The following is a 57,671-nucleotide window of genomic DNA, read 5'->3' as shown; positions in this document are numbered from 1 at the left end:
CTCCGCCGCGGCCGGATAGTCACCGCGCAGCACGGTATCCAGCACGAGGGTCGCGTCGACGATGTGCATCTGGGTGAACGCGCCGACCCGGCGCGCCTCCTGACGGGCGTGGCGCAGCGCGGCGGTGCCGCCGTCGGCCAGCCACCGGTTGCCGCCGAGCCAGACCAGGGCGTGGATCCGCCAGATGGGCAGCCGGTGCTCCTCGGCCAGCAGCCGCACGGTTTCGTAGCACGCCGTCGACTCGGCCAGGTCCCGCCCGCGGGCCACCGCGCCGATCACCAGCCACGCCTGGCACGCGACCGCGGGCAGCGGCGCCCGTTCCGCCGCGGCGACCGCCCGGCGGGCCAGCGACTCCGCCTCCTGCTTGCGATCCGAGCTGGGGGCGTTGAGCGCGAGGTGTGCGGCGACCGCGTCGAGTGGTGCGGCGTGCTCGTCGGCGGCGTCGGCACCGAGCAGCTCGCGCGCCGCGTACACGTGCGCGTCGGCGTCCTCCCGGCGCCCGGCCACGTGCGCCACCCAGGCCAGCCGGACGTGCAGACCGGCCCGGCGCGGCGGGTCGAGCCCGGCGCCGCCCAGCTCGTCCAGCGTGGTGATCAGCTCGAAGGCGCGCTCCAGCCGGCCGGCCTCGGCCAGCGAGTACAGCAGCGACTCGAACACGTCGGCGCGCAACCGCGGGTCGGTATCGCCGGACAGCAGGCTTTCCGCGCGCTCCAGCAACGCGATCGACGAACCGGCCGCACCGGCGGCCAAGGCCCGCCGGCCCGCCTCGGCGAACACCCGGGCGGCGCCGGCCCGGTCGCCCGCCTGCATCCGCAGCGAGGCGACGAGCTGGCACCACTCGCCGGACAGCTCGGGGTGCAGGTCCTGCACGGCGTCGGCGGCCTTGCGCGCCAGCTCGGCCCGGTCGGCCGGGGTCAGCAGCGTCAGCAACGCGTCGGCGGTCAGCGGATGCTGGAAGGCGTACCAGTCCGGGGCGGGCTCGTCCGCGGTCACCAGCTGCGCCGCCATCCCGGCGTGCAAATGGCTGAGCAGGCTGCGATCGTCCATTCCGGTGACCTTCTGCACCACCGAAAGGGGGAAGCGGTGGCCGAGCACGGCGGCCGCCGACAGCAGCATCCGGCCCTGCGGGCTGAGCCGGTCGGTCCGGCGGCTGATGCTGCGCACCAGCGTGCCCGGAACGTCGGTGCGGATCTGGCCGATCACCTGCCAGCCGGCCGGCCCCTGGGCCAGCAGCCCGTTGCTGACCAGCCCGTGCAGCAGCTCCTCGACCAGGAAGGGGTTTCCGGCGCTGTCGGCGGCCAGCCGGTCGACGACCTCGGCCGGCACCCCGCCCGGCGCGGTCTCCAGGCAGGCGGCCACCAGCCCGCGCACCTCGGCCCGCTCCAGCCGCTCCAGCTCGAGCAGCATGCCCGAATACCGCTGTGCGGCGAGCTGGGCCAGGTCGTACACCGGACTCGCCTCGTTGCGGGCGGTCGCGAGCAGCAGGGCGGGCTGACCGTCCAGGTTGTCCGCCAGGTACTCCACGACGGCCAGGGTCTCGGGGTCCGCGTCGTGCAGGTCCTCCAGCACCACCAGGCAGCCGCGGTCGCGGCCGAGGACCGCGATCAGCCGCAGCACGGCCTCGGCGAGGATGACGATCGAGGTGTTCTCGCTGCCGCCCTCGCCGGTGCTCCACTCCGGGATCAACCGGCCGAGCGCGGGCCGGTAGGGGCCCAGGTCCTGCTCGGCAGGCGGCTCCTCGATGCGGAACAGCGACAGCAGCGCCTCGCTCAGTGGCCGGAACGGCACCGTCGGACCGATGGTGCTGGCGCGTCCCCGCAGCACCAGCATCCCGGTCGTGAACGCCCGCCCGGCCACCTCGACGGCCATCCGCGTCTTGCCGATCCCCGGCTCGCCGACCACGAAAGCGGCACCGCCACACCCGTTGCGGGCGCCCGCCAGCGCCGTTTCCAGCCGGTCGAGCTCGCCGTCGCGGCCGACCATGGCAGGGGCACGGGTTTGCATGGGCAGTGGTTCTTTCGCGAGTCCTCAGCGGTTTCCTGGGCAGCGAGACGGCGGCCGGCCTCAGGGGCCGGACGTGGTGCCGACGTGCTGGAAGATCGGCGTCGCGGCGGCCAGCGCGCCCATCGCCATGCCACCGAGCGCCGCGAACCTGGCGCCCGCCAACCGCTTCGGCGTCACCCTGATCTCGCCTGCCGGGTGGTCGGACCCGGGCTCGGCGGTCTTCCAGGCGTCGGCCTGCTTGCTGCTTTCATCCATCTGTTTCGTCCCTTGGGATTCGGGTGTATGAGACCAAACGACGCCTATATCGGCGCCCGGGGCGGATCGTTAGGGAGTATCCGGCAGGAACTCGGCGCAAGACACTAAGGCACTAATGACAAACTGTCACGACCCCGGTTCGAGCAGGAGTACCGAGGGGACACTTTCGGGGAAGCCAAGCCGCAACAGGCCGTACCCGATCCCGGACAGGCCGGTGAGCATGCCCGGCGAGCGCACCGCGTTCGGTGTGGCGCACCGGGGACCGAGCCGGTCGATCACGGCCAGTACCCGGCCGGCTCCGTGCCGCCACGCCATGGCCGCTTGTTCGTTGCCCGCGGCCGCGAGCACGGTGAGCGCCTCCATGGCGCCGAGCTCGCCGTGGCAGAGGCTGTTGTCGCGCAACGGGTCGCGGGTGGCGAGCGTGGGCACGCACCGCTCCACGTCGTCGAACCGGTCCAGGTCGGCGCTTCGGGCCAGGACGGCCCCGGAAAGACCGGCGCACCAGCCGTAGTCGGGTGTCCGGTGGTCGCGCCACGGCGTCGTGTCCTTCTCGATGGCGGCCACCCCGGCTTCGGCATAACGCTGTCCTCCAACGGTCTTGGCGTAACGCAGCAGGGCGTGCCCCGCTCCGGCCGGCCCCATGGCGAACCCGGCGGACATGTCTGTCCATTGAGGACACTCGAGCAGTCGCGCGGCGAACCGCCCGGCCAGCGATCGCGCGCTGGGCAGGCCGGTCTCCGCGTGCACGGCCAGCATCGCCAGCAGCCCCCCGGCGTCGCCGAACACCACGTCGGCCCGGTCGTCCGGGTGGCGGCCGGCCAGGTCGACCGCGCGCGCGAGACAGTCGCGTGCCTCGTCATCGTTGAGCAGCGTGGCGATCCGCGCCAGCGCGTAACAGATGCCGCCGAACCCCAGCAGCCCCGGGCCGACCGCGGCCGCCGCGTCGGCGTTCGCGTCGAGAGTGTCCAGCAGCAGCGGCATCCGGTGCAGTGCCCGGCGGGCGAGATCGGTGTAGCGCGCGGCTCCGGTCAGGGCGCCGACTTGGGCGAGAAACAGGGCCACTCCGGTGTAGCCATCCGCGAGCCCGGCGCTCATCGGCAGCACCGCCCAGTAACGCCAGTCGATCGGTTCGAGGCCCAGCCAGTTCACCCCGTCGCGGTCCGGCAGCGCCCTGGCCACGATCTCGTCGGCGATCCCGCACGCGGTGGCGAGCAGCCGCTGCGCGTCCGGCACGACGGGCACGACCGGGCTGGGCACCGGCACCCGGCCCTGGTGCTCGACCTCGGTGAGCCTGGTCGCCAGCGCCGCGGTGATCAGCCACTCCTGCTCGTGCTGGTCGACCTCGCCCATCGCGGTGATCTTGGCGGTGACGGCGGCCAGCCCGGACTCGTCGAGCAGCCCGGCCAGCCGGTCGCCGGTGGCCGTCCACACGTCCCGGGAACCCGGGCGTCCCACGAACATCGGCACGTCGCCCGCCCACAGGTCGGCCACCTCGTGGCGGATCAGCCGCCGCCTGCGCGCCGGGTCCATCGGGTCGGCCCACAACGCGTCCAGCACCCGGTCGCGGTCGAGGCCGTCACGCAGCACCGTGGGATGGGTCGACTCGTCGAGCAGCGTCGCGTACACCCGGGTGGGCCGCAGCACGATCCGGATCTCGTCGGCCGAACACGCCGAGAGCAACCCGTCCGGGCCGATGAGGTCGTCGCGATGGGCCACTATGGCGTCGTAACCAGCGCGGAACCCGGTCAGCAGGGCCGCCTCGTAGTCCGCGGGGTCGGCGTCGCGGCCGTGCAGCGTCGGCCGGTTGACCGCGCCGTGGAACTCGACCGACCGGCGCACCAGCCGCATCTCGTCGGTCCCGGTGTCCGACCAGCCCACCGCCTCGAACGGGAACGTCGTGCCCTTGTCGCCACCGAGCCCGGAAATGTCCAGCGCGCCCTGCTCCCCGAACAACAGCTGGGGCAGCAGGGCGGTGCGCAGCACCGACCGGCCCAACGCCGCGACCGCCGGGTCTGGACCCGCGGTGAGCACCGGTGGCACGGTCGGGTGGAACAACGTCTCCACGTCCACCAGGACCGGCTGGTCGGCGGCGGCGATCAGGTTCTCGAAGTGGATGTCGGTGCCGTCCACCGCGTACAGCAGGGCCAGCAACGCCCCTTGGCGCCGGTAGAACCGGTCCACCTCGCTCACCTCGGTGCAGGGACCGTGCCGGATGAACTCCAGCCAGCCGTACCCCGGCCGGACCAGGCAACGGGCCGTGCGCAGCCCCAGGCCGGGCACCTTGGTGTTCAACCAGGCCACCAGGTCGGTGAAATGTGCCTGCAGCGCAACGGGTCGCGGTTTGTACACGACCGTGTCGCCACTGTCGAACCGCAGCATGGACACCGATCGGCCGCGGCCGTGCCGGTCGCCCGCACCGGCTTCGACGGCCACGAGCGTGCCCGGGTCGCCGTCGGTCAGGGCTGCGGCGATGGCCGGGCGGTCGGCCGCGAACCGTTCGAGCAGCTCGGTCGCCGCGGCCACCGCGTACTGGCAGTCCTGGCCCAGCAACCGGCCCAGTACCGGGTACTCCGCGAGCAGCCGCGCCAGCCCGGCCGTGGTGGTCACCTGTCCGGTGAAGTCCGCGAACCGCTCGGCGGCGGTGTGGCCGGTCAGGCTCCCGGTCACGCGGGCGACGTTCAGCTCCAGCACCAACGTCCGCGCGGCCAGCCGGGCCAGGCGGGCGCCCAGTTGCTCGGCGAACGCCACGAGCACCGCGTCCAGATCGATCCGGGCACCTTCGGCCAGCCCGGACACGGCCCGCGTCAGCTTGGCCCGGGCCACTGTTACGAAAGGCTGGACCGGCCCGGTGAACGCCGCCGTGTCCACCGGCACGTCCTCGGCGCCGGCCACCGCCTCCTCGACCAGGTCCGTCCACATCGGACGTCCACTGCGGACACCCAGGGACTCGTGCGGCTCGGCCAGCAGCGCGCTCGCGCCCGCCTCGTCGATGCCCACCGCGGCCAGCCGTTCACCGAACAGCGCCGCGGCCTCGTCGCCCGGCGCCCCACGCCACCGTTCGAGCCGTTCCGGCGCACTCCCGGCGGTCGTGGCCGGCAGCCGCTCCTGCAGCGCCAGGCCACCCGCCCACCAGTAGGGCGTCAGGTAATCGGCAGAGGGAGTGCTCACAGCATCGCACTGTGCCACGCCAGTTGGACACCCATGTAGGGGCAAAGCCCCCAGATTCGTAGTGCGCCCAACGTTTCCCATGAGACCGCAGGTCAGACCACAAGGTCCAGCCGGGAGGACTCGGGGCCGTGCCGCTGCAGGTCGAGCCAGGCGGACCGCAGACGGCTGACCAGTTCGTCAAGTGTCGTACTGGGAAAGGTGAACGGAAGCCGGATGAAGGAGTCGTGACCGCCGGTCGGGTCGGCGGCGGCGCCGGGCACGATCTCCACGCCGTGGCGCAGGGCGAGCTGGGCGAAAACCCGCGCGTCTGCGCCCGGAAGTTCCACCCACAGCGCCGAACCACCGGCCGGGCGGCGCCAGCGCCAGTCGGGAAGGTGAGTGGTCAGCAGGTCGCACAGGTGGTCCAGCCGGCCGAGCATGGCCTCGGTGCGCGACTTGGCGATCGTGCCGAGCTGGGGGAGCAGGCGCGCGGCCAGCGCCTGGTCGAGGACCGGGCTCGCCAGGTCGGCGCGCACCTTGTACCGGGCCAAGCGTTCGGTGACCTCGGTGGACGCACGCAGCCAGCCGATCCGCAGGCCGCCCCACAACGCCTTGGCCAGCGAACCGACGGTGAGAATCTCGGCGCCGGCGGGGGAGTAGGCGGCGACCGGGCCGGGCGAGCCGGACGGCGATCCGGCGGAGAACCCCGCGTAGGCGTTGTCCTCCAGCACCGGGACGCCGAACTTCGCGGCCAGCTCACCGATCCGGGCGCGACGGGTCGCGGTCATCAACGCCCCGGTGGGATTGTGGTACGTCGGCATGACGTACAGCAGTGAAGGCGAGTGTTCGGCGAAGGCGCGGGCTACGCCGTCGGGGTGAATGCCGTCCTCATCAAGGGGAACCGCGACCGTGGTCGCACCGGCGGCACGGAACACGTCGAGACATCCCGGCCAGCTCGGCTGTTCGACCACGACGACCGATCCTTGGCGCAGGTACATCTGGGTCACCAGGCCAAGAGCCTGCTGGGCACCGGTGGTGACGAGTATCTGGTCCGCCGCAGTGGGTAATCCCATGTCCTCGTAATGGATCGCGACCGCTTCACGCAGCGGCGGGAACCCGCGCGGGTGGTAGCCGACGTCGGCGAGCAGGCCGGGCAGGTCGTGGCGGACCAGGTCACGCAGCGCGTCGCCGAGCTCGGGAGCGGCCGTCTCCACGGCGAACGCCAAGGAGATCAACTCGCCCGGGCCGTCGACGAGCCGCTGGAAGATCGACGTGGCGCGGCCGCCGGGCACCCGGCCGTCGGCGCCGGAGCGCTGCCGTACGGCGTTGGTCACCCGGGTTCCGCTGCCGCGCAGGCTGTCCAGCACATCCCGGCCGCGCAGGTCGTCGTACGCGGCCACAACAGTGGCACGGCTGACCCGCAGCAGCTTGGCCAGCTCACGCTCCGAAGGCATCCGCTCACCGGGGCGCAGATCGCCCGCGGCGGCGGCCTTGTCCAGCGCCGCGGCCAGCTTGCGGTACAGCGGGCCAGAGCCGGAGGTCCAGTCACCGAGCAGGTCCACCAGCTCGGCCGGATCCACAAAACGATCCATTTTCCGCTCCATTGGCACGGGTCGGCGGCCGGGAACCAGGCCAAGCTAGTGCACCTCCCCAGGGACGAGGCAACACGGTACGGGATTGGCCCGGTCCACTGGGTTGAGAACGGGGAGATGAGCATGAGTGAGCTGGCGCGGCTGTTCCAGGCCCAGGTTGCCCGCGGTCCACACGCGACGGCACTGGTATGCGACGGCGTACCGACCAGCTACGCGGACCTCAACGCGAGGGCGAACCGGCTGGCCCGGTTGCTCGCCGAGCACGGCGCGGGGCCGGAATGCCTTGTCGGACTGGCCCTGCCGCGTGGCGCGGACCTGATCACGACGCTGCTCGCGGTGGTCAAGGCGGGTGCGGCCTATCTGCCGCTGGATCCCGCGTACCCCACCGACCGGCTCGCCGTGATGCTCGCCGACGCCCGGCCGGTGGTGCTGCTGACCGTCGCCGAGTACGCGGACCGGTTTGAAAACGCTGATGTACCACTGCTTTTGCTCGACGACGAGGAAACCGCCGCACGGCTGGAAACGCTGGCCGAGGACGACCTGCCGGCACAGCCCGGCGGCTCGGATCGGCTCTGCTATGTCATGTTCACCTCCGGTTCCACCGGTGTGCCCAAGGGTGTGGCGGTCACCGAGGACGACGTGATTCTCCTGACCCGCGACCGGATGTTCGCTTCCGGTGCGCACCAACGGGTCCTGGTGCACTCGCCGACGTCGTTCGACGCGTCCACCTATGAGATCTGGGTCCCGCTGCTGGCCGGTGGGCAGCTCGTCGTGGCCCCGCCCGGCAAGCTCGACCTGACCACGCTGGCCGAGACGATCAGTTCCGCCGACATCACCGCGGTCTGGCTCACCGCCGGGTTGTTCGCCCTTGTGGCACAGGAGAACCCAGGATGCCTTCGGGACGTGCGGGAGGTCTGGTCCGGCGGCGATGTCGTTCCGCCCGCCGCGGTTCGCCGGGTGATGGCGGAATGCCCAGGCATCACTGTGGTCAACGGCTACGGCCCGACCGAGACGACGACCTTCGCCACCTGCCATCCCATGCCAGGAATCGACGATGTGCCCGACGTGGTGCCGATCGGCCGGCCGCTGGACGACATGCGGATCCACCTGCTCGACGAGACGCTCGCCGAGGTTCCCGACGGCGACACCGGCGAGCTCTACATCTCCGGGGCCGGCCTGGCCCGCGGCTACCTCAACCGGCCCGGCCTGACCGCCGAACGGTTCGTCGCGGACCCCTTCGGCCAGGCGGGTGCCCGGATGTACCGCACGGGTGACCTGGCCAGAAGGCTGCCCGATGGGGCGATCGAGTTCCTCGGCCGGGCCGACCACCAGGTGAAGGTGCGGGGCTTCCGGATCGAGCTGGGCGAGATCGAGGCCGTGTTCAGCCGGGACCCAGCGGTCAGCCAGGTCGCGGTGGTGGTGCGGGAGGACGCGCCCGGTGACAAACGCCTTGTGGCGTACGTGGTTGCGGGCGGCGCTCTGGACGTTGCCGGGCTGCGGGCGCAGGTCGCCGAGGCATTGCCCGACTTCATGGTGCCGTCCGCGGTGGTCACGCTGGACGAGCTTCCGTTGACCGACAACGGAAAGCTTGACCGGCGGGCGCTGCCTGCGCCGGTTGTGCACAGCACCACGGCCGCGCCGCGGACACCGCGCGAGGAGGCGCTCTGCGGGCTGTTCGCCCAGGTGCTCGGCATCTCCCGGATCGGCATCGACGACGACTTCTTCGAGCTGGGCGGGGACAGTATCGTCGCGATCCGGCTGGCCAGCCGGGCCGGCAACGCCGGGCTGGTACTCACGCCGCGGCTGGTTTTCGAGCACCGGACCGTGCGCCGGCTCGCTACTGTCGCGGAAGCCGCAACAGCGGTGTCCACAGCGGACACTTTGGACACCGCACCCACGGGGGAACTTGCGGCGCTGCGACCGGACGTGCTCGAAGTGCTGCCGCTCGCCCCGCTGGCCGAAGGGCTGCTGTTCCACGCCCTGTACGATCCCGAAGGCGCGGACGTCTACATCTCCCAGGCGCGAGTCGGGCTGTCCGGCCCGGTGGACGAAAGCGCGTTGCGTGCCGCCGCGGAGCGGTTGCTCGACCGGCACCCGAACCTGCGCGCCGGGTTCTGGGTCGGTGCGGACAGCCGCCCGGTGCAGTTCATCCCGGCGACGGCCGAACTTCCGTGGCGTGCCGTTACCGCCACTGAGGACGAGCTGCCCTCGCTGAGTGCTGCCGAGCGGGTCCGGTTCGACATGGAACGCCCGCCGCTGCTGCGTTTCCTGCTGGTCCGGCACGCGCCAGAACGGCACACCCTGGTCTTCACCAACCACCACATCCTGCTGGACGGCTGGTCGACCCCGTTGCTGCTGAACGAGTTGCTGGCCGACCACGCCGGTGACGAGCCCGCACCGGGCACCCCGTACCGCGAGTTCCTGTCCTGGATGGACGGACAGCGGGAACCGGCCGAGTCCGCCTGGCGGGAGCTGCTCGCCGGGACCACCGAGCCGACCATGGTCGCGCCACTGGGGTCCACTGAGGACACGGCAGGCTGGGACCACGTTACTGTCCGGCTGAGCGACGAGCTGTTCGCCGGGCTGGCCGAGCGGGCGCGGGAGCACAAGCTGACGATGAACCCGGTCGTCCAGGCCGCGTGGGCGCTGCTGCTCGGCGGACTGACCGGACGCGACGACGTGCTCTTCGGTACCACCGTTTCCGGCCGGCCGCCGCACCTGCCCGGCGTCGAGACGATGATCGGGCTGCTGATCAACACCGTCCCGGTCCGGGCCCGGTTGAATCCGGAGTGGACACTCGCCGAGCTGCTGGGTGACCTCGGTGGCCAGCTGGCCAGGATGACCGACCATCAGCAGGTCAGCCTCACCGGCCTGCAGCGCGCGATCGGCGTCGGCGAGCTGTTCGACACTCTAACAGTGTTCGAGAACTACCCGGAGGACGAGGCCGCGTCTGGCCCGGTGCGGATCACCGGCATCGACACGCACTTCCCGCTGCACTACCCGCTTGGCCTGATCGCGTTGCCCGGCAACGGGTTGCGGCTCCGGCTGTCCTACCGCCGTGATGTGTTCGACGCCGATCGGGCGCGTGACGTGATGGACGGTCTGCTGCGCGTGCTCGGCACGATCGCCCGGCAGCCGGAGCAATTGCTCGGCGCCGTGCCGATCCTTGGTGAGAGCGAGGAGCGTCGGGTCGTCGATTGGGCGCGTGGCGGGCAAACCGTGTTGGACCGCACCGGAAAACCGGTCGGTGTGGGCGTCGTAGGCGAGTTGTCCATCGACGGTCGGCCTACCGGTGAACTGGCCAGATGGCGCGAGGACGGCACCGTGCAGCGACTCGGTTCGGCCGACGCGCAGGTGTGGATCCGGGGCCGCCGGGTCGAACTGGAGCTGATCGAGGCCACGCTGGCCGAGCACCCAGCCGTCGACGAGGCTGCGGTGGTAGGCCGGGACAACCGCCTGCTCGCTTACGTGACAGGCGAAGCCGACGTGACGGCCCTGCGCGAGCACCTCGCAGCCCGGTTGCCTGGTCGTCCGGTGCCAGCGTTCATGGTCCTCGACGAACTTGACCGCAATGCGCTGCCGGAGCCCGTCTTCGAGTCCACGGTGGAACAAGGCGCTCCGCGCAACGAGACCGAGGAACGGCTCGCCGGGTTGTTCGCCGAGGTGTTGCGGCTGGACCGGGTCGGTGTCGACGAGGTGTTCTTCGAGCTCGGCGGCGACTCGTTGCTGGCGATGGCGCTGATCGCCAAGGTCCGCGCCACTTTCCAGACCGAGCTGGACATCCGCACGTTGTTCGACGCGCCGACGGTCGCGAAGCTCGCCGAGCGGATGGCCCGTGCGGGAGCAGCCCGTGAGTTGCTGGCACCCCGGCCCCGGCCGGACCGAATCCCGTTGTCCTACACCCAGCGGCGGCTGTGGTTCCTGAACCGGCTCGAGGATTCCGGTGCCACCTACAACATGCCGTTGGTGCTGCGGCTGTCCGGTGAGCTGGACGTGACCGCGCTGCGGGCCGCCATCGACGACGTCGTGCACCGCCACGAGGCACTGCGCACTGTCTTCGTGGAGCGGGATGGCGAGCCGGAACAACGGGTTCTCGCCGATCTGCCGCCGATGCTGGTGCACCACAACGTCAACGCCGACGAACTGGCCGACGAGATCGCCACCGAGATCCGGCGTGACTTCGACCTCGCCGAGCAGCCGCCGATGCGCGCGACACTGCTGTCCACAAGTGACCGCGAGCACGTCCTTCTCCTGGTGCTGCACCACATCGCCGGGGACGGCTGGTCCCTCGCGCCGCTTGGCCGTGACCTGTCCACCGCTTTCGCCGCCCGGTCGCGTGGCGAAAGCCCCGCCTGGGCGCCACTTCCGGTGCAGTACGCCGAATACACGCTGTGGCAGCGGGAAGTGCTCGGCGCCGAGGACGACCCCGGTAGCGCGCTCGCGGCGCAGGCGGAGTTCTGGCGCACGGCACTGGCTGGTCTGCCCGAGGAACTGGACCTGCCCGCCGACCGGTCCCGCCCGGCGGTCGCCAGCCACACCGGCGGGTCCGTGCCCGTGCGGATCGACCCGGCACTGCACGAACGGCTGCGGGACCTGGCCAATACCAACCAGGTCAGCCTGTTCATGGTGCTGCAGGCCGGGTTCGCCGCCCTGCTGACCCGGCTGGGCGCCGGCCGCGACATCCCGATCGGCACCCCCGTCGCCGGTCGCACCGACGCAGCCCTGGATGATCTGATCGGCTGCTTCCTCAACACCCTGGTGCTGCGCACGGACACCTCGGGCGATCCGTCGTTCACCGAGCTGCTGCGCCGGGTGCGCCAGACCAACCTGGATGCCTACGCGCACGCCGATCTGCCGTTCGAGGCGCTCGTCGAGCTGCTCAACCCGGCCCGCTCGCTGGCCCGCCACCCCCTGTTCCAGACCATGCTGGTGCTGCAGAACACCCCGCGCGTGCCGCTCGAACTACCGGGCCTGGAGGTCACCCGGGAGCCGGACGGCCTTGGTGTGGCGAAGTTCGACCTGCTGTGCGACCTGACCGAACAGGACGGCGGCGGGGTCACCGGCCGGCTGGACTACAGCGCGGACCTGTTCGACGAGACCACCGCACGGTCGATCGCCGACCGGCTGGTCCGCCTGCTCGCCGCCGCGGCCGCCGATCCAGACAGTCCACTCGCGACGCTCGACATCCTGTCCGCGCACGAGCGCGAAACCGTGCTGCGCAAGTGGAACGACACTTCCCGACCGGTGCCGGCCCAGTCGCTGGTCGCCCAGTTCGAGGCGAGGGTGGCCGCCCATCCGGACCGGTTCGCCCTGGAGGCGCCTCGCGTCAAGCTGAGCTACGGCGAGCTGAACGCGCGCGCCAACCACCTGGCCCACCACCTGATCGAGCAGGGCGCGGCGCCGGAACGGTACGTGGCCATTGCCCTGCCGCGCTCGGCGGACCTGGTGGTCGCGTTGCTCGCCGTGCTCAAGACCGGCGCGGGCTACTTGCCGCTGGATCCCGAGTACCCGGCCGAGCGCATCGACCACATGCTCGAAGACGCCGCGCCCGTGGTCACCCTGCGCGAACTTCCGGACGTGACAAGCTATCCGGACACCAACCCGGACGTGCCGGTTGCGCTGTCGTCGCCCGCGTACGTGATCTACACCTCTGGTTCGACCGGCAGGCCGAAGGGGGTGGTGATCCCCCAGGCGACGCTGCTGAACTTCCTCGCCTCGATGGCCGAGCGGTTCGCGTTGGACGAGACCGACCGGCTGGTCGCGGTGACCACGATCGCGTTCGACATCGCCGCGCTGGAGATGTACCTCCCGCTGCTGTCCGGGGCCGCGATCATCATGGCCGACCGGGAGGACGTGACCGATCCGGAGATCTTGCTGTGGCTGATCGCCAACAAGGGCGTGACGGTCATGCAGGCCACCCCGTCGCTCTGGCAGGCGGTGATCTCCACGAACCCCGAGGGGGTGCGTGGACTGCGCATGCTGGTCGGCGGGGAGGCTCTACCGCCCGGGCTGGCCGCCACCATGCGGGAGCTCGGTTCCGAGGTGACGAACCTCTACGGGCCGACGGAGACCACGATCTGGTCGACCGCGACCGCGCTGACCGATCGGCCGGGAGCTCCGGCCATCGGTCAGCCCATCGCCAACACCAGCGTCTACGTGCTCGACGAGTCGCTGCGGCCGGTGCCCCCGGGTATGGCCGGTGAGCTGTACATCGCCGGTGAGGGCCTGGCCCGTGGGTACCACGGGCGGCCGAGCCTGACGGCCGAGCGGTTCGTCGCCGACCCGTTCGGAGCGCCCGGCACGCGGATGTACCGCACCGGCGACCTGGCTCGCTGGGGCCGCGACGGTGTGCTGGACTACCTGGGCCGGGTGGACTTCCAGGTCAAGCTGCGTGGCCACCGGATCGAGCTGGGCGAGATCGAGGCGGCGCTGTCCGCGCACCCCGACGTGACGCAGGCCGTGGTGACCGTGCGGGACCAGCGTTTGGTCGGCTACCTCACCGCCGAACCCGGCCGCCAGCTCGACCAGGGCGCCGTGCGAGCCTCGGTGGCTCGGTCGCTGCCCGAGTACATGGTGCCCTCGACGCTGCTCGTGCTGGATGCGTTCCCGTTGACGCCCAACGGGAAGGTGGACCGCAAGGCGTTGCCCGCCCCGGCCGCCGACCAGCAGGAGCGCACCGGCCGGGCCCCGCGCAACGCCACCGAGGAACTGCTCTGCGACCTGTTCGCCGAGCTCCTCGACCTCCCGGCAGTGGGTGTCGACGACGACTTCTTCGTGCTGGGCGGGCATTCCCTGCTCGCCATGCGGCTGGTCAGCCGGGCCCGTGCGATGTTCGGCAAGGACATCAAGATCAAGCAGCTGTTCCTCAGCCCGACGGTTGCCGGACTGGCCCAATGGCTGGCCGGGGCCACCACGGGCACCCGCCCGCAGCCGCGCCCCCGGCCGGAGCGGATCCCGCTTTCCCACGCCCAGCAACGGATGTGGCTGACCAACCGGCTCGAACAGTCCGGCGCGAGCTACAACATCCCGCTGGCCGTGACGCTGACCGGACCGCTGGACCACGCCGCCCTCGCCGCGGCGCTGGGCGACCTGGTGACCCGGCACGAGATCCTGCGTACCGTCTTCCCGGACACCGAAACCGGCCCGTGCCAACAGATCCTGGACGGCTGGACGCCCGGACTGACCGTCCACGAGACCGGCGAGACGCAGCTGGACGAGGCCCGCCAGCGGGTCGCGACCATTGGCTTCGACCTGACGACCGAACCGCCGTTGCGCTGCCACCTGTTCGTCCTCGGGCCTGACCGGCACGAGCTGCTGTTGCTGCACCACCACATCGCCGCGGACGGCCGGTCGATCGCGCCGCTGCTGCGCGACCTGGCCGACGCATACGCCGCGCGATGCGCCGGGGAGGCTCCCGGGTGGCCGTCGACGCTTCAGTACGCGGACTTCACCCTCTGGCAGCGGGATCTGCTCGGCGCCGAGGAGGACCCGGAAAGCCTGCTGTCGCAGCAGCTCGGGTTCTGGCGGACGGAACTGGCCGGGCTGCCGGACGAACTCGCGCTGCCCGCCGACCGGCCCCGGCCGCTGGTCTCCAGCCATGCGGGAGGACACGTCGACCTGAGCCTCGGCGCTGAGCTGCACACCGCGTTGCGCGAGCTGGCGAGGGCCAACGGCGTGACCGTGTTCATGCTGCTGCAGGCGGCTATCGCGACGCTCCTCACCCGGCTGGGCGCAGGCACGGACATCCCGATCGGCAGCCCGGTGACCGCGCGCACCGATGAGTCGCTGGACGACGTGGTCGGCTTCTTCGTCAACACCTTGGTCCTGCGGACCGACACCGCCGGAGACCCCACGTTCGCCGAGCTGCTCGGCCGGGTCCGGGACCGGGACATGGCCGCGTACGCCCACCCGGACCTGCCGTTCGAGCGGCTGGTCGAGGAGCTGCAACCGGCCCGTTCGGCCTCGCGGCACCCGCTGTTCCAGGTCCTGTTCGCCTTCCAGGACGCGCAGGAGCTCGAGCTGGCGTTCGGCGGCCTGACCGCCGAGGCCGAGGTGCGGCACACCGATCTGGCCACAGTGGACCTGGTGTTCTACCTGGCCGAGAACGAGGGCGGGCTTTCTGGGGTGCTGGAGTACAGCGCGGACCTGTTCGACCGGTCCACTGTGGAGCGGTTCGCCGGCTGGTTCGAGCGGTTGCTGGGCGCGATCGCCGCCGGGCCGGACCGCCGCATCAGCGAGCTCGGCCTGCTTGCACCACAGGAGATTCACCAGCTGGTGCACGGTTGGAACGACACCGCCGCGGAGGTTCCGGCCGCCCCGCTGCCGGTGCTCGTGGCAGCTCAGGCCGAGCGGACGCCGTTGGCACCAGCGATCTCGTTCGGGGACACGGAAATCAGCTATGCCGAGCTGAACACGCGAGCGAACCAGCTGGCCCACCGGCTGATCGGGCTGGGCGCCGGGCCGGAGACGCTCGTCGCGATCTCGGTGCCGCGCTCGGCCGAGATGATCGTCGCCTGGCTCGCCGTGCTCAAGACCGGCGCCGCGTACCTGCCGGTTGACCCGGGCTACCCGGCCGAGCGGATCGAGTTCATGCTCGCCGACGCCCGGCCGCGGCTCGTGCTGACCACCGGCGAGACCGGGCTGGCGGGCGTCCGGCTGGACGACCCCAAGATCGCCACCCAGCCGTCGACCGACCCGGACGTGGCCATCGACCTGGCGCGGCCCGCGTACGTGATCTACACGTCCGGCTCCACCGGTACGCCCAAGGGCGTCGTGGTCACCCACTCCGGCATCGCCGGCATGATCGGCCAGCACATCGACCGGCTCGGCCTCGGACCGGGCTGCCGGTTCCTGCTGGCCGTGTCGTTCAGCTTCGACGTGTCCATGGCCGACATCGCGATGACGCTGGTCTCCGGCGCGACGCTGGTGGTGCCCGAGCCGGGCCGGCAGATGGCCGGGGCGGAGCTGGCCGGCCTGATCGACGAGTACAAGGTGACCCACACCGACTTGGTCGCGTCGATGCTGGCGTCAATGCCCGACCGTGAACTGCCTGGCCTGCGCGGGTTTGTGGTCGGTGGCGAGGCCTGCTCCGGTGACCTGGTCGCTCGCTGGTCGCCCGGCCGGACCATGATGCAGGTGTACGGGCCCACCGAGGGCACGGTCGTCGCGGCGATGAGCGATCCCTTGTCGGGCAACGAGACCCCGCCGATCGGCCGACCGGTCCGCAACACCCGCGCACTGGTCCTCGACGAGGCTCTGTGCCCGGTGCCGGTGGGCGTGCCGGGGGAGCTGTACCTGTGCGGGCGTGGCCTGGCCCGTGGTTACCTCAACCGGCCTGGCCTGACCGCGGAACGGTTCGTGGCCAACCCGTACGGCGACCCCGGCGAGCGGATGTACCGCACCGGCGACCTGGCGCGCCGCCGCCCGGACGGCACCCTGGAGTTCATCGGCCGGTCCGACCGGCAGGTGAAGGTGCGCGGGTTCCGGGTGGAGCTGGGCGAGATCGAGTCCGTCCTGTGTGGACAGCCTGGGGTGTCGGCGGCGGCCGTGGTGCTGCGCGACGAGCGGCTCGCCGGGTATGTCGTGGCCGCGCCGGACACCGACCCGGCCCGGATCCGCGCCGCGGTGGGCACGGTGCTGCCCGACCACATGGTCCCGGCCGCGATCGTGGTGCTGGACGCGTTGCCGCTCACCCCGAACGGAAAGCTGGACCGCAAGGCCTTGCCCGCACCCGACTTCGGCGCGTTGACCGGCGGCCGGGCGCCACGCACGGCCCGTGAGGAGATCCTCGCCGGTCTCTACGCCACCACGCTGGGCGTGTCGGCTGTCGGTGTCGATGACAGCTTCTTCGACCTCGGTGGGCATTCGCTGCTGGCGACCCGGCTGATGAACGCGATCCGTTCGGCGTTCGGCGTCGAACTGCCGGTGCGAGCGGTGTTCGAGAGCCCGTCGGTCGCCGAACTTGCCAGGCGCCTGCGCACAGCGGACCGGGCGACGCGACCGCTGGTGGCGGTGACGCGACCGGAGCACATGCCGCTTTCCCCGGCACAGCAACGGTTGTGGTTCCTCAACCAGCTGCCCGGCCAAGACGCCGCCTACAACGTCTCGTTCGCCTGGCGGCTGACTGGCCCGCTGGACGTCGAGGCCCTGTCCGCCGCGATCGACGACCTGACCGCCCGGCACGAGTCGCTTCGCACGATCTTCCCGCATGACGGCACCGGTCCGACGCAGGTCGTGCTGCCCACCGGACCCGCTCTGTCCATTGTGGATGGCGGTATCGAGGCGGAGGTGGCCCGGGGCTTCGAGTTGACCACGCAGGCGCCGCTGCGGCCCACGCTGGTCCGGCTTGGGCAGAACGAGCACGTGCTGCTGCTTGTGCTGCACCACATCGCGTTCGACGGAGCCTCGGCGGCGCCGATGCTGCGCGACCTCGCGCAGGCCTACCAGGCCAGGGCTACCGGGTCGGTTCCCGGCTTCGTTGCCCTGCCGGTGCAGTACGCCGACTACACGCTTTGGCAACGGCAACTGCTGGGTGCCGACGACGACCCGGCGAGCCTGGCCAACCGGCAGCTCGACTACTGGCGCACGACCCTGGCCGGGCTGCCCGAGGAGGTGGCGCTGCCCTACGACCGGGCCCGGCCGGCGATGCCCAGCGGACACGGTGACGTGGTCTCGTTCGAGCTGTCCGGCGAGGTGCAGGAATCCCTTGGGGCGCTGGCACGTGAGAACGGCGTGACCGTGTTCATGGTGTGGCACGCGGCTTTGGCGGCCCTGCTGCACCGGTTGGGCGCGGGCGACGACCTTCCCATCGGCACCCCGCTGGGCGCTCGGTCCGACGCCGCGCTCGACGACGCGGTCGGCTTCTTCGTCAACACCTTGGTTCTGCGGACCGACACCTCCGGCGACCCGACCTTCGCGGAGCTGCTGGCCCGGGTGCGGGAGACCGACCTGGCCGCCTACGCCGCCGCCGACGTGCCGTTCGAGCGGGTGGTCGAGGAGCTGGCGCCGGTCCGGACGCTCTCCCGGCCGCCGCTGTTCCAGGTGATCCTCGCCATGCAGGACGACGCCGAGCCGGGCTTCGACCTGCCTGGGGTCGACGCGGAGGCCATCGAGCCGGGTGTCGTTGCGTCGCGGTTCGACCTGGAGCTGTCGATCTGCGGCGCCCGGGCCGACCTGACCTTCAGTACGGACCTGTTCGACCGCTCGACCGCGAGCCGGATCGCCGGGTGGCTGTCCACCGTGCTGACCAGCGTCACCACTGCTCCCACCCAGCCGATCTCGACGATCGACCTGCTCGACGACGCCGAGCGGGAGCGCGTGCTGGTGACCTGGAACAACACGGAGGCGCCAACGCCGGGAGCCGTGCTGCCGCACCTGATCGAGGAGCAGGTTCGCCGGACTCCGGACGCCACCGCGGTGATCTTCGAGGACACCTCGATCACTTACGCCGAGCTGAACGCACGAGCGAACCGCCTGGCACACAGCCTCATCGGCCGCGGCGCCGGTCCGGAGCGGTTGGTGGCGCTGACCTTGCCGCGTTCGGTGGAGCTGATCGTGGCCTGGCTGGCGGTGTTGAAGACCGGAGCCGCGTACCTGCCGATCGACCCGGCCTACCCGGCCGAGCGGATCGACTTCATGCTGGCGGACGCCCGGCCCGAGCTGGTTCTGTCCACATCGGACGTCGAGTCCGCTGACGGCCCGGACACCGACCCCGGCGTGGCGATCGACAAGGCCACCCCGGCCTACGTGATCTACACCTCCGGCTCGACCGGCACACCCAAGGGCACGGTGGTCACGCACGCCGGGATCGTCACCATGGCCCGGGCCCACGTGGACCGTCTCGGTGTCGACGGCACGAGCCGGTTCCTGCTCGCCGTGTCGATCAGCTTCGACGTGTCCATGGCCGACATCGCGCTGACCCTGCTCGCCGGGGCCGCGTTGGTGGTGCCGGGCCCGGACCGGCAGGTCGCCGGGGCGGAGCTGGCCGACCTGATCGACGAGCACCGAGTGACCCACACGGACCTGGTGGCTTCGATGCTCGCCTCGATGCCGGACAGCGAACTGCCCAGCCTGCAAGGGTTCGTGGTCGGTGGCGAGGCCTGCACGGGTGATCTGGTTGCGCGCTGGTCGCCGGGCCGGACGATGATGCAGGTCTACGGGCTGACCGAGACCACGGTCGTGTCGGTGATGAGCGACCCGCTCGCCGGGACCGCGAGCCCGCCGATGGGCCGCCCGATGCCCGCCACCCGGTGCTATGTGCTGGACGCGGCACTGCGGCCGGTCCCGGCCGGGGTGCCGGGGGAGTTGTACTTGTGCGGGCCTGGCCTGGCCCGCGGCTACCTCAACCGGCCGGAGCTGACCGCGCAACGGTTCGTGGCCAGCCCGTTCGGCGCGCCGGGCGAGCGGATGTACCGGACCGGTGACGTGGTGCGCTGGCGGCCGGACGGCACGCTGGAGTTCGTCGGCCGGGCCGACCAGCAGGTCAAGGTGCGCGGCTTCCGGGTGGAACTCGGCGAGATCGAGACGCTCCTGTGTGGACAGTCCGATGTGGCCAGAGCCGCCGTGGTTGTCCGGGACGAGCGCCTGGTGGGTTACGTGGTTCCGGCAGCGGGCGCTCACCTGGACGCAACGGCCATCCGCGCAGCTGCGGCCCGCACGCTGCCGGACTACCTTGTTCCGGCTGCTGTCCTGGTCGTGGACGAACTTCCCATGTCGCCCAACGGAAAACTCGACCGGGCCGCGTTGCCCGCGCCGGAGTTCGCCATCAGCGGCCGCCGGCCGGGCACGCCCCGGGAGGAGATCCTGTGCGGCCTGTTCGCCGAGACCCTGGGACTGCCCGAGGTCGGGCTGGACGACGGCTTCTTCGAGCTGGGCGGGCATTCGTTGCTGGCCACCCGGTTGCTCGGCCGGATCGAGGCCGCGTTCGGCGTGCGGCTGACCGTCCGTGCCCTGTTCGAGGCCCCGACCGCGGCCGGCCTGCTGGCCCATCTGGACACCGGCACCGAGCTGGATGAGACATCGACGCTGCTTGTGTTGCGGGCCAACGGGACCGCCGAGCCACTGTTCTGCGTGCACCCCGCGGCCGGGGTCGGCTGGGGCTACGCAGGGCTGCTGCGCCACCTCGACCCGGACCGCCCGGTCTACGCCCTGCAGTCCAGCCAGCTCGGCGACCCGGACGCCCCGGCCGCCCGGTCGGTCGCCGAACTGGCCGCCCGCTACGTGGAGCAGATCCGCGCGGTCCAGCCGCACGGGCCATACCACCTGCTCGGCTGGTCGTTCGGCGGCGTGGTCGCCCATGCGATGGCCACGCTCCTGCAGGCCGCAGGTGAGCGGGTCGGCACGCTGACCCTGCTGGACGCCTACCCGGACGCGAACGGGCCGGGCGCCGAGGCGCCCACCCGCGCCGCACTGCTCGGCACGTTGGGCCTGGACACCGAAAGCGGTCTGTCCGAGGCGTTGCTGACCGGCATGACGCGGGCCTTCACCGCGAACCTCGCGGCGCTGAACGGCGTCCGGCCCGGCGTGTTCGACGGAGACCTGCGGTTCTTCCGGGCCGCCGCGGACAAACGAACCACCGATCCGCTGCCCTCGGCGTGGGCGCCCCACGTCACCGGGCAGATCGAAGTCCACGAGATCGACTGTGCCCACGGCGCCCTCACCCGGCCCGCGGCCCTGGCCACGATCGGCCCGATCCTGTCCAGCCACCTTGACCACAGCCATGCACACACCGGAGAGAACGCATGAGTACCAACCCATTCGAGAACGCCGACGGCACGTACCTGAGTCTGGTCAACGAAGAGGGCCAATACTCGCTGTGGCCGTCCCAAGTGGACACTCCGGCGGGCTGGGTCGCTACGCACGGGCCCGCCACCAGGCAGGCCTGCCTGGACCACATCGCTGACGCCTGGCAGGACATGCGGCCGCGCAGCCTGATCACACAGATGGGCGGAACGACTTCATGAACAGCCAACGCAGTCCGTGGCTGGTGTTCACCGCACTGGTCACCGGGCAGGTCGCCACCCTGCTCGACACGACCGTGGTGAACGTCGCCGTACCGACGCTGAGCCGCAGCCTCGACGCCTCCCTGGACTCGCTGCTCTGGGTGATCAACGGCTACGTGCTCGCCTACGCCGTGCTGCTGGTGATCGGCGGACGGCTCGGCGACCTGTACGGCTACCGCAAGATCTTCATGGCCGGTGTGGTGGTGTTCACCGTCGCCTCGGTGCTGTGCGGGTCCGCGCAGAACGTCGATCAACTGATCGCGATGCGCGTCCTGCAGGGCGCCGGAGCGGCTATGCTGACCCCGCAGGTGCTTTCGCTGATGGTGCTGGTCTTCCCGGACGGCAAGGGAAAGCGCAGCCGGGCCGCCGCGTTCGCCATGTACATGACCGTCGGCGGGGTCGGCGGCGCGCTCGGCCCGACCGTGGGCGGCCTGCTGGTGGACTCGCTCGGCTGGCGCTGGATCTTCTTCCTCAACGTCCCGATCGGTGTGGCCACCCTGCTGTTCGCCTCCGCGTGGCTGCCCAAGGCCGTGGAGACCACCAAGCAACGGCTCGACCTGCTCGGCACCATTGTGGTCACGGCCGGTCTGTTCCTGATCACCTACGGACTGATCGAGGGTGAACGGCACGCGTGGGGCAAGGTCTGGGGACCGGTCACCATCCCGATGCTGATCGGCGCGGGAATCCTTGTGCTGGGCCTGTTCGCGCTGATCGAGCGGGGCAGGCAGGGCCGGGATCCGTTGCTGCCGTTCGTGATTCTCAAGAGCCGCAACTTCACGATCATGGCGCTCGTGGTGACCACGCTGCCGATGGCGTTCGGGGCGCTGTTGTTCCTGACGTTGCTGCAGTTGCAGTCGGTGATGGGGATCAACGCCCGCGACGCCGGTCTGGTGCTGGCGATCAACGCGGTCGTGATGGCGTTCGTCTCGCCGTTCTCGGCGCGGCTGGTCGACCGGTTCGGCCCGAAGCTGGTGCTGATCAGCGCGTTCGGGATCTACTCGGTGGGCCTGTTCGCGATGGCGGCCGAGATCAGCGGGGACGCGCAGTGGTGGCAGCTGCTGCCCGGTGTCATGATCACCGGCGCGGCGGCGGGCCTGACCGGGGCGCCGATCGGCGTGCTGGCCATGCGCGACATCCAGCCGGAGGTCACCGGAGCCGCGTCCGGCGTGTACAACACGACCCGCCTGTCCGGCAGCCTGGTCGGCAGCGCGGCGGTCGGCGCGCTGCTGCAGTCCCAGCTCACCGCGCACTCGGTCGACCCGGACCTGATGAAGCACGGCCTGGTGCCGGCCGAGTTCCGGGCCGGGTTCGCCGACGCCATCCAGATCACCTTCCTGCTGCCGGCGGCCGCACTGCTCGCGGGCGGCCTGCTCGCCATGGCCGCCCGCAAACCGACCACCAAACCAGAGCAGTCCGTGCCCGCCGAAGACGAGCCGGCCATCGAACTGTCCACGGCCGCGAAGAACTAGGGGAGAACACCCAGATGACCACGATCACCGAACCCGCGCTCGACCTGGCCGCTGAAGACGTCGCCACCGACGACATCCAGGACGCCGAGATCCGGTTGTTCAACACCGAGCCCGCGCGTCCGCTCATTCCCGGCGACACCATCGAGTGGGGCGGCGGCCGTCCGCTGCGGCTGCTCTACACGGGCCTGGTCCAGTACGGCTACGACGACGCGGTGGCCGCCAACGCGATGGCCGAGTCGATCGAGACCACCGACTCGAAGTTCTTCCGCATCAAGGTGAAGCAGGGCTGGACCTTCCACGACGGCACCCCGGTCACCGCGCACAGCTACGTCAACGCCTGGAACCACGTGGCGTACGGGCCCAACAACATGGGCAACCGCACGTACCTCAGCAAGATCGAGGGCTACGCCGACCTCAACCCCGAGTCCGGCACCCCCTCGACCGACAAGCTGTCCGGGCTCGAGCTGGTGAACGACTACGAGTTCACGGTCACCCTGTCCGAGCGGGCATCGGTGTTCCCGACGATGCTCGGGTACTTCGCGTTCTACCCGATGCCGGACGCGTTCTTCGCCGACCCCGAGGCGTTCGCCAAGCACCCCATCGGCAACGGCCCGTACATGTTCGTCTCGCACACCCCTGAGGTCGAGACCAAGTTCACCGTGTTCCGGGACTACAAGGGCAAGCACCGCGGCCACGTCAAGGACGTCACGTTCCGCGCGTACACCAACGACGACGAGGGCGCCTACCAGGACCTGGTGGACGGCAAGCTGGACTACATGGAGGGCCTGCCCTACGAGCGGGTCGCCGCCGGCGACCACACCGGGGACCTGGATGGCCGGTACGTCGACCGCAACTTCATGCACCTGCAGAACCTGTACTTCCCGCACTACCTGCCCGGCTACGACAACGCCGACCTGCACAAGGCCATCTCGATGGCGATCGACCGGGGCCGGGTGATCAAGGAGGCGATGAACGGCAAGCAGCGCCCGGCCGACGGGTTCTGCGTGCCCGGTGTGCTCGGCTACGTGCCCGGCCAGGGTGGCGAGTACTTCACCTACAACCCCGAGAAGGCCCGCGAGCACTTCGCGAAGTCCGGGTTCACCGGCCCGCTGACGCTGTTCGCCAACTTCGGTTCGGCCGCGGTGACCTGGATGCCGATGGTCTGCGAGATGATCTCCGAGACCCTGGGCATCGAGTGCACGATGAACCGCGAGATGCCGTTCGGCGAGTACCTGCCGCGCGTCGTCGGCCAGACGATGACCGGCCCCTACCGCCAGGACTGGCGCGCCGAGTACCCGTCCCTGGAGAACTTCCTGAGCCCGCTGTTCAAGACCGGCATGGCCGCCAACTACGCCGGGTACAGCAGCCCGGAGTTCGACGCCGCCATCGACGAGGCCGACGCGGCGCCCAGCGAGGAAGCCGCGATGGAGCTGTACCAGAAGGCGGAGCGGATCCTCGTCGAGACCATGCCCGCCCTCCCGCTCTGGCAGGAATGGTCGGTCAGCGGCTACTCGCGCAAGCTCACCAACGTGAAGGTCGACATCTTCACCGACCTGATCGTCACCGACGTCCGCGTAGCCGACGACGCCACTTCGTGACGCGTCCGCGGATGCGACCGGGCTGCCGCCACCCCCAGGGCAGCCCGGTTCGGGCGTCTATTGTGGACGCATGCCGCGCCGGGGTGTCACTCGCGCGGGTTGCGGCCGGACCTTGAACGGCGCCACCGCCAGAGCCGCGCATGCGGGGAGCACGAACAAGGTAAGCAGCAGCACCAGGATCACCTGGCCCATCCATCACCTCCATGAGCGTTTACCCGCGCACTGTGCACACGTTGGACCTGGGCCTTCGGTTCACGGGTTCACGGTTTGCGGGCGACTCCGCCGACGAGCAGGTGCTGCAACGGGGCCAGCGGCTGGACCCGGGGCCCGTCAGGCCACCATTCGGCCACCGGCACCAGGCCCGGTTCGACGAACTCCAGCCCGGCTGTCATCGCGGCGAGCTGCTCGGCGGTGCGGAACCAGCCGGTGCCGATCGTGCCGGTGAGACCGGCGGCCTGGACGCGGGCCGCCACGTCGTGCAGCTCGTGCCCCTCGCCGGGGTCGAGCATGTGTGCGAACACGACGTACGAGCCGGGTGCGAGAGCGTCGATCAGCACGCTCATGATCCTGGCCGGCTCGTACTCGTCGGCGACGTGGTTGAGGGTGGCGACCTGGAAGATCGCGACCGGCTGGCCGAAGTCGATGTACTTGTGGAGGGTGTCGTCCGCCAGCACGTTCTCCGGGTGGCGCCAGTCGATCTCCACCATGTGGGTCTGCTCGTTGTCCGCCAGCAACGCCCGCCCGTGCGCGATCACCAGCGGGTCGATGCCGACGTAGACGACGTTCGCCTCGCGGTTGAGCCGCTGGACGACCTCGTGCATGTTCTCGCCGATCGGCAGGCACGGCCCGAAGTCGATGAACTGGCCGATCCCGGCCCCGCCGGCGAGGAACCGGGCCGCGCGCATCATGAACAGCCGGTTGTCCATGGCCACCGCGGAAATCTCGGGGGCCTGCGCCGCCAGCTGGTCGCGCGCCTCCCGGTCGGCCTCGTAGTTGTCCTTGCCACCCAGCAGCGCGTCGTACACCCGCGCGATGTTCGCGGCATGAGGATCTGTCACGAATCGCCCTCTCAGACCATCGGACTCAAGCGTTCCGGCCAACCTATTGCCTGACCCGGGCCGGACACCACTCCGGCAGCGTCACCATCGGGAAGGATCAAGCGCCGGTACACCGACTACGGAGGATGGCGAATGCGCGGTCTGGAAGGAAAAACGGTGGTGGTCGCCGGTGGCGCGACGGGGATCGGTCGCGGCGTGGCGGTCCGGCTGGGCCAGGAGGGCGCCAAGGTCGTCCTGGGCGACCTGGACGGCGCCGGTGCGGACCGTGTGGCCGCCGAGATCACCGAGGCCGGCGGCAGCGCGCTCGGCGTTCAGTTCGACCTGGGCGACGACGAGTCGGTGAGCAGGCTGATCGAGACCGCGACCGGCGAGTACGGAACGGTGCACGGCTTGTACAACTGCGCCGCGGACACCTCCCCGGAGACCATGATCGCCGACACGTACCTGCTGGAAGCCGATCTGGGCATCTGGCGGCGCACGATGGAGATCAACCTGCTCGGCTTCGTCCGCACCTGCAAGGCCGTGCTGCCGATCCTGCTGGGCAACGGCGGCGGCGCGATCGTCAACACCTCGTCCGCCGCCGCGACCATCGGCGAACCGATACGGCCCGCCTACGCGGCCTCCAAGGCCGCGATCAACACCCTCACCCGGCACATCGCCGCCACCTGGGGCAAACAAGGTGTGCGCTGCAACAGCGTCGCGCCCGGCGTCGTGCTCACCGAGCGCCTCAAGCAGAACCCGCCCCAGGAGTTCCTGGACTGGGCCGCCTCCCTCGTCCGCGCCCCACGCCTCGGTGAAACGTCCGACATCGGCGCGGCCGTCGCGTTCCTGTTGTCCGACGACGCCGAATGGGTCAACGGTCAGGTGTGGCGGGTCGACGGCGGCCACGAGTTCCGAGAGTGAGCGGCCGTTACGGCGGCTACCGGCTCGCTCCCGGTTGTCGCATGCCGCGTTGATGCTGAACGACGAGGAAGCGCTCGCCGTGCTGCTCGGCTTGGTCGCGGGTCAGCGGGCCGGGCTGACGACGGCCGCGGGGCTGGCGGGCGAGGCCGCGGCGGCCAAGATCCGGCGCGTGCTGCCCGAGCGGCTCGGCCGCAGGCTCGACGCGGTGCTCGGCGCCCTGTCCTTCACCGCGCCCGCCGCCGAGCCGACCGCTGCGGAGACGTCGATCCTGCTCACGATCGCTGACGCGGTCAGCCACCACCGGCCCGTCTCGATCCGGTACACCGCCGCGACCGGGCGGCACAGCGAACGCACTTTGCATCCCTACGGGCTCGTCGCCCACTCCGCCCGGTGGTACCTCACGGGTGCCGATCCCGCGATCGGCCAGGACCGCACGTTCCGGCTGGACCGGATCGTCAGCGCCAGAACGCTACCCGGCTCGTTCCAACCGCCGACCGGCCTCGACCCGGCACAGCGCGTCCTGACCGGACTGGCCAGCGCCCCGTACCGGCACGAAGTGACCCTGCTGATCCAGGGCACCGCCGAGCAGATCCACACCCGGCTGCCCGCCAGCGTCGCGATCGTCACCGAGTCCGAGGGCTGGTCCTGGGTCGAACTGCGGGCGGAACGGCTCGACTGGCTGCCCGCCGTCCTCGCGTCGCTGGATCTGCCGTTCGCCATCGAGCGGCCACCCGAACTACGCGACCTCGTCGCGCGCCTGGCCGACCGGCTCACCCAGTCGGCCAGGCGACAGCCACCCCAAGTGTGACGGGGACGGTTACGCGAATGTCCAGTACACGTCCAGGCCGCCGCGGCGGACGCTGATCGACGCGAGCCTGGTGATGCCGAGCCTGTTCCCGTTCTGCTCGATCAGGTGCTGCACGAAGGCGCCGTTGCTGATCCCGAGCAGGGCCAGGAACGCGTCGTCCGGCCGTTCGGCCGCCGGGTAGGTGAATTCCTTGTCCTTCCAGGAAAGCAGTTCGCGACCGTAGATCATCACAATGCCCCCGTCCGGGGACGACACATGCTGGTGGCAGACGTATCTCAGCGGGTTCTTCGCGTCCAGCCGAACTTTCAGCACATTGTCCGCCAGCAGGGTGACGGCGTGGATGAGGTCGTTCTGGTTGTCCGCCTTGAGCAGCGGCGCGTCCGGCAGGTCCGTGCTTTTCGGGTTGACGAATCGAGCCCAGCGCTTGCGGCCGGCTTCGACCGCCTCCTGCCATGCCTTCACCACGACGTCTTTCGGAACCTGGGTGCGGTTGTCGCCCATGAACTCCAGGCCGTCGTAGCGGCCTGGCGTACGGCGGACGAGCTCGATCGTGCCGATGGTGACACCGTTGCCGAACGGGTCGACATCTCCTTCTATTCTTTGTTCGATCTCATTGCGGGGGCGTCCGTCGACGTCGTACTTGAGACGTTCCTTCTCATCGCTCCAGGAGAGGGCGACCTTCGTGAAGCCAAGACGCCCGAAGGGGTCCGTTTCCTTACGGGCGGCGGCACTCAAGGTCAGTTCCTTCAACGCGGCGCTGAGCTCCCGCGGATGTGTGATATTCGATGCGCTCATGCCGCAGTGGTCTGGGAAGTGGCCGCGTACGTTTCGGGCCGTGGCAAAACCGTTACCCGGCACAGTGTTTCGCGCGTTGTCCATTATGGACTTCCCTAAATGGCCCTCAAATGCTGCCTAACTCGGCATCAACGGCGTAACGCGCAGCGGTCAGGAAGTGAGGCCTCGCGCGTCAAGATCCTCGACGATCTCCCGGTAGCGCGGGTCGGAAGTCCCGCGGTGCTCGGCCGCGAACGCCGCCGCGGCGATCCCGGAGCCGACCGATCCACTGCTGAAGTCCTGCTCGACGAAGAACAAGTGCCCGCGCCACAGGACGAAGGACCGCACCCCACCCGAGTCCGGCCCGCCGACGATCCACTGCGCGTCGACATCCTCGAACCCTGGATCACCCGTGTACTCCACCGCCGCCACGATACCGACGTCAGGCTTCTGGACGGAGGGTGACTCGCGTTCGGCTCAATGTGTTTCGGCCGAACGCAAAAGCCGTAACGCATCGACCGGATCCGCCGCTGCACGGGTATGTCCCGACTGTTTTCAGTTCTGCTGGCAGTGATCACGGTACTGGTGGTCCCGGTTGGCGTGGCTCACGCCGACTATCCCATCGCTCACTTCACCTCACCTACCTCCGGAGCGAGCGTCGACGCCGGGACTCCCGTGCTGCTCGCCGGTGTCGCCGTCAATGGCGAGGCAGGCGGCGTGGTCTCGGTGGAGGTCTCGTCCGATGGGGGAGAGACCTGGGAGCAGGCCGAGTACGCGGACGAGACGTGGTCGTATCTGTTCACTCCCACCGAGCCTGGAACGGTGAACCTCTACTCGCGCGCTTCGACCAGCACCACCGTGGGTGTCGTCAACGGCCCGGTGGTCCTGCATGTCGGCGAGCCGGGCACCGTGACACCGCTGTCCGGCGACAGGCTCCGCCTCCCGTCGCTGCCCGGCAAGCCGCGGATCAACGAGGTGGACGACCAGCCGGTGGAGGTGGGCGTCCGCACCCGGCTCGACCAGGGCGGTCACATCACCGGGGCGATCATCTACCGTGGTTCCTACAGCGGCCCTGTCACGCTGCGGGTCTGGGGGCCGGACGGGACACTGCTCGGCGAGCAGGCCGCGGGATCCGAGGTCTACGCCCAACGCATCACGTTAAGCACCCCTGTCCCTGCAGTCGCGGGAACGGACTACGTCGTGTCCTACTACACGCCTTCAGGGGGATACGCGCAGACGGAGGAGTACTACTCCGGCGCGGTGATCACCGCGCCGTTCACCGCGCCACCCGCCGCGGGCGTCTACCACTACGGAGTCGACGGCGGATTCCCAACCGACACATGGCACAACGCCAACTACTGGGTGATGCCTCTGTTCGGCCCCTGATTCAGTGTGTGCACACGAAGCTTGAACTGGTGTCCGGGTCGCCGCTGCGATACCTGGGCCAGTCCGGGTACTCGCACAGGGGACGCGTGCGGTTGTGGCTGGTGTCGCTGACGATCGGGTTCGTGGGCGGCTGTCCTTGCTCGACCCAGCGCTCGAGCGCCGAGAGCGAGTCCCAGGCGGCGGCGAACGCGGGCGTGCCGAAGTTCGCGTGGTTCGCCCCCGGCACGACGTAGTACCGCGTCGACGCAAGGGTCGTCTCAGGGCCCAGTGTGGCGCGAACCCGTTGGTAGAAGTCGTTCGTGGAGCGGTGGGAGACCAGTTCGTCCGCGGCGCCGTGGAGCAGGATCAGCTTGCCGCCCGCCCGGGCGAACGGCCGGAGATCGGCGTTGTTGCGATCCTCTATTGTGGACAGCCGGCTGATCCGGCCGAGCCACCTCCCGGGATGCCGGGGATCCACGTCGAGTGAGTTGTGCTGCGGGTCGCGGGTCAGGAAGTACTTGACCCACTGGTCCCAGTACTGCATCCCGTAGCCGCTCGTCACCGGCATGGGGTTGGCCGGCGCGGTCGTGCCGAACCCGAGGAACGGCGTCCGCATGTCCGCACCCGAGAGGAACGGGAAGCCCGGGTACTGGGTCTCGCCGCTGGCGATCCGGTACGGCCACCGGAACGGCGAGGACATGGCGATCACGGAGGTGATCTGCGGATCGGACAGACAGGTTGGTCCGGTATCGGCGCCGCCCGGGCAGCGAAGCGTGCGGGGATCGAAATGGCAACCGCCGAGGTTCGAGATGACGTTGTCCTTGACGCCGTCCAGACCGTCACACGCGTTGATGACGCTGGTGTACAGCAGTCCCTGCTTCTCCGGGCCGGGGAACCCACCCGGACGGGACAGGACCTGCGCGAGGTAGCCCAGGTCCAGGATCTCGCTGAGGTTGTTCCAGGCGGGGAACGCGGAGATCACGCCGTCGAACGCCGCCGGCCACCGCTGCGCGACGATGAGAGCCTCGCGGCCGCCGGTCGAGCCCCCGGCGAAGTAGAGCTTGGCGGGCTTCGCCCCATAGGCGCGCCGGATGAGGAACAGGCTCGCGTCGCGCGTCTTCTTCAGCGCGTCCCCGGCCGCGAAGTTGGCCACCGCCTCGTCGTTCACACCGAACGACCCGTCCAGCGACGGAACGGCCGCCGGCCCCTGCTGATGGCCGGAGTCGCTGGCGAACGTCGCGTACCGCCGGGCCAACGGCACCGGCTGGTCCGCGGGGCCGAACGGCACATTCGACCCCACGTCGGGAATGGTGCCGTCGTAGCCGCCACCACCGAACATCATCGCCTTGCCGTTCCAGCCGTAAGGCAGTGCGACGCGCATCTTGATGTGGGGCGCGGACGGATCGACGGGGAAGATGTCGGCATCGGCCTGGCAGTACACTGTTGTCACGCCACTGACCACTTTGGTCACGACCGAGGCTGACCCCACCCGGCCGCCCGTGGTCGGCAGGCTCATCACCGAGGCGGGGATCTTCACCTGATCCAGCCCCGCACAGTCCGGCACCGACACCGAGTGGCCGTCGGTGATCGCCGTGGCGGGTCCGGCCCCGGACAGTCCGGTCGCCACCGCGATGGCCGCCAGCATCGCGAGCCGGCGAGTCCTTGCGCCCCATGCGGATGTTCTGCTCACGCTGGCCTCTTTCCCGGTCTCGCAAGCGTTTCCGTCAGCCGTAAAGGTGAGTGCCTGGGATGGCATGTGGGTCCCGGCGGATCTCGGCGGTGTTGGTCTCGGGCAGGAACCACGCGCTGGCAAAGGTGATCAGGCCCATCGCGGTGATGTAGGCCGCGACCGGCGCGGTGCTCCCCGTGTTCGCGATGAGTGCTGTCATGAGGAACGGTGTGCCACCGCTGACGATGATCGCGGAGAGCTGGTAGGCCAGTGACGCGCCCGAGTAACGGACGTTGGGTGCGAACAGTTCGCCGAGGAAGCTCGCGATCGGGCCGTAGGTCAGGCACTGGAAGACGAACCCCACGGTCACCGCGACGAAGATCAGCGGCAGCGACGCGGTGCCGACGAGCCCGAAGTAGGGGAAGGCCCACACCGCGACACCCAGGCCGCCGATCAGGATCAGCGGACGGCGGCCCACCTTGTCCGAGATGTGGCCGGACCAGGGCAGCACCACGAGCATCGCCACGGAAGCGCCCAGCACCACCGCGAGCAGGGAGTTGCGCGCGAGGCCGAGGGTACCGGTGCCGTAGCTCAGCAGTCCGGAGATGCTGACGTAGAAAAGGCTGTTGGTGGCCGACAGCAGCCCGCAGCCGAGCAGGATGGTCGCCCACTTGGCGCGGATGACCTGGGCCAACGGAGCCCGGACAACCGCGGTCTGCGAGGCCTCCTGCTGCAGCTCGCGGAACTCCGGCGTGTCCTCCACTTTGGCCTGGATGTAGACGACCACCGCGAACATCACGACGCTGACCAGGAAGGGGATCCGCCAGCCCCAGCTGAGGAAGGCGTCGTTGGGCATCACCCCGCTGGCGGCCACGAAGATCAGGTTGGAGATGATCACGGCGACCGGGACGCTGGTCTGCCCGAAGGTACCGGCGAAGCCGCGCCGCTTGGGGCCGGTGGACTCGGTGAGCAGCAGCACGATCCCGCCCCACTGACCACCGGCCGCGATCCCTTGCAGGAAGCGCAATGCGACCAGCAGCGCCGGGGCGAGCGCGCCGATGGCGGACGCGCTGGGCAGGCAGCCGATCAGGAAGGTCGCGGCCCCCATCAGCGCCAGGCAGGCGACGACGACCGGTTTGCGCCCGTACTTGTCACCGAAGTGCCCGGCGAGCACCCCGCCGATCGGCCGCGCCACGAAGCCGGCCCAGAAGGTGCTGAAGGCAAGGAGGGTCCCGGTCAGCGCCGACGAGTGCGGGAAGAACACCTTGGGGAACACCAGTGCGGCGGCGGTGCCGTAGAGGAAGAAGTCGTACCACTCGATCGAGCTGCCGATGAGCCCCGCGGCCAGCAGCTTGCGGTAGGCCCGGCGCCGGGGCGTGGACAAGCCGGACTGTTCTCCGGGCTGGGTGACCGGGGTTCCCATACATGCCGCCTTTGTCGGTAGCACAGGCAAAGTGATGACGGTCATGTTAGGACGCGGTTAGGCTGTGGCTGAGGTACGCATCACACACGTCTCACACCGGTTCGGTGGGTGTTTCACCCACCCAGGTGCTGAGGAGGGATGGCGCTGAGGATGGACGGCACCGCGGCCGGTGACTCCGACGGCGAGGCGGACTCGCGCGCACTCGTGCGCCGCCAGCGCGAACTGGCGTCGTTGTACGCGACCGCCAAGTCGCTCACCGCCCTGGGCGAGCTCGACGAGGTGCTGCAGTCGATCGTCCAGCACGCCCACGACCTGATCGGCACCGACTTCACCTACCTCTCGCTGGTCGGCCCGGACGGCAAACTGTCGGCCAGGGCGTCGGAGGGCACGATCTCGCCGTCGTTCCTCACCGCGTGCATCCCGGCCAACGTGGGGCTCGGCGGCAAGGTGCTGGCCTCCCGGAGCCCGCACTGGGTGCGCAACTACGCGGCATCGACGGTGATCGAGCACGATCCGAACTTCGACCGCCTGGTCGTCACCGAGGCGCTCGTCGCCCTTCTCGGTGTGCCACTGGTCATCCGGGGCGAAGTGGTGGGCGCGCTGTTCGCCGCCGACCGGTCCGAGCGATCGTTCCAGGCCGACGAGATCGCGCTGCTGAGCGCGTTCGCCGATCACGCCGCGGTCGCCCTCGACAACGCCCACCTGTACGAGGCGAGCCAGACCGCCTTGCAGGAGCTGCGGGTCGCGTACCGCAAGATCGAGGACCACGTGGCCGTCGTGGAACGAGCACAAGCGATCCATGAGGCCCTGACCGGTGTTGTGTTGCGGGGCGGGACACCTGGTGATGTGGCGCAGCTTCTCGCCGATCAGCTGGGCGGCAGCGTCACCCTTCTCGACCGGGCTGGTGGCACTGTCGTCCACCGGGACTCGGTGTCGGGTCCGTGCCGGACTCCGCCGGAGGCCGACTTGGCCGAGGCCGTTGAGAACGCACACCGCTCAGGCCGGTGCACGACCTCGGTCGAAACCGACGGAGTCACCCGCAGTGTCGCCTCGATCCAGGCGGGCGACAGTTATCTCGGCGCACTGGCGTGGAGCCGGTCCGGGTCCCCGGACGAGATGGACCTGCGAACGGTCGAGCGGGCCACGCACATCCTGGGCTTGCTGATCCTCAAGGAGCGGGCCGTCGCCGAGGCCAGCGAGCGCCTGAGCGGGGAGCTGCTGACCGAGCTGATGCTCGGCAGCCCCGGGATCAGCCCGGCCCAGCGCGCCCGGACCCGGGCCCGCAACATCGACGCCGACCGCCTGAACCTGGTCCTGGTGGCGGACTGTGCCACCTCGTCCTCCACGGATCTCGTGCGGCACCTGCACGACATCGCCCGGGACCGCTCCGGCCTGGCCGGGGAACACCTAGGCAGGGCAACGATGATCCTGCACAGCGCCGACGACACCCAGACCGTCCAGGAAGTCCACAGTAGACTGCGCCGCACGCTGGGCGCCCCGGTCATCGTTGTGGCGGAACGCGCGGTCAACCACGACTGGTCCCGCGCCTTCTCGCTGAGCAGCCGCTGTGGCGCGGTGATGCGGGCGATCGGCCACACCGACATCGGCGCCACAACGGGCCGGTACGCCCTCTACGCCATGATCTTCGACACCGAACGGGTCCGCGAGCTCGACCGGTTCATCTCCGGTGCGATAGGCCCGCTGCTCGACTACGACCAACGGCGCAGCACCGACCTCGTGGCCACCCTCAGCGCCTACTACCTGCATCGCGCCAACGTCGCGGCAACCGCCCGAGCGCTGCACCTCCACGTCAACACCCTGCTCAAGCGCCTGGACCGGGCCGCAACCGTGCTCGGCATCGACTGGCGGCACGAGAACGACGACCTGGAGTTGCAACTCGGCCTTCGGCTGCACCAACTCAGGGCGATCGCGACGGCGCCGTCCTGAGACACCGGCTGGGTGACTGGTCGGAGTTGGTCCAAAGTGGACGGTCTGGTCGAGGTCAAGCCTCTGCCCGGTTGCCGGAGCCAGGTCGGCGCCCTCCACCTCGAACCGGGCCGTGCGACCGGGGAGTGGCCCAAGCGCCCTCCGCCGTACCGATCGAACCACCTCGACGTCGGCCGGTTCGGGCAGGAGCCCGGCAACTCCCCGATGCCTGGCCGCGGGCTGCGGGGCTGTCACATTCGTGCGGGACTGTTGACCGACTGTCGCCACGCTGGCACGGGAGGCGCATCAGCCGTTCGTAGCTTGGCGGCATGCCATCGATCGCACTGGGTGATTCTCCAGCGATACCAACGGAAACAAGTCGGCCTTGGCGGGCGGGAGCGCTCGCTGTCGTTGCGGGGACGGGGTTGCTGGTCTGGCACGCCAGTCTGTACGGCAGCTGGATCGTCGACGACGCGGCGATCACCTTTGCCTACGCACGAAACATCGCGGAGGGGCTGGGGCCGGTGGTGCATCCCGGCGCCGTTGCCGTGGAAGGGTTCTCCAACCCCGCGTGGTTGCTTTTGCTGGTGATCGGGCGGTTCTTCGGGGTGTTCGACCGCGGTACGTTGTTCGGGATACCGGACTACATCTTGTTTCCGAAGGCGTTGGCCGCCTTGTGTTGTGCCGGGCTGCTGGCGGTGTGCTTCACGGTGGCCCGCCGGGTTTCCCGTCGTCCGGCTGCGGTCACGGGGGCGGTCGGCTGCGTGCTGGCGGCCATTCCGTCCTTTGTGATCTGGTGTTTCTCCGGCCTGGAGAACTCGTTGTTCGCGCTCGCGGTGGTCGCGCTCGCCGGGGTGTTGTTCCACGCGGCGCTCGACAACCGGTTGGACACCGCCAAAGTCGCCGTGCTGGCCGGGGGAGTGGCCGCGGTCGCCGCGCTGACCAGACCCGACGGGCTGATCTACCTCCTGGCCTACCCGCTGGTCCTGGTCCTGTGCCTGCGCAAGGGAGTTCGGTTCGCCGCGCTGTCCTTTCTCGCGTTCGCCGTGCCATTCGGCGGATATCTCGTGTGGCGCCTGGCGACGTTCGGGATTCTCGTGCCGAACACCGCGGTGGCCAAGCATCAGGGGTTTCCGCTGCCGAGCGACTTGATGCGGCTGGGGCCCGTGATCATGTACGTCGGCATCCCGGCAGCGGTCGTCTTGGTGGCTCTCCTGGTCATGGCGGCCGTCCGGCCGGGGTGGTTCAACGGTGGGTTCGTGGCGCTCGCCGTGCCCTGGACGCTCGCGGTCCTGGCCTACGCGGCACTCGAACCGGACTGGATGGCCCAACACCGTTTCGCCACCCCGATCTGGGCGTTGTCGGCGTTGATCGGCGTGATCGCGGCCGGGAAAGTGGTGATGCGGCTGAGATACATCGCGGCGGTCCCGGTCATCATCGCCATAGTCGCCGCGGGCACGGGATTCGTCGGCTCGGCCAAGGAGTTCCACGACAAGCCAACGTTTCCGATGTGTCTGGTGGCCGAACGCTATGGCCGGATGGTCAACCAGTACGCGGACACCCTCGGTCTGGGCAACGCGTCCGTGCTCGCACCGGACCTCGGCGGGCTCGCGATGACCACCAGGCTCTCGATCGTGGACATGGCCGGGCTCGCTGACACCAGGATCGCGGAGTACACCAGGGACGACGACATGGCCGGTCTGCGTGACTACGTTTTCGACGTGGCGCGGCCGACTTTCATTGTCTCGCACGGGGTGTGGAACGGCGGCACCGGTGTGGCCCTCGATCCCCGGATCGAACGGGACTACTACGAGATCTACCGGCACGACCAGGCCAGCGACTGGGTCCGCAAGGACGCCGTGCCCGATCTCGCCCGGCTGCAGCGGGCACGGCGTTACGCGGCCAAGGCCGTTCCCGAGATCGACCGGCGGATCGGGGAGCTGCCGCGCCGCTCCTGCGGGGAGACGCTGCGGGCAGGACAGGTCAACGGGGCAACGTCACCGTGAGCACCGCACCGTCCTCGGTGGACGCTTCGATCCGCCCGCCGTGCAGCCGCACGTTCTCCCGCGCGATCGCCAGGCCCAGCCCGCTGCCCTCGGAGGGGCGGCGGGCCCGGTCGCCGCGGGTGAACCGGTCGAACAGGATCGGGTGCACCTCGGCCGGGATCCCCGGGCCGGAGTCGGCCACGGAGATGGTCACCTTGTCCGGCTGGGTGCCGTCGATCGTGACACAGACCGGTTCGGCGCCGTGATGGACGGCGTTGGCCAGCAGGTTGCAGACGACCGTGTGCAACCGGCGCGGGTCGCCCTCGATGACCGTGTCGCCTTCGGCCGACACGGTCACGTGGGCGTCCGGAGCGGTCAGTTCGACCGCGTCAGCCACCATCGCGGGCAGGTCCACCGGTTCGGGTTCCAGGACGAGCACACCCGCGTCGAACCGGGACATCTCCAGCAGGTCCTCCACGAGCCTGGCCAGCCGCCGCGACTGCGTGCCGATGAGTTCCGCCGAACGGGCGCGGACCGCCGGGTCGTCGTCCTGGAGGCTGTCCGCGGCGGCCACCACGGAGGCCACCGGAGTCCGCAGATCATGGGCCACGTCCGAGACGAACCGGCGCTGCTGCTCGTCCTTGGCCTGCAGCCGGCCTGCCATCGCGTTGAACGAGTCCGCGAGGTTGGCCAGCTCGTCGCGTCCCCGCACCGGCAGGCGGACGTCGAACCGGCCGTCGCCGACCGACTGGGCCGCCGCCGCGGCGTGCCGCACGGGGCGGTGGATCCGGCCGGCGGCGAGCAGGGCGGCCCCGACACCGAGCAGGGCGACCACAGTCGCCACGAACGCCAGCTGCCAGCGCAGGGTGGACAGGTCGTCCCGCATCGGCTGCAGGTCGTAGAACTTGACGAGCAGCACCGAGGTGGAACCGACCTGCTGGCTGATCACGTACCAGGAGCCCATCTCCTGTTCCCGCCGGGTCTGCGGCTGGTCGAGCACCGAGACCGGGATGGCCGTGACCCGGGTCCCCAGCAACAGGCCCGGGGTCGGGCCACCGACCACGATCTTGTGGTCCGTGGACCGCGCCTTGAGTTCCACCACGCGTTCGAGGTTGAGCACCGACCAGGTGGTCCCGGCCTCGTTGCCCATGTACGTGCTCATGGCGTTCAACTGCACCGGGGAGGACTGCGGCCACGCCTTCTCGGTGGCCTGGTGGATGTCGGTGTCGAACTCCGCCGTGGCCGCGCGGGCGAACCGTTCCTTGGTCTTGTTCTCCTGCAACAGATACGCGGTGAACGCCATGGCGACGGTCGCGGTCAGGGTCACCAGCACCACGGCCGCGATGATCCGGGCCCGCAGCCCCAGCCGCCTCATGGCTTCACCAGGCGGTATCCCATGCCGCGGACCGTGCGCAGCAGCGCCGGGTTGGCCGGGTCCGGTTCCACCTTGGCCCGCAGCCGCGCCACCGCGGCGTCGACGATCCGGGAGTCGCCCACATACCCGTAGTCCCAGACCCGTTTGAGCAGAACCTGACGGCTCAGCACCTGCCCGGGATGGGCCGCGAACTCGAGCAGCAGCCGCAGTTCGGTGGCGGTCAGGCTCAGCTCCACACCTTCGCGGCGCACCGTCATGGCCTCGCCGTCGATGTCGAGATCACCCACCCGCAGCACCGGATCGCACGGCGTGGGGACCGGCACCGACCGGCGCAGGATCGCTTTCATTCGGGCGTCGAGGATGCGCGGCTCGGTGGGTTTGACCACGTAGTCGTCGGCACCGCACTCGAGGCCCACCACCACATCCACCGGGTCGCCGCGTGCGGTCAGCAGGATCACCGGCACCATGCTCTTGACCCGGATCCGGCGGCACACCTCGAACCCGTCGATCCCCGGCAGCATGACGTCCAGCAGCACCACATCCACCTCAGCGCCTTCGCCGAACAACACCCCCAAGGCCCGTTCCCCCGTACCCGCATGGCGAACCTGATGGCCGAGCCCCCGCAGCGCGAACGACAACGCCTCCGCCAGCGCCTCGTCATCCTCGATCAGCAAAACAACGGACACACCCCCACGATATCCAGATCCAGCGATCCCCGGCCCGCCGTACAGTCCAGTAGACGAACCGTCACACAACTGTCGAACTGCTGCCCGCGTGCGCTAGCCCTGGCCTGGTGGATGTCCGGGGCGGGAATCGTTGGTCGCCGCGGTGATGATCCGGGACAGGGCGGAACCCGACAGTGCGGCCTTGGGCAGGAACCCGGCGGCGGACGACCGGGAGACGGCGTCGCCGTACTCTTCGGCATCCCGGACCGAACACAGCACGACCATCGTGGTGGGCACGGCCGTCAGCACCTGCCGGCAGGTCCTGAACCCGTCCATGTCCGGCAGGCCGATGTCGAGGAGCACCACGTCGGGCTGGGTGCGCACCGCGGCCTCGACGGCCGCGGCACCGGAGTCTGCCTCGGCCACGACGCGGAAGCCGCCTGCCTCCAGGACACCGCGCGCGGCCGCCCTGAAGGTGGCGTTGTCGTCCACGATCAGCACGCTGCGCACGACCTGATCGTGATCGCGCGGCGGTGGCCGCGCATCAGTGCCAGCCCTGAGGCCGGCCCGGCCGCGAACAGGTGCCCGCACCGATGTGCCCGCGGCCGTGATCGCGAACCATTGCCGGTGAACCGCAGAAGACGTGGGGAGAAGAGATACGTGGACGCCAGAATGCGGGAAGTCGACGGCATTGTCCGGGGCGTGGTGGAGGCCGAGCGGACGAAGCCCTTCGTCGTGTCGGTCATGGGGACGACGGGAACGGGCAAGTCCTCGTTGATCAACGCCCTCTTCGGCACCGAGCTCAGGACCGACCCGGTGCGCCCATGCACCAAAGAAGTGCAACGCGTTGTGGTCTCCGGAGCCGGGAAGAGCGAACTGTGGTTCTACGATCTTCCCGGCATCGGTGAGGCCGGCGACGTCGACGAGTCGTACGTCGAGCAGTATCGCGTCAAGCTGCTCGAGTCGGATGTGGTCGTGTGGGCGATTCACGCCGACAGCCGTTCGGTCGCCTACGACCAGCAGGCCCTCGACCGGATCCTCGGCGACGACCCGGCTTCCCGGGTCGCGTTGATGAGCAAGCTGACGTTCGTGCTCACCAAGGTCGATCTGCTGACGCCGCCACCGTGGATCTTCGCCAAGTCCGGCGATCGCGGCGTCTTCGCACCGGTCGGTGAGATGGTCGAGTTGCTGGCGCGCAAGGAGATGTACTTCCAGGAGTCGTTCATCCGGCCGCATGCCGACCTGATCGAGTCGACGACGTTCCACGACGGCACGTTCGAGGTCGACGAGCCCTCGATGACGGCCGACCAGTACGTCGTCACCCACCGCGGGATCCTCACGCGGGAGGCGGCGAGCGAGCTGTCCGCCCGCTACCCGCGGCACGCGGACGTGTTCGAGCGCCTGTACGACAACCACCGCGTCATCTCGTGTTCGTCGCTGTTCAGGTTCAACCTCGCCCAGCTGTTGCTCGTCATCGTCAACAAGCTGGGCGGGGGCGCGATCGCCCGGTTCCAGCAGTTCACCTCGGGCCAGCAGCTCAACGAGGTCTCGCTGGGGGCCGCGCGCGAGTTCTGCAACATGATCGTCTTCGACCGGCGGCTCGGAAAGTCCGTATTCGACATGGTCGACCAGAAACTCTAGGGGATCCGGAGTGCCTCGCTACTACACACAAGCCGAACTCGACGCCGCGGTCCGCCGGCAGGCCGAGATGGACCGGCGTTACTATGGCGACATCCAGAACGCGATCCAGGCGCGAAGCAGGAGCTGGCTGTACCGCATCGTCCGGTCGGCGGTCGGCGTGATCTTCGGCGACATCGTCGGCGAAGTCGTCGGCCGCGGGGTGGACGCGGTGTGGAACTTCTTCTCGAACCTGTTCTCGCGCTGACCACCGGTCAGTTGGACCTGAGATAGGCGAGCACCGCCAGCACGCGGCGGTGGTGTTCCAACTCGGCCGGCAGCTCCAGGCGCTGGAAGATGTTGCGGATATGGGTCTCGACCGTCCTGGTGGTCAGGTACAGCCTGGTGGTGATGGCCGCGTTGGACAGGCCTTGGGCCATCAGGGAAAGCACCTCCCGCTCGCGCGGGGTCAACGTGTCGAGACGGTCGCGCCGGCTCGGGCGGTTGAGCATGGCGGTGACGACATCGGGATCGAACGCGCACCCACCCGCGGCGATTTGCTTGACCGCGTCGAGGAAATCCGGACCGGAGGCTCGGTCCTTGAGCAGGTAACCGACCCCACGGGCGACGCTGCCGACCAAGTCCGCGAGGTGGGTCGCTTCCAGGTACTGCGACAGCAGCAGAACACCGACCTCCGGATGGGTGCGCCGGATGTCGGTGGCCGCCCGCAGGCCCTCCAGGTGGTGGCCCGGCGGCATCCTGATGTCGACGACGGCCAGGTCCGGACGGGTCTCGGCGACCAAGGCGCGCAGCCGGTCGCCGTCACCGGCCTGGCCGACGATCTCGCATCCGTTGCTGCCCAGCAGTTCCGCCAGCGCCGCCCGGAACAGCAAGGTGTCATCGGCGAGTACGACTCGTAGCGTCATGCGGGCTCCAGTGGCAGTACTACGTGGACAGACGTTCCGGCGCCGGTGCTGCTGCGGACAACCAGCTCGCCGTCGAGAGCCGATGCCCTGTCCCGCAAGCCAAGCAGTCCGGTTCCGCGGGTCAGGTCCGCGCCGCCGACGCCGTCGTCGGTGACTTCGAGGTGCAGTTCGTCCTTGTCGTGCCGGACCTCGATGCGGATGGTCCGGGCGGACGCGTACTTGAGCGCGTTGGTCACCGCCTCGGCGGCGACGAAGTACGCGGTCGCCTCGACAGGTGCGGGCAGCGCAGGCAACGGGACCTCGCGCAGTTCGATCGGCCGTGGTGACCGCGCGGCGAGCGCGCGCAGAGCCGCGAGCAGGCCGGCCTCGCTGAGGACCGCCGGATGGATGCCCCGGGCCAGTTCGCGCAGCTCGCGCAGTGCGTCCTCCAGCCCGGCCGCGCTGCGCCGGAGATAGTCGGCCAGCTTGGCATCGCGGTCCGGCGAGCTGTCGAGTTGTTGCTGTGCCAGCCTTAGGAGCAACGCCACGGTGACGAGTTGCTGTTGTGCCCCATCGTGCAGGTCGCGTTCCACCCGGCGGCGCTGATCATCGCCTGCCGCGACGATACGGGCCCGCGACGCCCGCACCTCGACCAGCTGGGCCCGGACCTCAGCGGCCAGGCGTTGGTTGTCCAGCTCCAATGCGGCAGCGGAGGTGACGGCCTCCAGCACGTGCCGGTCGTCGCGCAGCGCGGGGTCGTGCACCAACGCGGCGACTCGCCGCCCATCTCGTTCGACGACAGTCACAGCCTGGTAGGACGGGATCACCAACGGCCGGCCTTCGCGGTCGACATAGTCGGCGTGGTCGGCACGGTAGTAGCCGACTCGCAGCGACGGGTCGCCGAGCGCCGTGGCCAGCAGGTCCTGCAGTTCGGTCGGCGAGGCTCGGGGCAGCCGGACCAGCAGGTCGGCGACCGTCGTGCGGCCCAGCCGAACCCGCCACACACCGGCCAGGAACGCCAGCGGCAGCAGGAGAACGGCCAGGTGGCCGATGTCGCTCAGCACCTCGTGCGCCCACGGGACGCCTTCGCCCAGCACGGGACCCACCACGGATTCGACCGCGCCGAGCAGGCCGGTGACGAAAACCGGTGCCAGCACACGACGTGCGGGCCGCGTCGAGGTGATCCAGCGGACCAGCAAGACGGCTACCACCGCTGTGGCGACCGCCACCTGGACGACGTTGACCGAGCCGGGCAACCATTCCTCGTACCGGATCAGCAACAGGTTCTTCGTGTAGGTCCGGAAAAACGGTGTGCTCAGCGGGATCAGGCCGAACACGGTCACATACGCGATCGTCACCAGCACCCGATCCACTCGCGACCGCAGCTGCCCACTGGGAAACGCCAACACCAAGTGCACCAACAGGGCCGTGGACGCCGAGCGGACGAACAACCCGGCTGTGTGCGTCACCGGGTCGATCGAGACCTGCATGTCCTCGGCGAACCAGGCGATGCCCACCAACACCATCAGCAAACCGACTCTGTTGGCGGGCTGACGCACGGACGCGATCACCCCGGCCGTGAGGTAGAGCCCACCGACCATGCCGGAGAACAACGTCGTGGTCGATGTCTCGTGCCGCCCGGACGCGCTCGCCATGAGCACGGCCGCGCCGAACACAGCACCTGCTGCCGCGAGTGACGCGACGACTCGGATGGGCGGCCGGCCTTGCACGGGCACGCGGACTGCGGCGCCGCCCCCATCGAGGTGCTGGGCAGTCACACCAGGAACTCGGATCGGCACGCAGCGGCGTTACGGGTCCAAGCCACTAACTCTTGCAGACCTCATTGTTGCCCCCCAATGGCCTAACGCCGCTGCTTCGGGGTCCCGCCGCAGCAGGGCTTTCGTCAGACACCGCCGAGGCCTTGCAGCAACCTGGTGGCCGGAGCCAGCTCACTGGTGGCGCGCACGAACTGGGTGAGGAACGTCGTGACCGCCTCCGGGCTGCTCAGGTCGCCAAGGCCGGAGTTCACCGTCGCCGCGGTCGCCGCGTCGATCTGCACGTCGAACACCGGCGGACCGGCCTGCGCCTCGGCGCCCTCCCGGCCCAGCGCGGCGATCTCGGCAGGTAAGGTGGCGGCCCGATCTTTCGTCCCGTCGAGCGCACCGAAGCCGAGGTCGGCGATCTGCCCGGCGATGCCGTTGCCGAGGTCTCCCAACGGTTCCTCGATCATGACCAGGCCAAGCAGCTCGCCGGCCAGCAGGCGCCAGGGCTGCAGCGACTCGTCGCCGCCCGGCTAGTCCCACCCATCGGCCGGTGGCAGCTGGGTGCTGGTGCCACTGCCAGGGATCTCGTTGCCGTCCTTGTCCACATCCTTGCTGTCCCGTTTGACGGAGCCGTCGTCCTGCCGTTGGGTGGACGTGACCGTCGCGGTGCCGTCTTCGTGACCACCTGGCGGCTGCCATCACCGACTACCGCCGCACAACGCTCCGCGGCCGCCGACGACAGAGTCGCGGTGAACCGCCCACCCTGCCAGATCCGCAACCGCAGCACGGAATCATTGGAATTACTCATGTCCAATGGCCTGTGCGAGCGAGCGCGCTGTCGACAATCCCAGCAGGGGTGACTTCATTTCGATCGACCGGGCCACCGACTCCGACAAGCTGGACACGACCAAGAAGTGGTGGCGCAGCGACGAGATCCACAACTGGGAGTACTGCGAAGCGAACACCGACCAGTACTGGCGTACGCCGACCATGAACAACTGGCACCGTCCGATGCGCGTCTGCGTGGCGTACAACGGTGTCTGGCAATGCTGCAACATCTGGTGCGCCGACCAGTCCCAGCGTCAGCAGACTCCGTCACGCCGTGGGAAACCTGTGCCACGGCGTGACGGTGTCGATGTACACGACGGCGTCGAACGCGGCGCGCGGATCGATGGGCTGGGGTTGCCCGCCGTTCATCATCGAGGTCGTCCGCGCGAAGCGGTCGGCCACTGGGCCCGTGTCGGGGATGCCGCGCAGGTCGAGCAGGTGCAACGGCACTCCCGCGGTCGAGAGCAGGCCGTCGAGGGTGTCCTGGCTGAAGGGGCCGGCATCCTGCACGAACAACTCGGTGTGGCCGGGCGGGCCGTCCGGGATGGGCCGGTGCAGCATCAGTTCGCCGCCGCCGAAACACGTGGCGATGACGACCAGCTGGTCGCCGAGGGACGCGGCGAGGTGCTCGCCGACCATGGTCAGCTTGTCGTTGACGATCGGGGGAGCCCAGAACGGCCATCGCTGCACGTGGCCGTTGGCGGCCCCGATGACGATCCGGTCCTCGCGCCGCAGGATCCACTCGACGTTCTCGGCCATCGCCGCGTCGCGGATGTTGGCACCCGGATAGGTCCGGCTCGCGCCGGCGGCCATGGCCGACAGGAACGCGTCCATGTGCCGGCCGGTGGCCGCACAACGGAAGATCCGGTCGACGCGATCGGCATCCGCGAGTCCGGAGTAGACGATCCGCATGGCCTGGAGTCGTTCCACCAGGTCAGCGATCAGCGCGGTGAGCCGGTGGCGGACCGTGGCCTCCAACCCCATGTAGGCCTGCAGCGCCGGCGCCGCCCACGCACGTCCGGACCGATCGGTGGGAAGGTAGTCGAACAAAGGCAACAGCGACGTGCGAACCACCTTCGCATAGGCGGGATCCACATCGTCCAAAAGGGACAACACCGCCCTGACCGACGGCACCGCACTCGCCGAGGAGTCCGGCACATCCATCCCGTAGAACCGGACTTCGCGATCACTCGAGGCGTTGTAAGCCCGCATCCATTCGAGCTGCTCACGCATCTCCGCGCACTTACCCATGTGGTAGTTGATCCCGTTGTGCAGCAACGCATTGAGATCCCCGCCGCCGCCGAGCACCCACTCGTTGACCGCCAGGCCCTCGGGAAAGCCGGATTCCATCACGAAACCGCCGAACCCCAGCCGCGTGACCAGGAAACGGGTCACGCGGTGCCTGATCTGGTAGAACTCGTGCACCCGGTGAGTGCTTTCGCCGATACACACGACCCGGGCGTCGCCGACGATCTCGCGAAGCGGCTCCAGATCGCTGAAGTCCTCGTCCGCGGGATCGAGCGTGCGCAGCCGATTGGTATTGTCCCGCAACCACTCCGCGACAGCCTGGTCAACACTCGGTTCACTGACACCCACAGGGTTCCCCTCACGAACGGTCGGCACGATCACCGTCAACCTTAGGTTGACGACCCAGTCATCGTCAACCTCGGGTTGACGATGACTGGAGGCCAGTTGTGACTAGTGGGGCAGCCGCACTTCGAGGTCGTCATGTAGTGGCCGTGTGGCGGCGGAGCCGGGTGCGGTGGTGGAACCAGCGGGCGCGGGCTTGGTGGCGTCGTCGCCACCAGATCCAGTGCAGGTGGTGGGTTTCGGCATGTAGGTGGCGGGTGACGAGGTTGAACAGGCGTTTGATCTCGGCGACGGTCATGGCGATCAGGCCGGGATCCTCGGGCGGCTGGGCGTTGGGGGTGGTGGGCAGGATCGGTGCGGGTGCGCGGGTTCTGGCCTGTGCGGCGGTGATGGCGCAGATGGCGAGTGCGGCCAGGGTGAGCACGATGTGCCGGGCCAGGGCGGTGTGCAGGCGGACCTGGGAGTGGTCGAGTCCGAAGTGGTCTTTGCCGAACTCGAAGTCCTCCTCGACCGGCCAGCGCAGGCAGGCGACCCGGACCAGGGTCATCAGCGTGACCGGCTGTCCGGGTGGCAGGTAGGCATAGTGGAAGACCAGTTCGCTGGTGTGCAGGTGTTTGCGGATCAGTAGGAAGTGTCGGGGGCTGTGGTGGTCAGCCAGCCCAGGCGTAGGCGCGCTCACCTTTGGAGCCGGTCACCGAGCAGATCTGCCATCGCCGCTGATGCGTGCGGCTGGTCAGGTGGGTGGCCACGGCCGCGTCGGCGCGCATCCGCCGGCCGGGTGCCAGTTCAGCCTGGAAGGCGCACCCGAGCCGGACCACATACCCGATCTCGTTGTCCTGCAAGAACTTCCGTAAAGGGGCCGGAGCGGCCATAGACTTCGTCACCCGCGACCCAGGGCGGCATGGTGTCATCAGCGATCATGTCGGTGAGAATGTCTTGGGCCAGTTGGGGTTTGGTCCGAAACGTCACATCCTCGGGGATGCCGGCCGCGTCCCGGCGGCCCGCATCGGCAAGCTGGTCTTCGGGCAGATAGATCCGGGCACCGACCAGCGCGTGCCCGCCGGTGGTGGCATACGAGCAATAGACGGTGTTCACGCCGTTGGCGATCCGGCCCGCGCAACCCATGTACTGCCGTTTGACCCCCGCCGTGCGTTCGCCCTGTTTCTCCTGGCCGGACTCATCCAGCGCCGCCCCCCGCAACTCCTGGCCGCGCAACTGCTCGGCCACATACCAGCGCACCACACCCGCAACCCGGTCGTGATCCCACACCGCGTGGTTGAGCAGCCGCTGGGTGCGATCCGGCGTGCTATCACCGGCGTGCTCAGCGATGGTCCATCCGTTCTTGGGGGGCAGGTCACTGATCAACCCGGTGATGTACTTCCTGGCCTGCTCAAACGGTTGCACCCGGGCAAAACACGGCCGTAACCGGCCGTGCAGGTCGACCAGATTCGACACCGCCAGCCCACTCTCTACGATGACAGCCGCAGCCGCCTCACGGTTCTCTTGTGTCACAACCTGATGATCTTGAGGCGGCTGCCCACATGATCACCGGGCCCCATACCGCCCCTCACCAGCCATGATCAGCTAAAAGGTCCTAACAAAGTGCGAGGTTCCGTAGGCGGCGCCAGCAGATGATGCCGCAGGCAAGGCTGAGGAACGCCTTATGGATGACGTTGCGGATCTCCCAGCGGACACGCAGACGCCGGAACCAGTGCAGCAGCGCGAAGCTTTGCTCGACCGCCCACCGATGCACGCCCGTCGCGGCGTCGAGCAGGGCTCCGGCCTCGGCGCGCTTCGGCGGGTTCTGGCAAGGCGATCTTCAAGGTGTCATAGGACCGGGCAGCCCGTCTCGTCGGTCTCCTTCCGCCCGCGGAAAACAGGAAGTGGACCTTCACGTGTTTGGCTAGCATCCAGGCGCATGACAGCATTGCCCGCGGGCGTCAACCTTGCATGGCGGGACGACGACCTTGAGCAGGCCGCCGCCGCGTTGGTCGGTGGCGAGGTGCGTCCCGCGTATGAACTACTGCGGTCGACACACGACCCAGACCGGCGGGACCTGCGCGCCGACGTCCTCGGCGACGTGGGTAAGGAGTTGCACGAAACGATCAGCGCATTCGCCGACGAACGTGAACGTGACAGTTCCGCGCAACTGCTGAAAGGCAGCGCCCTGCGGTCGGCAGCCTGGGCTGTCCGGCGCCGGGCCGTCGCGAAGCGCGCTTCGGACGAGGACCGTGGTCGCCTGTTCTTTCTCGCTGCCTGCGCCATGGACGCCTTGGCCACGGCGGGCAGGCTCGCACCGGACGACGGTGTTCCGTGGAGCCAGCACATCAGCGCCATCCATGTCGTGGCGCGGGAAGTGTCGAACGTGGACGATTTCCATCGCAGGATGGCCGAGCGGTCGCCGGACCTCTATGCCGGCACCGTGTCCTGGCTGTCCGCGCAATCCGGGAGATGGCACGGCAGTACAGACCGGCTGGTTGCCTTCGCCCGGGAGCGGACATCAGCACTGCCCGACGGCCACCCCTTGCTCGCACTGATCCCGCACGGCAGGCTCGAAGGTTGGCTGGACACTATGCTGAAGGCGAACATCGTCGTCCGGATCCGGGATTTCTATCGAAACGGATACTTCAAGAGACCTGCCGTCAAGTCTGAAGTAGACACAGCTTCGGACAGGATCCTCAGCGGCGACGGAGCCTTCCGGGAACACCCGTGGGCGATGACAGCGCACCAGACCTTCGCCGCCTACTATGCACACGCGTCAGATTCGGTCCGGCTGCGCTCACACCTGGAACTGAGCGGGCCACGGGCTGCTCTGCAGCCATGGTCGTTCTTCGGCGACCCGACCAAAGAGTTCGCCGAGGCGCGCCGAGCGGCCGGCCTGCAGTAAGAAGCGAGCCTTAAGTGCGGCTGCCCTACTAGGTGAGTGCCACCGTTTCTCGGTGTCGATTCTCAGTGCTGACCCCGATGTGCGGCTCATTCGACGCTCCTGGTCTTCGGTCACAGCTCGATCGCTGTGGGCTTCCGCAGGCCTGCCGCGTATAGGGGAGGGAGCTCTGGATGACCACCGTGGCAGAGGCCCAAGAGGCTGTGCGTGAGATCGAACCGCTGTCGGGGATCTCCGACTACGGACGGCTGGGCGCTCGGCGCTACCAGAAAACGTTCATTCGTAGCGGTGAGCACCGCCCCGCCTGGTACTTCCACAATGATAGACGACGTTCGTAAAAACGGTCCGAACACGGCCATGACCGTCGCCGGTGACCGTGACAAGCTGGAGTTCTACCGCAACGTCATGCATTTTCCGTTCGCTGCCGAGCTCGGCGGCAAGTCGCCGTTCGGTCGTGGCTACATTTCCTTCGACCAGTTGTTGTGATCAGGACTTGCCAACGGCTGGGCTCATGGCTCCGGCGGGAAGATCCTGACTGACACACTCGGGGTGCATCCGGCGATCTTGTGCGATGAACACCACGTGCCCGCCGGGAACTTCATCGTCGTGCTGCCCGGGCGGACAGGACAACGCGCCGGGCAGGTGGCGTGGCGCGAACCGCGACCATCGGGCCTCCGGTGGATACCCGGCATCGCTTGGGTTACCGCCAGGGTGACCAGTTCGGCGTCGGTCAACCGGGGCGGCCGCCCGAACCGGGCAGGCCTGTCAGGCACCAAGGGGATCCGGGCGGTCACGCGACGAGCAGGAGCGCGCCGATCGCCAGCATCACCGCGGCGGTGGCCGCGTGGACGCCGTAAGCGGTCGCCTTGGGTCCCTTGCTGCGCAACACGATCGCCGCGTCGCCGACGGCGATGAAGGCGGCGGCCAGCATGAACCAGCCCAGGACCTGGTGGGTAGCCGCGATCAGCACGACGAAGAGGAGGACGCCCAACCCCATGTCGCGCATGGCTTTGACGGACAGCCATGCCCGGAATGTGGGGTCCTCCGTCGGGGTGTGGGGGATGCCGAAACCTGCGGCGGCCTTCGGCGCCCAGAAGGCGAGCGTGCCCATGAAGATGATGGCCGCGCCGATCATGCCGGCGAGCACGGTCGCGATGGTGGTGAGCATGGTGCGGTCCCCCTTGGTGATGGAATCTAGCGGCGCTAGCAACCGTAGCAACGATACTCTGTCGATGGTAGAAAATCTAGCGGTGCTATGATCGGTACCACGCTGATCGAGGAGAGGGAGCTTCTGGTGCCGAACTTCGAGGTCACCCCGATAGGTACGGTCCGCAACGACCGGACGGACGTTCAGAACACGGACAACTGGGGTGCGGTCCGCAGTACGATCACCGTCGACGAGCGCTTCGGTGAGGCGTGCCTCCAGGGGCTGGAGGGCTTCTCCCACGTGGAGGTCCTCTTCATCTTCGACCAGTTCCCGGAATCCGACGACTTCGGCGAACCCCGCCCCTACCGTGGCCGCTCCGACCTGCCGCCGGTCGGCATCTTCGCCGGTCGCGGCCCTCGCCGGCCGAACCGCATCGGGGTGACGTGCTGCGCCGTCGAATCGGTCCAGGGCCGCGAACTGACGGTGGTGGGCCTCGACGCGGTCTCCGGCACGCCGGTCATCGACCTGAAACCGGCGATGGTGGAGTTCCTCCCGGTGAACGTCAAGCAGCCCGAATGGGTCAGCCACATGATGTCGGAGTACTTCCAGCCGTGAGGACACGGCCGTCTCCACTGTCTTGTGTGGACTGTGGTGCGGGCGCGGACCGGACGTCCACTGTGGACTGAGGTGAGGACTGGTCGATTCACGAGTGATCCAGTGGCTACATTGCTGAACCGCCACCGGTTGCGGTGGATGGATGTTGTCCCGGTGCGCATAGCAATGGAGTGGATCATGTGGTTGATACCAGCCGTTGTCATGGCCATGACCAGCGGTCTTGTCGCCCCGGCCGCCGACGCCACCGGCCCCGCGCTGAACTGGCGGGCGTGCGGCGGCCTCGGCGCCGAGTGTGCTGAGCTGGCGGTTCCGCTGGACTGGTCACGGCCCGCGGGGGACCGGATCACCGTCGCGGTGAGCAGGCTGAAGGCCGCGGATCCGGCCCGGCGGATCGGCGTCCTGTTCTTCAACCCCGGCGGACCGGGCAACGCGGCCCGGCCGGAGGTGCGTGACCAGGGCGATCAGGTCTTCCCGGCGGAACTGCGCGACCGGTTCGACATCGTCGGCGTGGATCCACGTGGCGTAGGTGACAGCAAGCCCGCGATCAGCTGCGAGAAGTCCACAGTGGACCCAGCTGGGACGCGCTATCCCAGCACACGCGCGCAGTTCGACCACTTGGCCGCGTACAACCGTGAGGTGGCCGAAAGCTGCCGCCGCGCCACGGGCCCGCTGATCGACCACGTGGACACGGTGAGCGCTGCCAAGGACTTCGACGTGGTCCGCAGTGCACTTGGTGAGCAGCAGGTGAGCTGGCTGGGCCTGTCCTACGGCACGTTGCTCGCGGCTACCTACGCGCACCTGTTCCCGTTGCAGGTGCGGGCAGCGGTGCTGGACGGGCCGGAGGACCACACCATCGGATCTCGCCGGTTCGCCGCCGATGAGGCTGCCGCCACCGAAAAGGTCTTCGGCGCGTTCGCCGACTGGTGCCAGTCCGACCCGGCTTGTGCGTTGCACGGCCGCGATGTGCAGGCCGAATACCGGGCATTGCTCGACCGGGCCCCGCTTCCGGCGGCCGGGTTCCCGGATGGCGCGAGCGTGGAACAGATCGGGTTCGGCACCTACTCCAAGTTGATGTTCCGCAGCGAATGGCCGGCGCTGGCCAAGGACATCGCCGACGCGGCCACCAACGCGGCGGCCTTCGCGGCGGAGGCCCCGACCGACCCGGCGTACCGCGTGATCGCCTGCCACGACATGCCCACCGGCGAGGTCACGTACCCGGAGTTCGCCGACCGCGTGACCGAGATCCGCAAACTCGCCCCTACCACCCAGGGGTACGTCGAAGGCTGGGATGTGCAGGCAGGCTGCCTCGGCTGGCCGATCAAACCGGCCAACCCATGGGGGAGCGTCCGTGTACGGGGTGTTCCGCGCACCTTGGTGGTGGCCGGAACTCTCGACCCGGCGACTCCGCACTCGTGGGGACCACTCGTGGCCGCGCAAATCCACGGATCGAAGCTGCTGACCTGGACCGAACCCGGCCACACCGCCTACCTCAACGACCCGGAGACCCGGCACGTCATCGTCGACTACCTGCTCGGGTAGGCATTCGGCGGGTGCCTCACACCGTACATGCCGGAGATCCGCAGGCTGTCGGACGAGACGAACATGCTGTGTGCACACCGCAGTACGGCATCGTGGTGATCACGGACGAGGTGAGCTGATCTCAGGCTCGCCGGGATGGATGGTGCGGTTCGCGGGACAAGAGCGGCGGTGTCGGGTATGACGGAGGTCGTGGCGAACCCGGTGACGGTGCGGTTGTATCCGCTGGCGGCTGAGCATGTGGCGGCCATGTTGGCGGATGCGGTGGCGTTGGTGGTCGCGATAGTCCTGTGGGGTGCCGTTGGGTGGACCACTGGTGCCATCGCGGTGGTGCCGCTGTTGGCTTTCGTGGCGCTGGTGCATGCGGTGCAGATGTACCGGGTGGCGGTTCGGTTCGACGACACCGCGATCACGATCATCCGGCCGTGGCGGCGCTGGCGGGTCGAATGGGCGGATGTAGCTGGGTTGATCTACAGCAGCCGGGAGGTCAGGCCGGCGACCTACCGGCTTCACCTGGTGCTGAAGGGTTCGGAACCGCCGTATGGCCGCTACCTCACGGACGCGGAGCTGGCGCGGTATGCCAAGGGGCCGGTGGTGATGACCGTGTTCCAGGTGAACCGCTGCGCAGAACGGGTGTTGGACGAGTTGGCGCGGCACGGTTTCCCGGCGCCGGAACTGGTTGCGCTGCGCTACCGCTCGCCGAAGTACACGCCGGAGGAGTGGATGCGGGCCGTCGCCGAGGACCTGATCCGCTCCCGCGGCGACGAGCCCCAACCCTGAGTGGGCCCGGCCACGCGGCCGGGCCCACCGGGGTTTATGGGCGTACCTCGATCTCCAGGTGGGCGGACGAGTTCTGAGCGTTCACCCTGACCTCCAAGGCCCTGGTTGTGGTGATAACCGTGTAGGGAACCGGTTTTCCGTTGAGGCGGACGCGGGCGACCGTGGCTGTGGGCGGGATCACCGAGCCGACGACCAGTCTTGCGTGCACGGAGGTGGAGCGGACGTCGATGCCGTACGTGTTGCCGTTGTGGGTAGCGGTGACGTCGAGGGTGCCGGCGCCGGTGTGGATGTCCCGGCCGCTGATTCTGTGTTGGCCGTCAGGGACCTGGGGAACGACGGTGAGTGTGCCGTTGCCGAGGTCGGGATCAACGCCGAGTTGCTGGTGCACGACGGGCCACAAGATCCCGTAGGTGCCCCACGCCTGCAGGGCCATCGAGCGGTCGTAGAACGGGCGGTCGATGTTGGCCTTGAAGTCAGGGGAGGGGGCGACCTCTGGCATCGCGCCGGGGGTTTCCCACACCGCGGGGTCCAGCTGGATGCGGGCATTGCCGGTCGTGTACCTGTGTTGAGCTGTCAGGCGGCCGAAGTTGCCCTCCGCCACGGCCATCACGGCGGTGTTGAGCGAATAGGTGGCCCGCTCACTGGCCACAGTGGACACAAGTGGGTCGCACGACGGACCGGGATTGCCGGCCGGGGCGCTGGTCGGGCCGGTTCCGGTGTGGAACGTGCCGAACTCGCCGTTGAAACAGTCCCGCTCCCGCTGGGCCAGCGCTTGGGCGCCGTGCTGCGGTGAGGCGACCGGTCCCGCCTCCATCGGGGTGACGCCGGTCCAATGTCGTTGGAACACAGGGGTGTTGTCGTTCGCGGGATTGGCCGGGTCGTCGATGGACTCGGCGTACCCGACTCCGGCCGGTACCCACCACTGCGCCTCGAACCGCTGCAGCAGGGACTCCGCCTTGCCCGAGGCCCATTGGGCGGTGGCGGTGTCGTTCTTGCTGCGGGCCAGGTCGGCGAGGTCGCGCAGGCCGCGGATCAGGTAGACCGTGCTGTCGAGCTTCTCCTCGCCCATGCCCTGGCGTTCGACGTTGCCCAGGCCCTCGGGCCAGCCGTCGCCGTCCTTGTCCAAAGTGGACGTGATGTACCTGAGGTTGCGCACGGTGAAGTCGTACATCTCGTCCCGGAACCGGTTGTCCCCGGTCCACCGCCACACCAGCGCGACCGTGCTCGGGAACTTCGCGGTCTCGTCGGTGTTGCCCGCCGCGGTGTTGCTGCCGAAGTAAACGTCCCCTGTGGACACCACCTCGTGCGCGACCTTGCCGCTGCGGTTGTTCAGCAAGTCGCTGACATCGCGCAGGGCCCGGAGGTGGTCACGCACGATGTCGAACTGCCCGGCCGCAACGGCCGCGTACGCGGTGTACTCCCCGTCGGTGGCGAAAAGCCAGGGATAGTCGGGGAATCCGGCCGCGAGCCAGCGCATCCGGGGCAGCGTCCCGACCGGCGCGGGATAGTCCTTGCCCTCGTTGACGTCACGGACCTGGACGTTGCGCGCCTCCTGCACGGAGTCGAGCAGGTTCTGCTTGCTCCACTCGACGCTCTGCTGCAGCAGACGGTCGCCTGGCAGGTCCACCACCGACGCCGACCCCGCCGCGCGCCGGGCGGCCGCCGTCCGTGAGAGCTGACCAGCGGGATCACGCAACGCCCGGTCGAACGAGCCGCGAGCCTCACCCACGCCCTGGTCCGACCCGGCCACGGCGAACCACACCGTCGTGGCCCGGCCGGGGGTCAGCTTGAGCGAGTACTCGAGCCGGCCGCCGGTTCCCTTGCCGAACGCCGAATCGTCACACCGCGGCGGCGCATCGCCGTCCGCCGGGCACACCACCGCGGGATCCTGCGGCCCACGATGACCCGGCCCGAGCGCCTGACCCACAGGCTTGGCCGACGAACCCACGATCGCCGTGCGGGCGTTCTCGGTGAACACCAACGCGCCGTCCTGCACGGCACCGGAGTCGGGTCCGTTCACCCCGGCGTTGGGTGTGGTCCAGCCCCACGGATACGACGGCATCAGCTCGGAATGCGCGTCCAGCGAGAGCCGGACGTCCCGCCGCCGGTCCGCCGTGAACGTCAGCCCGATGACGGTGGCGCGGGTGCCGTCGGGCACGAACTCCACGCGGTCGGCGGAAAGCCCGCCGCCGCGGTACTCGAACCGTTGGTAGCCCTGGCCTCGGACGTACCTGGTGGCCGGGATGTCCTTGCCGAGCCAGGATCCGTCGGCCGCGAACCAGACACCGTCCAGGAGCTTGAGCGGCGGAGTCCAGAACCCGCCCATCTCGCCCCGGATGTGCCAGCCGGTCGCCGGGTACAGCCCGGTCTCGTCGCCCATGGCGAACGCGCGGTCGCCGGAGACCAGCGAGCGCCGGTCGGAAAGCCTTGTGGTCTCGGACAATTCAGCGGGTGAGTTCGACGCGGTGGCCGACGAGACCGGCAGCATCGCCAGCACGAGTGCCGTTGTGACAACGACTTTCACTTGACACCTCCCGCGGTGAGCCCGGCGATGATGCGCCGCTGGAACACCAGCACCAGGATGACCAGCGGCACGGTGACGATCACACCGGCCGCCATCTGGGTGCCGAACGGCTGGTCGAAGCCGTAGGCACCGGTGAACCGCGAGATGGCCACGGTCGCGGTCTGCATCGACTTGTCGTTCACCATCGACAACGCGATGATGAACTCGTTCCACGCGGTGATGAACGTGATGATCGCCGTGGTGAACACCCCGGGCGCGGCCAGCGGGATGATGATCTTGCGGAACGCCTGCAACCGCGTGCAGCCGTCGATCATCGCCGCCTCCTCGAGCTCACCGGGCATCTGCCGGAAGAACGCGTTGAGGTTCCACACCGCCAAGGGCAGGGCGAACGACATGCTCGGCACGATCATCGACTGGTAGGTGTTGATCCAGTTGATGTCGGTGAACAGCTTCAGCAACGGCACGACCAGCGAGATGCCGGGGAACATGGAGGTCGCGATGATGATCGCGGCGACCGCGTTCTTGAACCGGAAGTGCAGGCGTGCCAAGGCATACGCGGCCGACAGCCCGATGATCAGGGTGAGCACGGTGGCGATGCCCGCCACGACGATGCTGTTGACCAGCGCCCGGCCGAAGCCGACGTCGTTGCCGAACACCGCGGTGAAGTTGGTGATGGACAAGGGACTCGGGAACGGCGACAGCGAGAACTGGTCGGACGGCCGCCGGAAGGCCGAGGCCGCCATCCAGTAGAACGGTGCCAGGCAGTACACGAGGATGACCGCCAGGCCGGTGTAGCGAAGGGTGACGCGCCAGTTCATGCCGGCACCACCTCCGGGGTGACCCGTGGCGCGGGCTGGCGCGGCGCACGCGCTTGTTTGGTCCGATCCCTTGCCTCGCCGATGACATCGGCGCCCAGCAGTTTGACGAACACGAGCGCCACGACGGCCACGTACAGGAACAACACCGTCGCATATGCCGCGGCTGGGCCGAATCTGAGGTTGCTGGCCTCGTCCCACGCCAGCATCGTCAGTGTCTCAACGGACTCCTTGCGGTTGCCGATCAGCACGAACGGCAGGTCGAACATCCGCAACGAGTCCAGCACCCGGAACAGCACCGCGACCACGAGCACCGGCCGCACCAACGGCAACGTGATCGACCAGAACTGGCGGGCCGGGCTCGCGCCGTCGACCCGCGCGGCCTCGTAGACGTCCCGCGGGATCACCTGCAGGCCGGCCAGCACGAGCAACCCGATGAAGGGCGCGGTCTTCCAGGTGTCCGCGATCATGACCGCGAACTTCGCCTGCCAGCCCTCGGTGGTCCACAGCACCTGGTTGCCGATGATCGCGTTCGCGACACCGTCGGCCTGGAAGATCCACCGCCAGAGGATCGCCGACACGGCGGTGGGGATCGCCCACGGCACGAGGATGCTGGCCCGCACGATTCCGCGCCACCGCAAGGCTTGGTGCATCACCAGAGCCATGGCGACACCGATGAGGACCTCGACGGCCACGGTCACGACGGTGAAGAACGTCGTGTTGCCGAACGCGTTCCAGAACCGGGCGGCGGCGGGTCCGTTGAAGATGCCGGCGTAGTTGTCCAGGCCAACGAACTGGTCGCCCTGGACCACGAAGCCGTCCGCGTCGACCGTCTGGCCGGACTGGTAGAGCGACTCCCGCAGCGCCGCGACGAGCGGGTAGCCGACGACCAGGCCGAGCACGACGAAGGTGGGGGACAGCAGCAGAGCGGCGAGCCGTCCGGCGTCGCTCACCGCCCTGCCGCGCCGCACCGGGTGCGGTGTACTCACTTGAGCAGGTCCTGGAGCTTGGCCTGCAGGTCCTTCAGCACGGCGCCGCTGTCCTTGGCCCCGGTGAGCGCGGCGTACGCGGCCTCCTGGATCGCGGTGGTGACGTCGCCGTACCGCACGGCCTTCGGACGCGGCTTGGCCGCCAGGATGGACGCCTTCAGCGTCGGCAGGTACGGGAACTGCTTGACCAGTTCCTGGTCCTCGTACAGGTCGGCCCGGGTCGGGGCCTGGGAGGTGGCCAGCAGGTTGGACCGCTCGGCCTGCTCGGTGGTGAAGTACTTGATGAAGTCCAGCGCGGTGGCCTTGTGCTCGGCGAACGCGGAGATCGCGAAGTTGTGCCCGCCGAGGCTGGACACACCGGGACCGCTCAACCCGGGCAGCGGCGCGACGTCGAACTTGCCCGCCACCTGGGAGGAGCCGTCGGTCTTGTTGGCCAGCGCCCACTGGTAGGGCCACTGCCGCTGGAAGATCAGCTCACCGGCCTGGAACGAGCGGCGGCCTTCCTCCTCCTTGTAGGTGATCGCCTTCTGCGGGATGACCCCGGTCTTGAAGCCCTGCACCAGGACGTCCAGGCCGGCCTTCGCCTGCGGAGTGTCCACAGTGGGCTTTCCGGCGTCGTCGACGGTCGCCCCGCCCGCGGAGTGCACGGCCTCGTCGAAGTTGACGGTCAGGCCCTCGTACTTCTCGAACTGCCCGGCGTAGCAACCGATGTTGGCCGCCTCGGGCAGCGCCTTGACCTTCTGGCAGGCGGTGAGCAGCTCGTCCCAGGTCTTGGGTACCGCGACGGCGGCCTTGTCCAGCAGATCCTTGCGGTAGTAGAGCATGCCGCCGTCGGAGTACACCGGCACGGCGTAGAGCTTGTCGCGGTACTCCGCGGTCGCGACCGCGGGCTTGAGGAACTTGTCCAGGTCGAACTGGTCGCGCGGGAGCTCCACCACCCACCGGTTGGCGGCGAACTCGGCCGTCCACACCACGTCCAGGTTGAGCACCGAGTAGGCGTTGGACTTCACCTGCGCGTTCTGCACCATCTGCTGGCGCTGGGCGTCCGCGGACTCCGGCAGCTCGACGATCCGCACCTGCTCGCCGGGATGCGCGGAGTTCCAGTCCGCCACCAGCTTCTGCATGTTGTTGGAGGTGTCCTTGCCGGTGACGAAGGTGATGTCACCGCGTCCGTCCAGCTTGGGCGCGGCGGCGCTCGACCCGCCGCCGGACGTCCCGGATCCGCTGCCACCGCCGCTGCCGCACGCCGCCGCCAGCACGCTCACGCTCGCTAACGCGACCAAGCGCAGTGCGGTCGTCTTTGACCCTGCCATCAGTGGTCTCCCATCACCTTTGCTGTAACTGATCCAATGGAGCGCTGCCACGGGCGACGATCCGCCCGGTGAGCAGGACGCCGGTTTCGGCCGGCCCGGCGTTGTCGATCAGGCGGACCAACGTCGAGGCGATCTCGGCGGTCGGCTGGCGGACCGTGGTCAGGCCGCCCTCCACCGACGTCGCCAGCAGCGAGTCGTCGAACCCGGTGACCCACACGTCGTGGCCGGGACGCAGTCCCCGGCGCCGCACCTCGCTCAGCACCCCCACCGCGAGCAGGTCGCTCACGGCCACGATCGCCGTCGGCGGTTCGGGGTCGTCCAGCAACGCCGCCGCGGCATGTGCCGCGCC

The 57,671-nt window shown here is 69.2% G+C and carries 42 protein-coding genes and 1 pseudogene (2 of these 43 cut by a window edge); 16 read left to right on the top strand and 27 right to left on the bottom strand.

Annotated elements, in window-relative coordinates; genetic code table 11:
* The 4 genes from AB0J95_RS38525 to AB0J95_RS38510 form a co-directional block, all read right to left on the bottom strand.
* Window positions 1–2,004, bottom strand: the 5' portion of a protein-coding gene (locus AB0J95_RS38525; protein ID WP_364769574.1) for an AAA family ATPase. The gene continues 915 nt to the left of window position 1, outside the view; the window shows 2,004 of its 2,919 coding nt (coding positions 1–2,004); the start codon lies at window positions 2,002–2,004; its stop codon lies off the left edge, out of view.
* Window positions 2,005–2,064: 60 nt separating this feature from the next.
* The gene (locus AB0J95_RS38520) at window positions 2,065–2,259 is read right to left on the bottom strand and encodes a hypothetical protein (RefSeq protein WP_364769572.1); all 195 of its coding nucleotides are present in this window, start codon (window positions 2,257–2,259) and stop codon (window positions 2,065–2,067) included.
* Between the two features lie 126 nt (window positions 2,260–2,385).
* Window positions 2,386–5,427: a type 2 lanthipeptide synthetase LanM family protein gene (locus AB0J95_RS38515; protein ID WP_364769570.1), complete on the bottom strand. Its 3,042-nt coding sequence runs from the start codon at window positions 5,425–5,427 to the stop codon at window positions 2,386–2,388.
* 92 nt (window positions 5,428–5,519) lie between these two features.
* Window positions 5,520–6,998, bottom strand: a complete 1,479-nt coding sequence (locus AB0J95_RS38510; protein ID WP_364769568.1) for a PLP-dependent aminotransferase family protein — start codon at window positions 6,996–6,998, stop codon at window positions 5,520–5,522.
* Between the two features lie 123 nt (window positions 6,999–7,121).
* Here AB0J95_RS38510 and AB0J95_RS38505 point away from each other — a divergent pair, with 123 nt between their 5' ends.
* The 4 genes from AB0J95_RS38505 to AB0J95_RS38490 are packed head-to-tail and all read left to right on the top strand — an operon-like array spanning window position 7,122 to window position 24,065.
* Window positions 7,122–20,741: an amino acid adenylation domain-containing protein gene (locus AB0J95_RS38505; RefSeq protein WP_364769566.1), complete on the top strand. Its 13,620-nt coding sequence runs from the start codon at window positions 7,122–7,124 to the stop codon at window positions 20,739–20,741.
* On the top strand, window positions 20,738–20,959 hold the full coding sequence (locus AB0J95_RS38500) for an MbtH family protein (RefSeq protein ID WP_364769564.1): 222 nt from the start codon (window positions 20,738–20,740) through the stop codon (window positions 20,957–20,959). The genes AB0J95_RS38505 and AB0J95_RS38500 overlap by 4 nt, the downstream gene beginning before the upstream one ends.
* A complete protein-coding gene (locus AB0J95_RS38495; protein ID WP_364769562.1) occupies window positions 20,956–22,467 on the top strand; it encodes an MFS transporter in 1,512 nt (503 codons plus the stop codon). The genes AB0J95_RS38500 and AB0J95_RS38495 overlap by 4 nt, the downstream gene beginning before the upstream one ends.
* Before the next feature lie 14 nt (window positions 22,468–22,481).
* Window positions 22,482–24,065, top strand: coding sequence for an ABC transporter substrate-binding protein (locus AB0J95_RS38490; protein WP_364769560.1), 1,584 nt, complete (start codon window positions 22,482–22,484; stop codon window positions 24,063–24,065).
* A 57-nt stretch (window positions 24,066–24,122) separates the two neighbouring features.
* Here AB0J95_RS38490 and AB0J95_RS38485 read toward each other — a convergent pair whose 3' ends face one another.
* Both AB0J95_RS38485 and AB0J95_RS38480 read right to left on the bottom strand, forming a co-directional pair.
* Window positions 24,123–24,257, bottom strand: a complete 135-nt coding sequence (locus tag AB0J95_RS38485; RefSeq protein WP_364769558.1) for a hypothetical protein — start codon at window positions 24,255–24,257, stop codon at window positions 24,123–24,125.
* A 68-nt stretch (window positions 24,258–24,325) separates the two neighbouring features.
* The gene (locus AB0J95_RS38480) at window positions 24,326–25,123 is read right to left on the bottom strand and encodes an SAM-dependent methyltransferase (protein WP_364769556.1); all 798 of its coding nucleotides are present in this window, start codon (window positions 25,121–25,123) and stop codon (window positions 24,326–24,328) included.
* Window positions 25,124–25,255: 132 nt separating this feature from the next.
* Between AB0J95_RS38480 and AB0J95_RS38475 the strand changes: the two genes are divergently transcribed.
* The gene (locus tag AB0J95_RS38475; protein ID WP_364769554.1) at window positions 25,256–26,026 is read left to right on the top strand and encodes an SDR family NAD(P)-dependent oxidoreductase; all 771 of its coding nucleotides are present in this window, start codon (window positions 25,256–25,258) and stop codon (window positions 26,024–26,026) included.
* 52 nt (window positions 26,027–26,078) lie between these two features.
* Window positions 26,079–26,834: a WYL domain-containing protein gene (locus tag AB0J95_RS38470; RefSeq protein ID WP_364769552.1), complete on the top strand. Its 756-nt coding sequence runs from the start codon at window positions 26,079–26,081 to the stop codon at window positions 26,832–26,834.
* A gap of 9 nt (window positions 26,835–26,843) precedes the next feature.
* Here AB0J95_RS38470 and AB0J95_RS38465 read toward each other — a convergent pair whose 3' ends face one another.
* Together AB0J95_RS38465 and AB0J95_RS38460 are read right to left on the bottom strand one after the other, a co-directional pair.
* A complete protein-coding gene (locus tag AB0J95_RS38465) occupies window positions 26,844–27,713 on the bottom strand; it encodes a hypothetical protein (RefSeq protein WP_364769550.1) in 870 nt (289 codons plus the stop codon).
* Window positions 27,714–27,779: 66 nt separating this feature from the next.
* Window positions 27,780–28,031, bottom strand: coding sequence for a hypothetical protein (locus tag AB0J95_RS38460; protein ID WP_364769548.1), 252 nt, complete (start codon window positions 28,029–28,031; stop codon window positions 27,780–27,782).
* A gap of 147 nt (window positions 28,032–28,178) precedes the next feature.
* On the opposite strand from AB0J95_RS38460, the gene AB0J95_RS38455 reads away from it, so the two are divergent.
* Complete coding sequence (locus AB0J95_RS38455; protein WP_364769546.1) at window positions 28,179–28,994, top strand: DUF4082 domain-containing protein; 816 nt, start codon at window positions 28,179–28,181, stop codon at window positions 28,992–28,994.
* A gap of 1 nt (window position 28,995) precedes the next feature.
* On the opposite strand, the gene AB0J95_RS38450 is transcribed toward AB0J95_RS38455, so the two are convergent.
* Window positions 28,996–30,663: a tannase/feruloyl esterase family alpha/beta hydrolase gene (locus AB0J95_RS38450; RefSeq protein WP_364769544.1), complete on the bottom strand. Its 1,668-nt coding sequence runs from the start codon at window positions 30,661–30,663 to the stop codon at window positions 28,996–28,998.
* Between the two features lie 34 nt (window positions 30,664–30,697).
* Window positions 30,698–32,065: an MFS transporter gene (locus tag AB0J95_RS38445; RefSeq protein WP_364769542.1), complete on the bottom strand. Its 1,368-nt coding sequence runs from the start codon at window positions 32,063–32,065 to the stop codon at window positions 30,698–30,700.
* 138 nt (window positions 32,066–32,203) lie between these two features.
* Here AB0J95_RS38445 and AB0J95_RS38440 point away from each other — a divergent pair, with 138 nt between their 5' ends.
* Window positions 32,204–34,012 (top strand): GAF domain-containing protein, encoded by a 1,809-nt coding sequence (locus AB0J95_RS38440; protein WP_364769540.1) that lies wholly within the window; start codon window positions 32,204–32,206, stop codon window positions 34,010–34,012.
* Between the two features lie 404 nt (window positions 34,013–34,416).
* Window positions 34,417–35,997 carry a hypothetical protein gene (locus tag AB0J95_RS38435; protein ID WP_364769538.1) on the top strand — a complete coding sequence of 527 codons (1,581 nt, stop codon included), beginning with the start codon at window positions 34,417–34,419 and terminating at the stop codon, window positions 35,995–35,997.
* Here AB0J95_RS38435 and AB0J95_RS38430 read toward each other — a convergent pair.
* The 3 genes from AB0J95_RS38430 to AB0J95_RS38420 all read right to left on the bottom strand — a co-directional run bounded on the left by AB0J95_RS38430 (window position 35,975) and on the right by AB0J95_RS38420 (window position 38,526).
* A complete protein-coding gene (locus tag AB0J95_RS38430; RefSeq protein ID WP_364769536.1) occupies window positions 35,975–37,351 on the bottom strand; it encodes a HAMP domain-containing sensor histidine kinase in 1,377 nt (458 codons plus the stop codon). The genes AB0J95_RS38435 and AB0J95_RS38430 overlap by 23 nt on opposite strands.
* The gene (locus AB0J95_RS38425; RefSeq protein WP_364769534.1) at window positions 37,348–38,037 is read right to left on the bottom strand and encodes a response regulator transcription factor; all 690 of its coding nucleotides are present in this window, start codon (window positions 38,035–38,037) and stop codon (window positions 37,348–37,350) included. Before AB0J95_RS38425 ends, AB0J95_RS38430 begins: the two co-directional genes overlap by 4 nt.
* 93 nt (window positions 38,038–38,130) lie before the next feature.
* Complete coding sequence (locus AB0J95_RS38420; RefSeq protein ID WP_364769532.1) at window positions 38,131–38,526, bottom strand: response regulator transcription factor; 396 nt, start codon at window positions 38,524–38,526, stop codon at window positions 38,131–38,133.
* A 150-nt stretch (window positions 38,527–38,676) separates the two neighbouring features.
* On the opposite strand from AB0J95_RS38420, the gene AB0J95_RS38415 reads away from it, so the two are divergent.
* Complete coding sequence (locus AB0J95_RS38415) at window positions 38,677–39,657, top strand: GTPase (RefSeq protein WP_364769530.1); 981 nt, start codon at window positions 38,677–38,679, stop codon at window positions 39,655–39,657.
* A 10-nt stretch (window positions 39,658–39,667) separates the two neighbouring features.
* Window positions 39,668–39,901 (top strand): hypothetical protein, encoded by a 234-nt coding sequence (locus tag AB0J95_RS38410; RefSeq protein WP_364769528.1) that lies wholly within the window; start codon window positions 39,668–39,670, stop codon window positions 39,899–39,901.
* Window positions 39,902–39,908: 7 nt separating this feature from the next.
* Here AB0J95_RS38410 and AB0J95_RS38405 read toward each other — a convergent pair whose 3' ends face one another.
* The 8 genes and pseudogenes from AB0J95_RS38405 to AB0J95_RS38370 all read right to left on the bottom strand — a co-directional run.
* A complete protein-coding gene (locus tag AB0J95_RS38405) occupies window positions 39,909–40,559 on the bottom strand; it encodes a response regulator transcription factor (protein WP_364769526.1) in 651 nt (216 codons plus the stop codon).
* Window positions 40,556–42,316 (bottom strand): ATP-binding protein, encoded by a 1,761-nt coding sequence (locus AB0J95_RS38400; RefSeq protein WP_364769524.1) that lies wholly within the window; start codon window positions 42,314–42,316, stop codon window positions 40,556–40,558. The genes AB0J95_RS38405 and AB0J95_RS38400 overlap by 4 nt, the downstream gene beginning before the upstream one ends.
* Window positions 42,317–42,441: 125 nt before the next feature.
* A complete protein-coding gene (locus tag AB0J95_RS38395; protein ID WP_364769522.1) occupies window positions 42,442–42,768 on the bottom strand; it encodes a hypothetical protein in 327 nt (108 codons plus the stop codon).
* A 333-nt stretch (window positions 42,769–43,101) separates the two neighbouring features.
* Window positions 43,102–43,293, bottom strand: a complete 192-nt coding sequence (locus tag AB0J95_RS38390; protein ID WP_364769520.1) for a hypothetical protein — start codon at window positions 43,291–43,293, stop codon at window positions 43,102–43,104.
* A 103-nt stretch (window positions 43,294–43,396) separates the two neighbouring features.
* Window positions 43,397–44,725, bottom strand: coding sequence for an erythromycin esterase family protein (locus AB0J95_RS38385; protein ID WP_364769518.1), 1,329 nt, complete (start codon window positions 44,723–44,725; stop codon window positions 43,397–43,399).
* 130 nt (window positions 44,726–44,855) lie between these two features.
* Window positions 44,856–45,398, bottom strand: coding sequence for a transposase (locus AB0J95_RS38380; RefSeq protein WP_364769516.1), 543 nt, complete (start codon window positions 45,396–45,398; stop codon window positions 44,856–44,858).
* A 107-nt stretch (window positions 45,399–45,505) separates the two neighbouring features.
* On the bottom strand, window positions 45,506–46,231 hold the full coding sequence (locus AB0J95_RS38375) for a transposase (protein WP_364769514.1): 726 nt from the start codon (window positions 46,229–46,231) through the stop codon (window positions 45,506–45,508).
* Window positions 46,232–46,313: 82 nt separating this feature from the next.
* Window positions 46,314–46,475 (bottom strand): annotated as a pseudogene (locus AB0J95_RS38370) (IS5/IS1182 family transposase); the annotation flags it as partial.
* Window positions 46,476–46,646: 171 nt separating this feature from the next.
* Between AB0J95_RS38370 and AB0J95_RS38365 the strand changes: the two are divergent.
* Both AB0J95_RS38365 and AB0J95_RS38360 read left to right on the top strand, forming a co-directional pair.
* A complete protein-coding gene (locus tag AB0J95_RS38365) occupies window positions 46,647–47,606 on the top strand; it encodes a hypothetical protein (RefSeq protein WP_364769512.1) in 960 nt (319 codons plus the stop codon).
* Between the two features lie 285 nt (window positions 47,607–47,891).
* Complete coding sequence (locus tag AB0J95_RS38360) at window positions 47,892–48,089, top strand: hypothetical protein (RefSeq protein WP_364769510.1); 198 nt, start codon at window positions 47,892–47,894, stop codon at window positions 48,087–48,089.
* 304 nt (window positions 48,090–48,393) lie between these two features.
* On the opposite strand, the gene AB0J95_RS38355 is transcribed toward AB0J95_RS38360, so the two are convergent.
* Entirely contained in the window at window positions 48,394–48,771 is a 378-nt protein-coding gene (locus tag AB0J95_RS38355; protein ID WP_364769508.1) for a DUF4267 domain-containing protein, read from the bottom strand.
* 87 nt (window positions 48,772–48,858) lie between these two features.
* On the opposite strand from AB0J95_RS38355, the gene AB0J95_RS38350 reads away from it, so the two are divergent.
* From AB0J95_RS38350 to AB0J95_RS38340, 3 genes are all read left to right on the top strand, one after another.
* On the top strand, window positions 48,859–49,365 hold the full coding sequence (locus tag AB0J95_RS38350) for an SAM-dependent methyltransferase (protein WP_364769506.1): 507 nt from the start codon (window positions 48,859–48,861) through the stop codon (window positions 49,363–49,365).
* 177 nt (window positions 49,366–49,542) lie between these two features.
* A complete protein-coding gene (locus AB0J95_RS38345) occupies window positions 49,543–50,904 on the top strand; it encodes an alpha/beta fold hydrolase (protein WP_364769504.1) in 1,362 nt (453 codons plus the stop codon).
* A gap of 177 nt (window positions 50,905–51,081) precedes the next feature.
* On the top strand, window positions 51,082–51,681 hold the full coding sequence (locus tag AB0J95_RS38340; protein ID WP_364769502.1) for a hypothetical protein: 600 nt from the start codon (window positions 51,082–51,084) through the stop codon (window positions 51,679–51,681).
* 34 nt (window positions 51,682–51,715) lie between these two features.
* Here the strand turns inward: AB0J95_RS38340 and AB0J95_RS38335 are convergent, their stop codons facing one another.
* The 5 genes in view from AB0J95_RS38335 to AB0J95_RS38315 are tightly spaced (at most 13 nt apart) and all read right to left on the bottom strand, a layout consistent with a single transcriptional unit that may run on beyond the window.
* On the bottom strand, window positions 51,716–54,205 hold the full coding sequence (locus AB0J95_RS38335; protein ID WP_364769500.1) for a hypothetical protein: 2,490 nt from the start codon (window positions 54,203–54,205) through the stop codon (window positions 51,716–51,718).
* A complete protein-coding gene (locus AB0J95_RS38330; protein ID WP_364769498.1) occupies window positions 54,202–55,023 on the bottom strand; it encodes a carbohydrate ABC transporter permease in 822 nt (273 codons plus the stop codon). Before AB0J95_RS38330 ends, AB0J95_RS38335 begins: the two co-directional genes overlap by 4 nt.
* Entirely contained in the window at window positions 55,020–56,009 is a 990-nt protein-coding gene (locus AB0J95_RS38325; RefSeq protein WP_364769496.1) for a sugar ABC transporter permease, read from the bottom strand. The genes AB0J95_RS38330 and AB0J95_RS38325 overlap by 4 nt, the downstream gene beginning before the upstream one ends.
* Window positions 56,006–57,322 (bottom strand): ABC transporter substrate-binding protein, encoded by a 1,317-nt coding sequence (locus AB0J95_RS38320; RefSeq protein ID WP_364769494.1) that lies wholly within the window; start codon window positions 57,320–57,322, stop codon window positions 56,006–56,008. Before AB0J95_RS38320 ends, AB0J95_RS38325 begins: the two co-directional genes overlap by 4 nt.
* Window positions 57,323–57,335: 13 nt before the next feature.
* Window positions 57,336–57,671, bottom strand: the final stretch of a protein-coding gene (locus AB0J95_RS38315) for a substrate-binding domain-containing protein (protein WP_364769492.1). It continues 699 nt past the right edge of the window; the window shows 336 of its 1,035 coding nt (coding positions 700–1,035); its start codon lies beyond the right edge, outside the window; its stop codon occupies window positions 57,336–57,338.

The organism is Actinocrispum sp. NPDC049592, from assembly GCF_040675465.1.
Lineage (GTDB): Bacteria > Actinomycetota > Actinomycetes > Mycobacteriales > Pseudonocardiaceae > Kibdelosporangium.
This window is presented reverse-complemented; position numbering and strand designations above follow the sequence as displayed.

What these genes read in the sequence shown, in the direction of transcription:
- AB0J95_RS38520 (WP_364769572.1), bottom strand. Translation starts at nt 2,259, where the DNA reads ATGGATGAAAGCAGCAAGCAGGCCGACGCCTGGAAGACCGCCGAGCCC.
- AB0J95_RS38440 (WP_364769540.1), top strand. Translation starts at nt 32,204, where the DNA reads ATGGCGCTGAGGATGGACGGCACCGCGGCCGGTGACTCCGACGGCGAG.
- AB0J95_RS38340 (WP_364769502.1), top strand. Translation starts at nt 51,082, where the DNA reads ATGACGGAGGTCGTGGCGAACCCGGTGACGGTGCGGTTGTATCCGCTG.
- AB0J95_RS38445 (WP_364769542.1), bottom strand. Translation starts at nt 32,065, where the DNA reads ATGGGAACCCCGGTCACCCAGCCCGGAGAACAGTCCGGCTTGTCCACG.
- AB0J95_RS38505 (WP_364769566.1), top strand. Translation starts at nt 7,122, where the DNA reads ATGAGTGAGCTGGCGCGGCTGTTCCAGGCCCAGGTTGCCCGCGGTCCA.
- AB0J95_RS38390 (WP_364769520.1), bottom strand. Translation starts at nt 43,293, where the DNA reads ATGGTCGGCGTACGCCAGTACTGGTCGGTGTTCGCTTCGCAGTACTCC.
- AB0J95_RS38475 (WP_364769554.1), top strand. Translation starts at nt 25,256, where the DNA reads ATGCGCGGTCTGGAAGGAAAAACGGTGGTGGTCGCCGGTGGCGCGACG.
- AB0J95_RS38430 (WP_364769536.1), bottom strand. Translation starts at nt 37,351, where the DNA reads ATGAGGCGGCTGGGGCTGCGGGCCCGGATCATCGCGGCCGTGGTGCTG.
- AB0J95_RS38500 (WP_364769564.1), top strand. Translation starts at nt 20,738, where the DNA reads ATGAGTACCAACCCATTCGAGAACGCCGACGGCACGTACCTGAGTCTG.
- AB0J95_RS38350 (WP_364769506.1), top strand. Translation starts at nt 48,859, where the DNA reads ATGATCGGTACCACGCTGATCGAGGAGAGGGAGCTTCTGGTGCCGAAC.
- AB0J95_RS38320 (WP_364769494.1), bottom strand. Translation starts at nt 57,322, where the DNA reads ATGGCAGGGTCAAAGACGACCGCACTGCGCTTGGTCGCGTTAGCGAGC.
- AB0J95_RS38395 (WP_364769522.1), bottom strand. Translation starts at nt 42,768, where the DNA reads ATGATCGAGGAACCGTTGGGAGACCTCGGCAACGGCATCGCCGGGCAG.
- AB0J95_RS38465 (WP_364769550.1), bottom strand. Translation starts at nt 27,713, where the DNA reads ATGGACAACGCGCGAAACACTGTGCCGGGTAACGGTTTTGCCACGGCC.
- AB0J95_RS38485 (WP_364769558.1), bottom strand. Translation starts at nt 24,257, where the DNA reads ATGGGCCAGGTGATCCTGGTGCTGCTGCTTACCTTGTTCGTGCTCCCC.
- AB0J95_RS38330 (WP_364769498.1), bottom strand. Translation starts at nt 55,023, where the DNA reads ATGAACTGGCGCGTCACCCTTCGCTACACCGGCCTGGCGGTCATCCTC.
- AB0J95_RS38405 (WP_364769526.1), bottom strand. Translation starts at nt 40,559, where the DNA reads ATGACGCTACGAGTCGTACTCGCCGATGACACCTTGCTGTTCCGGGCG.
- AB0J95_RS38490 (WP_364769560.1), top strand. Translation starts at nt 22,482, where the DNA reads ATGACCACGATCACCGAACCCGCGCTCGACCTGGCCGCTGAAGACGTC.
- AB0J95_RS38510 (WP_364769568.1), bottom strand. Translation starts at nt 6,998, where the DNA reads ATGGATCGTTTTGTGGATCCGGCCGAGCTGGTGGACCTGCTCGGTGAC.
- AB0J95_RS38495 (WP_364769562.1), top strand. Translation starts at nt 20,956, where the DNA reads ATGAACAGCCAACGCAGTCCGTGGCTGGTGTTCACCGCACTGGTCACC.
- AB0J95_RS38355 (WP_364769508.1), bottom strand. Translation starts at nt 48,771, where the DNA reads ATGCTCACCACCATCGCGACCGTGCTCGCCGGCATGATCGGCGCGGCC.
- AB0J95_RS38345 (WP_364769504.1), top strand. Translation starts at nt 49,543, where the DNA reads ATGTGGTTGATACCAGCCGTTGTCATGGCCATGACCAGCGGTCTTGTC.
- AB0J95_RS38470 (WP_364769552.1), top strand. Translation starts at nt 26,079, where the DNA reads ATGCTGAACGACGAGGAAGCGCTCGCCGTGCTGCTCGGCTTGGTCGCG.